General features: G+C 72.7%; 56 protein-coding genes (2 of these 56 cut by a window edge). 21 read left to right on the forward strand and 35 right to left on the reverse strand.

From position 1 onward, the window contains the following. The 3 genes in view from ABD437_RS10000 to ABD437_RS10010 are tightly spaced (at most 11 nt apart) and all read left to right on the forward strand, a layout consistent with a single transcriptional unit that may run on beyond the window. A protein-coding gene (locus ABD437_RS10000; RefSeq protein WP_344648486.1) for an ABC transporter permease crosses the window boundary here: on the forward strand, positions 1-282 show its 3' portion. Its footprint begins 747 nt before the window's first position; the window shows 282 of its 1,029 coding nt (coding positions 748-1,029); its start codon lies beyond the left edge, outside the window; the stop codon is at positions 280-282. Beyond that, a complete protein-coding gene (locus ABD437_RS10005) occupies positions 279-1,172 on the forward strand; it encodes an aldo/keto reductase (RefSeq protein WP_344648487.1) in 894 nt (297 codons plus the stop codon). The genes ABD437_RS10000 and ABD437_RS10005 overlap by 4 nt, the downstream gene beginning before the upstream one ends. A gap of 11 nt (positions 1,173-1,183) precedes the next feature. Continuing rightward, complete coding sequence (locus ABD437_RS10010) at positions 1,184-2,167, forward strand: DUF3500 domain-containing protein (protein WP_344648488.1); 984 nt, start codon at positions 1,184-1,186, stop codon at positions 2,165-2,167. 8 nt (positions 2,168-2,175) lie between these two features. Here the strand turns inward: ABD437_RS10010 and ABD437_RS10015 are convergent, their stop codons facing one another. Together ABD437_RS10015 and ABD437_RS10020 are read right to left on the reverse strand one after the other, a co-directional pair. Then, the gene (locus ABD437_RS10015) at positions 2,176-2,511 is read right to left on the reverse strand and encodes a hypothetical protein (protein WP_344648489.1); all 336 of its coding nucleotides are present in this window, start codon (positions 2,509-2,511) and stop codon (positions 2,176-2,178) included. A gap of 68 nt (positions 2,512-2,579) precedes the next feature. After that, complete coding sequence (locus ABD437_RS10020; RefSeq protein ID WP_344648561.1) at positions 2,580-3,437, reverse strand: LLM class F420-dependent oxidoreductase; 858 nt, start codon at positions 3,435-3,437, stop codon at positions 2,580-2,582. A gap of 77 nt (positions 3,438-3,514) precedes the next feature. Between ABD437_RS10020 and ABD437_RS10025 the strand changes: the two genes are divergently transcribed. Further along, complete coding sequence (locus tag ABD437_RS10025; protein WP_344648490.1) at positions 3,515-4,186, forward strand: EthD domain-containing protein; 672 nt, start codon at positions 3,515-3,517, stop codon at positions 4,184-4,186. A 1,417-nt stretch (positions 4,187-5,603) separates the two neighbouring features. On the opposite strand, the gene ABD437_RS10030 is transcribed toward ABD437_RS10025, so the two are convergent. The 3 genes from ABD437_RS10030 to ABD437_RS10040 all read right to left on the reverse strand — a co-directional run bounded on the left by ABD437_RS10030 (position 5,604) and on the right by ABD437_RS10040 (position 8,781). Beyond that, on the reverse strand, positions 5,604-5,864 hold the full coding sequence (locus ABD437_RS10030) for a hypothetical protein (protein ID WP_344648491.1): 261 nt from the start codon (positions 5,862-5,864) through the stop codon (positions 5,604-5,606). A gap of 90 nt (positions 5,865-5,954) precedes the next feature. Further along, positions 5,955-7,427: an FAD-binding protein gene (locus ABD437_RS10035; protein WP_425558128.1), complete on the reverse strand. Its 1,473-nt coding sequence runs from the start codon at positions 7,425-7,427 to the stop codon at positions 5,955-5,957. A gap of 25 nt (positions 7,428-7,452) precedes the next feature. Next, entirely contained in the window at positions 7,453-8,781 is a 1,329-nt protein-coding gene (locus tag ABD437_RS10040; protein WP_344648493.1) for a cytochrome P450, read from the reverse strand. A gap of 74 nt (positions 8,782-8,855) precedes the next feature. On the opposite strand from ABD437_RS10040, the gene ABD437_RS10045 reads away from it, so the two are divergent. After that, positions 8,856-9,455: a TetR/AcrR family transcriptional regulator gene (locus tag ABD437_RS10045; protein ID WP_344648494.1), complete on the forward strand. Its 600-nt coding sequence runs from the start codon at positions 8,856-8,858 to the stop codon at positions 9,453-9,455. A 55-nt stretch (positions 9,456-9,510) separates the two neighbouring features. Here the strand turns inward: ABD437_RS10045 and ABD437_RS10050 are convergent, their stop codons facing one another. Further along, complete coding sequence (locus ABD437_RS10050; RefSeq protein WP_344648495.1) at positions 9,511-10,881, reverse strand: L-serine ammonia-lyase; 1,371 nt, start codon at positions 10,879-10,881, stop codon at positions 9,511-9,513. Between the two features lie 27 nt (positions 10,882-10,908). On the opposite strand from ABD437_RS10050, the gene ABD437_RS10055 reads away from it, so the two are divergent. After that, positions 10,909-11,577 carry a GntR family transcriptional regulator gene (locus tag ABD437_RS10055; RefSeq protein ID WP_344648496.1) on the forward strand — a complete coding sequence of 223 codons (669 nt, stop codon included), beginning with the start codon at positions 10,909-10,911 and terminating at the stop codon, positions 11,575-11,577. On the opposite strand, the gene ABD437_RS10060 is transcribed toward ABD437_RS10055, so the two are convergent. Genes ABD437_RS10060 through glyA form a run of 5 tightly spaced genes read right to left on the reverse strand, consistent with a single transcriptional unit; the run spans position 11,570 to position 17,380 of the window. Continuing rightward, on the reverse strand, positions 11,570-11,998 hold the full coding sequence (locus ABD437_RS10060) for a sarcosine oxidase subunit gamma (protein WP_344648497.1): 429 nt from the start codon (positions 11,996-11,998) through the stop codon (positions 11,570-11,572). The two genes, ABD437_RS10055 and ABD437_RS10060, sit on opposite strands and share 8 nt — an antisense overlap. Next, a complete protein-coding gene (locus tag ABD437_RS10065; RefSeq protein ID WP_344648562.1) occupies positions 11,991-14,672 on the reverse strand; it encodes an FAD-dependent oxidoreductase in 2,682 nt (893 codons plus the stop codon). The genes ABD437_RS10060 and ABD437_RS10065 overlap by 8 nt, the downstream gene beginning before the upstream one ends. Continuing rightward, on the reverse strand, positions 14,657-14,902 hold the full coding sequence (locus tag ABD437_RS10070; protein ID WP_344648498.1) for a sarcosine oxidase subunit delta: 246 nt from the start codon (positions 14,900-14,902) through the stop codon (positions 14,657-14,659). The genes ABD437_RS10065 and ABD437_RS10070 overlap by 16 nt, the downstream gene beginning before the upstream one ends. Positions 14,903-14,918: 16 nt before the next feature. Further along, positions 14,919-16,118: a sarcosine oxidase subunit beta family protein gene (locus ABD437_RS10075; protein WP_344648499.1), complete on the reverse strand. Its 1,200-nt coding sequence runs from the start codon at positions 16,116-16,118 to the stop codon at positions 14,919-14,921. Then, positions 16,118-17,380, reverse strand: coding sequence for a serine hydroxymethyltransferase (glyA, locus tag ABD437_RS10080; RefSeq protein WP_344648500.1), 1,263 nt, complete (start codon positions 17,378-17,380; stop codon positions 16,118-16,120). The genes ABD437_RS10075 and glyA overlap by 1 nt, the downstream gene beginning before the upstream one ends. Positions 17,381-17,475: 95 nt before the next feature. Between glyA and ABD437_RS10085 the strand changes: the two genes are divergently transcribed. After that, positions 17,476-19,743 (forward strand): Hsp70 family protein, encoded by a 2,268-nt coding sequence (locus ABD437_RS10085; protein WP_344648501.1) that lies wholly within the window; start codon positions 17,476-17,478, stop codon positions 19,741-19,743. Between the two features lie 15 nt (positions 19,744-19,758). Here ABD437_RS10085 and ABD437_RS10090 read toward each other — a convergent pair whose 3' ends face one another. The 12 genes from ABD437_RS10090 to ABD437_RS10145 form a co-directional block, all read right to left on the reverse strand. Beyond that, a complete protein-coding gene (locus ABD437_RS10090) occupies positions 19,759-20,886 on the reverse strand; it encodes a sodium:calcium antiporter (RefSeq protein ID WP_344648502.1) in 1,128 nt (375 codons plus the stop codon). 14 nt (positions 20,887-20,900) lie between these two features. Then, on the reverse strand, positions 20,901-21,959 hold the full coding sequence (pqqE, locus tag ABD437_RS10095; protein WP_344648503.1) for a pyrroloquinoline quinone biosynthesis protein PqqE: 1,059 nt from the start codon (positions 21,957-21,959) through the stop codon (positions 20,901-20,903). Next, positions 21,952-22,212 carry a pyrroloquinoline quinone biosynthesis peptide chaperone PqqD gene (gene pqqD / locus ABD437_RS10100; RefSeq protein ID WP_344648504.1) on the reverse strand — a complete coding sequence of 87 codons (261 nt, stop codon included), beginning with the start codon at positions 22,210-22,212 and terminating at the stop codon, positions 21,952-21,954. Before pqqD ends, pqqE begins: the two co-directional genes overlap by 8 nt. Continuing rightward, entirely contained in the window at positions 22,209-22,895 is a 687-nt protein-coding gene (pqqC, locus tag ABD437_RS10105; protein ID WP_344648505.1) for a pyrroloquinoline-quinone synthase PqqC, read from the reverse strand. Before pqqC ends, pqqD begins: the two co-directional genes overlap by 4 nt. Further along, positions 22,892-23,701 (reverse strand): pyrroloquinoline quinone biosynthesis protein PqqB, encoded by an 810-nt coding sequence (gene pqqB / locus ABD437_RS10110; RefSeq protein ID WP_344648506.1) that lies wholly within the window; start codon positions 23,699-23,701, stop codon positions 22,892-22,894. The genes pqqC and pqqB overlap by 4 nt, the downstream gene beginning before the upstream one ends. A gap of 1 nt (position 23,702) precedes the next feature. After that, entirely contained in the window at positions 23,703-23,786 is an 84-nt protein-coding gene (gene pqqA, locus ABD437_RS10115) for a pyrroloquinoline quinone precursor peptide PqqA (protein WP_063725736.1), read from the reverse strand. Between the two features lie 17 nt (positions 23,787-23,803). Continuing rightward, positions 23,804-25,501: a PQQ-dependent dehydrogenase, methanol/ethanol family gene (locus tag ABD437_RS10120; RefSeq protein ID WP_344648507.1), complete on the reverse strand. Its 1,698-nt coding sequence runs from the start codon at positions 25,499-25,501 to the stop codon at positions 23,804-23,806. A gap of 13 nt (positions 25,502-25,514) precedes the next feature. Then, positions 25,515-25,976 carry an MSMEG_3727 family PQQ-associated protein gene (locus ABD437_RS10125; protein ID WP_344648508.1) on the reverse strand — a complete coding sequence of 154 codons (462 nt, stop codon included), beginning with the start codon at positions 25,974-25,976 and terminating at the stop codon, positions 25,515-25,517. Positions 25,977-26,088: 112 nt separating this feature from the next. Then, positions 26,089-28,068: a catalase/peroxidase HPI gene (gene katG, locus ABD437_RS10130; protein WP_344648563.1), complete on the reverse strand. Its 1,980-nt coding sequence runs from the start codon at positions 28,066-28,068 to the stop codon at positions 26,089-26,091. 76 nt (positions 28,069-28,144) lie between these two features. Next, entirely contained in the window at positions 28,145-29,494 is a 1,350-nt protein-coding gene (locus tag ABD437_RS10135) for a DNA-binding protein (protein ID WP_344648509.1), read from the reverse strand. Positions 29,495-29,614: 120 nt separating this feature from the next. After that, positions 29,615-30,598 (reverse strand): phosphotransferase family protein, encoded by a 984-nt coding sequence (locus ABD437_RS10140; RefSeq protein ID WP_344648510.1) that lies wholly within the window; start codon positions 30,596-30,598, stop codon positions 29,615-29,617. Next, the gene (locus tag ABD437_RS10145) at positions 30,595-31,518 is read right to left on the reverse strand and encodes an NAD(P)H-dependent flavin oxidoreductase (protein WP_344648511.1); all 924 of its coding nucleotides are present in this window, start codon (positions 31,516-31,518) and stop codon (positions 30,595-30,597) included. Before ABD437_RS10145 ends, ABD437_RS10140 begins: the two co-directional genes overlap by 4 nt. 85 nt (positions 31,519-31,603) lie before the next feature. Here ABD437_RS10145 and ABD437_RS10150 point away from each other — a divergent pair, with 85 nt between their 5' ends. Beyond that, on the forward strand, positions 31,604-33,544 hold the full coding sequence (locus ABD437_RS10150) for a glycoside hydrolase family 3 protein (protein ID WP_344648512.1): 1,941 nt from the start codon (positions 31,604-31,606) through the stop codon (positions 33,542-33,544). Here the strand turns inward: ABD437_RS10150 and ABD437_RS10155 are convergent. Beyond that, a complete protein-coding gene (locus tag ABD437_RS10155) occupies positions 33,533-34,678 on the reverse strand; it encodes an ROK family protein (protein WP_344648513.1) in 1,146 nt (381 codons plus the stop codon). The genes ABD437_RS10150 and ABD437_RS10155 overlap by 12 nt on opposite strands. A 48-nt stretch (positions 34,679-34,726) precedes the next feature. On the opposite strand from ABD437_RS10155, the gene ABD437_RS10160 reads away from it, so the two are divergent. Together ABD437_RS10160 and ABD437_RS10165 are read left to right on the forward strand one after the other, a co-directional pair. Then, positions 34,727-35,386, forward strand: coding sequence for an HAD-IA family hydrolase (locus ABD437_RS10160; protein ID WP_344648564.1), 660 nt, complete (start codon positions 34,727-34,729; stop codon positions 35,384-35,386). Then, positions 35,368-36,402 carry a flavin-containing monooxygenase gene (locus ABD437_RS10165; protein WP_344648514.1) on the forward strand — a complete coding sequence of 345 codons (1,035 nt, stop codon included), beginning with the start codon at positions 35,368-35,370 and terminating at the stop codon, positions 36,400-36,402. Before ABD437_RS10160 ends, ABD437_RS10165 begins: the two co-directional genes overlap by 19 nt. On the opposite strand, the gene ABD437_RS10170 is transcribed toward ABD437_RS10165, so the two are convergent. Continuing rightward, positions 36,386-38,032 carry an acyl-CoA synthetase gene (locus ABD437_RS10170; RefSeq protein ID WP_344648515.1) on the reverse strand — a complete coding sequence of 549 codons (1,647 nt, stop codon included), beginning with the start codon at positions 38,030-38,032 and terminating at the stop codon, positions 36,386-36,388. The genes ABD437_RS10165 and ABD437_RS10170 overlap by 17 nt on opposite strands. An 81-nt stretch (positions 38,033-38,113) precedes the next feature. Here ABD437_RS10170 and ABD437_RS10175 point away from each other — a divergent pair, with 81 nt between their 5' ends. From ABD437_RS10175 to ABD437_RS10185, 3 genes are read left to right on the forward strand one after another with little or no spacing between them, the layout of a single operon-like run. Next, complete coding sequence (locus ABD437_RS10175) at positions 38,114-39,448, forward strand: carotenoid oxygenase family protein (RefSeq protein ID WP_344648516.1); 1,335 nt, start codon at positions 38,114-38,116, stop codon at positions 39,446-39,448. A 15-nt stretch (positions 39,449-39,463) separates the two neighbouring features. After that, the gene (locus ABD437_RS10180) at positions 39,464-40,078 is read left to right on the forward strand and encodes a lysoplasmalogenase (RefSeq protein ID WP_344648517.1); all 615 of its coding nucleotides are present in this window, start codon (positions 39,464-39,466) and stop codon (positions 40,076-40,078) included. Further along, positions 40,075-40,674, forward strand: coding sequence for a biliverdin-producing heme oxygenase (locus ABD437_RS10185; RefSeq protein WP_344648518.1), 600 nt, complete (start codon positions 40,075-40,077; stop codon positions 40,672-40,674). Before ABD437_RS10180 ends, ABD437_RS10185 begins: the two co-directional genes overlap by 4 nt. On the opposite strand, the gene ABD437_RS10190 is transcribed toward ABD437_RS10185, so the two are convergent. Further along, complete coding sequence (locus tag ABD437_RS10190) at positions 40,671-41,729, reverse strand: LLM class flavin-dependent oxidoreductase (RefSeq protein WP_344648519.1); 1,059 nt, start codon at positions 41,727-41,729, stop codon at positions 40,671-40,673. The two genes, ABD437_RS10185 and ABD437_RS10190, sit on opposite strands and share 4 nt — an antisense overlap. 108 nt (positions 41,730-41,837) lie before the next feature. On the opposite strand from ABD437_RS10190, the gene ABD437_RS10195 reads away from it, so the two are divergent. From ABD437_RS10195 to ABD437_RS10205, 3 genes are all read left to right on the forward strand, one after another. Beyond that, positions 41,838-42,707: a hypothetical protein gene (locus tag ABD437_RS10195; RefSeq protein WP_344648520.1), complete on the forward strand. Its 870-nt coding sequence runs from the start codon at positions 41,838-41,840 to the stop codon at positions 42,705-42,707. A gap of 65 nt (positions 42,708-42,772) precedes the next feature. After that, entirely contained in the window at positions 42,773-42,952 is a 180-nt protein-coding gene (locus tag ABD437_RS10200) for a hypothetical protein (protein WP_035852945.1), read from the forward strand. Positions 42,953-42,971: 19 nt separating this feature from the next. Further along, the gene (locus tag ABD437_RS10205) at positions 42,972-43,130 is read left to right on the forward strand and encodes a hypothetical protein (protein ID WP_344648565.1); all 159 of its coding nucleotides are present in this window, start codon (positions 42,972-42,974) and stop codon (positions 43,128-43,130) included. Here the strand turns inward: ABD437_RS10205 and ABD437_RS10210 are convergent. Both ABD437_RS10210 and ABD437_RS10215 read right to left on the reverse strand, forming a co-directional pair. Beyond that, entirely contained in the window at positions 43,116-45,053 is a 1,938-nt protein-coding gene (locus tag ABD437_RS10210; RefSeq protein WP_344648521.1) for a WD40 repeat domain-containing protein, read from the reverse strand. The two genes, ABD437_RS10205 and ABD437_RS10210, sit on opposite strands and share 15 nt — an antisense overlap. Positions 45,054-45,086: 33 nt before the next feature. Beyond that, positions 45,087-46,514: an MDR family MFS transporter gene (locus ABD437_RS10215; protein WP_344648522.1), complete on the reverse strand. Its 1,428-nt coding sequence runs from the start codon at positions 46,512-46,514 to the stop codon at positions 45,087-45,089. Positions 46,515-46,568: 54 nt separating this feature from the next. On the opposite strand from ABD437_RS10215, the gene ABD437_RS10220 reads away from it, so the two are divergent. Then, entirely contained in the window at positions 46,569-47,138 is a 570-nt protein-coding gene (locus ABD437_RS10220) for a TetR/AcrR family transcriptional regulator (protein WP_344648523.1), read from the forward strand. Here ABD437_RS10220 and ABD437_RS10225 read toward each other — a convergent pair. Together ABD437_RS10225 and ABD437_RS10230 are read right to left on the reverse strand one after the other, a co-directional pair. Continuing rightward, entirely contained in the window at positions 47,135-47,281 is a 147-nt protein-coding gene (locus ABD437_RS10225; protein WP_344648524.1) for a DUF1059 domain-containing protein, read from the reverse strand. The genes ABD437_RS10220 and ABD437_RS10225 overlap by 4 nt on opposite strands. A gap of 9 nt (positions 47,282-47,290) precedes the next feature. After that, complete coding sequence (locus ABD437_RS10230; protein ID WP_344648525.1) at positions 47,291-47,956, reverse strand: DNA alkylation repair protein; 666 nt, start codon at positions 47,954-47,956, stop codon at positions 47,291-47,293. 116 nt (positions 47,957-48,072) lie between these two features. Between ABD437_RS10230 and ABD437_RS10235 the strand changes: the two genes are divergently transcribed. After that, positions 48,073-49,005, forward strand: coding sequence for a DUF808 domain-containing protein (locus ABD437_RS10235; protein ID WP_344648526.1), 933 nt, complete (start codon positions 48,073-48,075; stop codon positions 49,003-49,005). On the opposite strand, the gene ABD437_RS10240 is transcribed toward ABD437_RS10235, so the two are convergent. Both ABD437_RS10240 and ABD437_RS10245 read right to left on the reverse strand, forming a co-directional pair. Further along, positions 48,999-49,562 carry a TetR/AcrR family transcriptional regulator gene (locus ABD437_RS10240; RefSeq protein ID WP_344648527.1) on the reverse strand — a complete coding sequence of 188 codons (564 nt, stop codon included), beginning with the start codon at positions 49,560-49,562 and terminating at the stop codon, positions 48,999-49,001. The genes ABD437_RS10235 and ABD437_RS10240 overlap by 7 nt on opposite strands. After that, complete coding sequence (locus ABD437_RS10245; protein WP_344648528.1) at positions 49,556-50,488, reverse strand: carbohydrate kinase family protein; 933 nt, start codon at positions 50,486-50,488, stop codon at positions 49,556-49,558. Before ABD437_RS10245 ends, ABD437_RS10240 begins: the two co-directional genes overlap by 7 nt. Positions 50,489-50,563: 75 nt before the next feature. Here ABD437_RS10245 and ABD437_RS10250 point away from each other — a divergent pair, with 75 nt between their 5' ends. Continuing rightward, entirely contained in the window at positions 50,564-51,451 is an 888-nt protein-coding gene (locus ABD437_RS10250) for a BtrH N-terminal domain-containing protein (RefSeq protein ID WP_344648529.1), read from the forward strand. 6 nt (positions 51,452-51,457) lie between these two features. Here ABD437_RS10250 and ABD437_RS10255 read toward each other — a convergent pair whose 3' ends face one another. After that, positions 51,458-52,432, reverse strand: coding sequence for a GlxA family transcriptional regulator (locus tag ABD437_RS10255; RefSeq protein ID WP_344648530.1), 975 nt, complete (start codon positions 52,430-52,432; stop codon positions 51,458-51,460). Positions 52,433-52,483: 51 nt separating this feature from the next. On the opposite strand from ABD437_RS10255, the gene ABD437_RS10260 reads away from it, so the two are divergent. Continuing rightward, the gene (locus tag ABD437_RS10260; RefSeq protein WP_344648531.1) at positions 52,484-52,825 is read left to right on the forward strand and encodes a cupin domain-containing protein; all 342 of its coding nucleotides are present in this window, start codon (positions 52,484-52,486) and stop codon (positions 52,823-52,825) included. On the opposite strand, the gene ABD437_RS10265 is transcribed toward ABD437_RS10260, so the two are convergent. Beyond that, a complete protein-coding gene (locus ABD437_RS10265; RefSeq protein ID WP_344648532.1) occupies positions 52,822-53,352 on the reverse strand; it encodes a hypothetical protein in 531 nt (176 codons plus the stop codon). The genes ABD437_RS10260 and ABD437_RS10265 overlap by 4 nt on opposite strands. 150 nt (positions 53,353-53,502) lie before the next feature. Between ABD437_RS10265 and ABD437_RS10270 the strand changes: the two genes are divergently transcribed. Next, the gene (locus tag ABD437_RS10270) at positions 53,503-54,456 is read left to right on the forward strand and encodes a permease (protein ID WP_344648533.1); all 954 of its coding nucleotides are present in this window, start codon (positions 53,503-53,505) and stop codon (positions 54,454-54,456) included. On the opposite strand, the gene ABD437_RS10275 is transcribed toward ABD437_RS10270, so the two are convergent. Next, positions 54,457-54,930, reverse strand: partial view of a sugar porter family MFS transporter gene (locus tag ABD437_RS10275; protein WP_344648534.1) — the 3' end only. The gene runs 924 nt beyond the window's last position; 474 of the gene's 1,398 nt are visible here — the last part of the coding sequence; its start codon lies beyond the right edge, outside the window; the stop codon is at positions 54,457-54,459.

Genomic DNA, 54,930 nt, shown 5'->3' on the forward strand with positions numbered 1-54,930 from the left:
GGCGGGCTCATGCTGTCCGGCCGGCTGGCCTCGGTGGCCGCGGCGCAGGGCAACGGCGCGATCTTCACGGTCTTCGCCGCCGCGGTGATCGGCGGCGTCAGCCTCAACGGCGGCAAGGGCACGGTGTTCGGCGCGTTCACCGGCATCCTGCTGCTCTACGTCATCCAGAACGTGCTGACGCTCGCGGGCGTGCCGGCCCAGTGGATCGCCGCGCTCAACGGCGCGATCATCCTCTGCGCGCTGATCATCTCGCGCATCACCAGCGGCCGGGCCCAGGAATGAGCGCGCTCGCGCTGGGCGCGGCCGCGCTGGGAGGTGAGTACGGACCGATCGACCCCGGGGTCGCGCGCGCCACCGTCCGCGCCGCCCTCGACGAGGGCATCACGCTCATCGACACCTCGCCGTACTACGGCCGCACCACCTCCGAGTCGGTGCTCGGCGAGGCGCTGCGCGGGGTTCCCCGGGACTCCTACCGGCTGGCCACCAAGGTCGGGCGCTACGACGTCGACGAGTTCGACTTCAGCGCCGCGCGGGTCGTGCGCAGCGTCGAGGAGAGCCTGCGGCGGTTGCGCACCGACCACGTCGAGGTGATCCAGTGCCACGACATCGAGTTCGGCAACCTCGAGCAGATCGTCGAGGAGACCGTGCCCGCGTTGCGCGGCCTGCAGGAGAAAGGACTGGTGGGCGCGGTCGGCATCACCGGGTACCCGCTGGCCGCGCTGGTCTCGGTCGCCGGGCGCGTGCCCGTCGACACGGTGCTCTCCTACTGCCACTACACCCTGCAGAATTCGACGCTCGGCGAGCGCCTGCCGTTCTTCGCCGAGCGTGGCGTCGAGGTGCTGAACGCGTCGCCGTTGAGCATGGGGCTGCTCACCGACGCCGGGCCGCCGGACTGGCACCCGGCCCCGGCGGCGGTGCGTGCCGCCTGCGCCGAGGCCGCCGCGCACTGCCGGGCCCGGGGCTCGACGATCGTCGAACTGGCGCTGCGTTTCGCGGTGCGGTTGCCCGGCGTGACCTCGACGATCGTCGGCGCCGCCGACCCGGAGTCGGTGCGCCGGAACGTCCGGTCGGCCGCCGGGCCGCTCGACGAGCAGTTGCTCAGCGAGGTGCGTGCCGTGCTGGCCGGGGTACACGATGTGGATTGGCCGGTGGGTCTCGCGCAGAATAGGTGACCGTGCAACGCATGGTGATCGCCGCGAAGGACTGGCTCGGTTCGCTCGACGACGCGCAACGGGCCGAGGCGGTGCTGCCGTGGCCCTCCGAGGAGGACCGCCACCGGTGGTACTACACGCCGGTGGACCACGGTGGGCTGCCGCTCGGCCGGATGAGCGCGGCGCAGCAGAGCCTGGCGATGCGGTTGCTCGCCACCGGTCTGTCCGAGGCCGGGTACGTGACCGCGTCGACGATCATCAGCCTGGAGAACCTGCTCGACCGCGTCGAGGGGTGGCAGGTCGCGCGGGGCTCGTCGCGCCGGCGCGACCCGCAGCGGTACTGGGTGCGCGTGTTCGGCGAGCCGGGTGGGTCGGGGCCGTGGTCGTGGCGCTTCGGCGGCCACCACGTGTCGATCCACCACCTGATCGTCGACGGCGCGGTGCGGGCCAGCTCGCCGTGTTTCCTCGGGGCCGACCCGGCCGACGCGCCGCTGCTCGGGGGGCACCGGTTACGCCCGCTCGGCGCGGCCGAGGACCTCGCCCGCGACCTCGTGCGCTCGCTCGACGAGGAGCAGTTCGCGCACGCGCTGCTCACCACCGTGGCGCCGGACGACATCGTCAGCCGCAACCAGCCGCGGGTGCGCTTCGCCGGCGCCGATCCGCTCAGCCTCACCCCGTTCGCCAAGGGTGTGCCCGCGGTGGTGTTGTCGGAGTCGCAGCGGGAGGCGCTGCGCGCCGTGCTGGGCGTGTTCCTCGACCGCATCCCGGCCGAGCTGGCCGAGCGGGAAGCGGCCAAGTTCGCCGGTGACCGGCTGAACACGGTGCACTTCGCGTGGGCCGGCGGCACCGAACCCGGCCAGCCGCACTACTACCGCCTGCAGGGCCCCCGCCTGCTCGCCGAGTACGACAACACCCAGCGCGACGTCAACCACATCCACACGGTCTGGCGCGACCCGGAACGCGACTTCGGCGACGACGTCCTCCGGCGGCATCTCGCCGCCCACCACCGCGCCTGACGGTCCGCTCAGCGCACGACCGCGACACCGATCACCGGACTGGCCGCCAGCACCGCGGCGACCACTGCGAACGGCAGCGCGAGCGCCCCCGACACCACCGCGGCCAGTGCCGCACCCGACCCCGGCCGCCGGTGGCGTTCGCAGTCCCGGAGCGCGACCGCTCCGAGCCCGACGCCGCCGAGCGCCGCCACACCGACGACGAGCGCCGCCACACCCGCGGGCAGCGGCGCCACGCCCAGGTACCAGCTCCCGAGGTAGACGGCGCCGAGCACCAGGCCGCCGGCGCCCAGCAGGAGAGCCGTCCGCGACCGGGTGGTGCCGCGGCCCGGCGCCCGCTGAGTCATGTCCCGTCCCTCCGGTGGCCGTCGTCCGCTCCCATCGGCAGCGGAACGGGACATCGGAGGGGCCCGGGTCAGGCGAGTTTCGGGACCGCGGTGGCGAGGAGGTCGATGATCGACGCGCGGTCGGTGATGTCGTGGGCGTAGACGTACTCGGCGGTGAAGCCGAGGTCGCGCATCGCGCTGGCGTGGCGCACGACGTCGTCGGCGGTGGTACTCGGGTCGACGCCGAGGATCGTGGTCTTCTCGATCGTGTCGTAGTCGCGACCCACGTCGTCGCAGTGCCGGCGCAGCACGTCGAGCTTGTGCGTGACGGTCTCGGCGTCACCGGCGATGTTGCATTGGTCGGCGTACTGGGCGACCAGCCGCAACGTCCGCTTCTCGCCCCCACCGCCGATCATGATCGGCGGGCGCGACTGCAGGTTCTGCGGCGAGTTGAGCGTGCGTCCGAGCTGGTAGTAGGTGCCGTCGAACGGCTCCTCGGAGTCCGACCACATCTGCAGGCAGATCCGCAGCGCCTCCTCGAGCCGCTCGAACCGCTCCTTCACCGACGGGAACGCGAACCCGAGGCCGCGCGACTCGTCCTCGTTCCAGGCGGCGCCGATCCCCAGCCCGGCGCGCCCGCCGGTGAGCACGTCGAGCGTCGAGATCTGCTTGGCCAGCAACGCGGGCTCGCGGTAGATGACGCCGGTGACCAGCGTCGAGAGCCGCGCCTTCTCGGTGTGCGCGGCGAGGAACCCGAGCGTGGTGTACGCCTCGAGCATCTCGTGCTCGGCCGGCCCGACACCCTGGATCTGCCAGAAGTGGTCCATGACCGTGATCCGCGTGACGCCGGCGGCCTCGGCCTCCCGCACGTGCTCGGCGAGCGCGCGACGGAGCTGCGCCGGGCCGGAGTCCCAGGTGAAGTCAGCGATGTGCAGTCCGAGTTCGATCATGGACCCGACGCTACGACTTAGAGCGCGCTCGAAGTCAACGCTCCGGGCGCTAGAACAGGTTCTATTCTGGCGGGATGCGGAAGATCATCGTCGCGGTACACCGTCCGAATCCCGGGAAGTCCCTGGTGGCACCCTCCCTGCGCGGGGCGCTCGGAGCGGTCGGGGTCACCGCGCTGCAGGTCAACGTCGACGACGGGCCGGTCGCGGCGGCGTTGCGGTTCGGGCCCGGCGCGCCGGTCACCGCGCTCGTCACCGCGTGGACCGGCGGGGATCCGGGGGCCGTCGTCGCCACCGTGGCGGCCGCCGCCGGTGAGGCGGAGCCGCACGCGTATCGGGTGAGCGAGCGGGTGCGGCTCGATCCCGCGCCGGTGCCGGACGGGGAGCGCGCCGACGTGTTCGCGCAGGTGGCGTTGCTGCGCCGGCCGGCGTCGATGACGCGGGAGCAGTATCTGGAGTACTGGCTGGTGCACCACACGCCGATCGCGATCCGGACGCAGGGCACGGTGGCCTACGTCCAGAACGTGGTCGAGGAGGCGCTGACGCCCACCTCACCGCCGGTCGCGGCGATCGTCGAGGAACACTTCCCGATGGCCGCGCTGACCGACCCGCACGCGTTCTACGGCAGCCGCGGCGACGACACGGAGCTGCGCCGGCGCACCGCGGAGCTGCTGGCCAGTTGCGCGCGTTTCGGCGCCGACCAGGGCCTGGACCTGGTACCCACCAGCCGTTATCGCTGGACGCTCTAGCGGGGCGAGCGCGGCGGCCGGCACGGTTCAGCGGCGGAGCGGACGGCGTCGGTTCCGGGGCGGACGGCGTCGGTTCCGGGGCGGACGGCGTCGGTTCCGGGGCGGACCGCGTCGGTTCCGGGGCGGACCGCGCCGGTTCCGGGGCGGACCGCGCCAGTTCCGGGGCGGACCGCGCCAGTTCCGGGGCGGACCGCGCCAGTTCCGGGGCGGACCGTACCGTGCCAGCTCAGGGGCGGACCGCGCCGGCTCAGGAGCGCAGCGAGCAGTGCTGGTCGGGAGCGCATTGCGTCGACCCGGAGACGGAGCGGACCGCGTCGGCTCAGGAGCGCGGCGAGCAGTGCTGGTGGGGAGCGGGCGGGCCGCGCCGTTCGGAGCGGGGCGTGAACTCGGCGGGTGATGCGCAGCGCGAGGAGGGGCTCGCCAGTGGGGATGCCCGGAGGCCCCGACGCGGGGCCGGATCGGCCTCCACCGTGCCGCCGGAGACCGCGGCCTGTTCACGGGTCCCGTGCCCCGGCGATGCCGCCGCACCTCCGGCTGCCTCGTCGTGGATCTCGACCGACGTCTCGCCGGGCCGGCAGCGGAGCATGATTTGGGGGCGCTCACCCTGGTCGCCGGCGCAGCGCGCGTGGTCGGCCCGGTCGGGCCGCCGCGGCGATTGCGGGACCGTCCTCGCCGGGGTGGCCTGACCCGCCCGGCGTTCAGCGGTGTCCTGCTCGGCCGGGAGCGGCGGCGGTCGCGCTCTTCAGCCTCACCATCGAGCACAGGACCGGCAGGGTGCTCGCCACCGTCGCTCGGCGCGGCCGGCTGATCGCAGCGAAAGCCGCCGCGGCCGGACTCACGTCCTCGGGTTCGACCCAGGCGTCGGTGCGGCCACCCTGGGTCTGCTCGGCCACTCTGGGTCTACTCGGCCACCCTGGGTCTACTCGGCCACCCTGGGCCTTCTCGGCCGCCCTGGATCTGCTCGGCCGCCCTGGATCTGCTCGGCCGCCCTGCGCCTGCTCGGCCGCATCGCGCCGCTGCACTGCGCCGCGTGTCTCCACCCGGCGGTCGGCAATGCGCTGTGCCTCGGCGGCGTCGGGGCGCTGGCGTTTGAGCGCCGGAGTGCTGCTGCGCACCACTGCGGGCACGCTGACGACACTGGTCGGCGGCGCGGTCACACCCGTTCGCGTTCAGCGGCATGAGCCGGCTCGCGGAGCCCCTGGCCACTTGGTCCCCCGGCCGCTACCCCTGAGCGCTCCAACCGAGGCGAGCGCGGCGGGCAGCACCGGATCGAAGGCGGGGCGGGCAGCACCGGATCGAAGCGGGGCGGGCAACGCCGGCTCGGGAACAGGACGGGCCGCCAACTGCTGTCGCGCGGTGACCGGGTGCGCCGTCCCACGCCCGGCGGCGGCCCTCCTGGCGCCGGCGGCCATGGTGTTCAGCCTGCGGCGGCGGTGTTCAGCCAGCGACCGGCCACGAAGTTCAGCCTGTGACCGGCCACGAAGTTCAGCCTGTGACCGGCCACGAAGTTCAGCCTGTGACCGGCCGCGAAGTTCACGGCCACGGTGTTCAGCCTGCGGCGGCGGCGTTCAGCCAGCGCCCTCGTCGTTCGGCCTCTGTGATCCGTGATCAACTGCTCGACCAGCGTGTTCAGCTCGGCACCGGCGGGCCGGCCTACGTAGTGGCTGAGGAAGACCACGATCTCGCGCAGCTGTTCCTCGGCGAGCTCACCGCTCCGGTACGAAGCCGGGAGCCGAAGTCCAGCACCGCCCCGAAATAGAACGTGTTCTCACGCGCAGCCAAGGGCGGCGTGACGTCCGGCGCGCCGGCCGAAGTACGACGCCTCCCCCAGCTGCGTGCCCGAGGCGTACCCGCGGCCGTCGACCGCGATGTTCGACGCGCACGCGCCGGCCGCGTAGGCGCCGGCCACCACCGAGCCGTCGGCCCGCAGCAGCTCGCCGTCCGGCGTCACCCGCAGGCCGCCGCAGCTGAACCCGGAGTAGAAGCAGGCGCCGGGCGTGAGGTCGTAGGCACCCCAGGGGCCCTGGTCGAGCGGGACGACGTACTCCGGCGCCTTGTGGAACTCAGGATCGTGCGGAGCGGCCGCGTTGTAGGCGCCCAGGGTCTCCACCAGCGAACCCGGGGGGACGCCCAGCCCCACCTCCATCTCCGGGATCGTCTCCCAACCGTCGATCAGCGGCTGGAAGCCATAGGCCGGCCGTTCCATCGTCGCCGAGTCGAGGATCAGGTAGGCGGCCTGACCGGGCTGGTCGAACACGTAGGCGGCGACCCGCGAATGGTAGGCGGCCTCGTTCACGAACCGCCGGCCCTCGCGGTTGACGACGATGCCACGTGCGTTCCCCTCGGGCGGGTAGAACGGCGCGGTGAAGAACGCGCCCTCCATGTGGTCGGCCACGCCGCCCACCGACTCGCCGAGCCGGATGCCCAGCCCGTCGTCGTGGGTGTTGCCCAGCGCCATGCCGCGGGCGAACAGCGCGCCGAGCCGGGGCGCGTAGGCCTCGACCATCTCAGGGTTGAGCACGAACCCACCGGCCGCGAGCACGACGCTGCGCGCCCGGACCGCGCCTACCTCGTCGAACCGCCGCCAGGTGGCGCCGACGACCGCGCCCCCGTCGGCCACGTCACCGTCGACCACCAGCCCGGTCGCCCCGGTGTCGTACCGGACCTCCACGCCCAGCGCGTCGAGCCGCTTCAGGGCCAGTTCGACGACGAAGCCGCCGCCGCCCATGTCGCCGGGGAACGGCGGTTTGTGGCCCCGGGGCGCCGGCCGCGCGATCTCGTCGAACGGCCAGCACTTCTCGTTGCCGGTGAACATCAGCCCCTGCGTACCGGGCTGCACCACGGCCTTGTGCGGGTAGTACGAGCGCTCGAACTCGAACCCGAGCGACTCCAGCCAGCCGAAGTGCTCGACGCTGTCGTCGGCGTAGCGGCGGATCTTCTCCTCGTCGCAGGTCGGCGACATCGCGCGCAGGTAGGCGGCCATGTCCTCCGGGGTGTCCTCCCAGCCGGTGGCCTGCTGCACCGGGGTGCCGCCGCCGAGGTAGAAGTGCCCGCCGGCCATCGCGCTGGTGCAGGTCAGGCGTCCGCCGCGGTCGATGACGAGTACCCGGGCTCCGGCGGTGGCCGCGTCGATCGCGGCGCTGACGCCGGCCATGCCCGCCCCGACGACGAGCACGTCGACCTGGTCCGACCACGCGTCCACCGCGTGCGCATCCACCGCCGGCACCGCGTCCACGGGCACCTCCGAGAACTAGAACGAGTTCTCGCTAGGCTAGCGCGATCGGCAGCCCGTCTTTGGGGAACGGGAGGGAGTGGTTGTCCAGCGGCGGCTCGTACGCCGGGTCCACCGTCCACTGGTGCTCACGCAGCAGCCGGTGCACGATCGCCTTCACCTCCAGCCCGGCGAAGTACAGCCCGATGCACTTGTGGACGCCACCGCCGAACGGCTCCCACGCGAACCGGTGCGACCGGTCCTCGCGGCGCTCGGGCGAGAACCGCTCGGGGTCGAACGCCGTCGGGTTGCTCCAGTAGTCCTCCATCAGGTGGGTGAACTGGAGTCCCAGCGCCGCGCTCGTCCCCCGCGGGATGCGCACCCCCTGCACGACGGTGTCCTTGACCGTGTAGCGGACCAGCACCGGCACCGGTGCCCGCAGGCGCAGCGCCTCCTTCATCACCAGGTCGAGCGAGACCAGGCCTTCCAGCTCGGCCATCGTCGGCGCCGGGCCGAGCGCGAGCGACTCCTCCCGGCAGCGCGCCTGCCAGTCCGGGTACTGCCCGAGGTACTGCAGGATCGTCGAGGTCGTGACCGTCGACGTGTCGTGCGCGGCCATCATCAGGAAGATCATGTGGTTGACGACGTCGTCGTCGGAGAAGCGGTCGCCGTCCTCGGTCTCGATGTGGCACAGCACCGAGAAGATGTCGTCGGTCTGCTGGGCGCGCTTGACCGGCAGGTAGTGACGCAGGAACTTCTCCAGCACCTTCCGGCCCCGGTACGCCTTGCCCCAGCGGGTGAACGGCACGTCGGCGCGGACGATGCCGGCGGCGGCCTGGACGCACGCGATGAACGCCTCGTTCACCCGGTCCATCTCGGCCCGGCTGGTGTCCTGCGCGCCGCCCATGAACAGGTCGGCGGCGATGTCGAGGGTGAGCTGCTTGAGCCGCCAGTACGAGGGGAACGCCCGGTCGGTGCCCCAGTCGGCCAGGCCGGTCGCGATGGCCGGGTGCAGCCGGCGCGTGTAGCTCTCCAGCCGGGGCCGGGTGAAGGCCTCCTGCATGATCCGGCGGTGCCCCCGGTGCTCGTCGAAGTCGAGCAGCATCAGGCCGCGGTGGAAGAACGGGCCGACCAGCTGCGACCAGGCCGGGCCGTTGGCGAACGCCTTGTCGCGGTTCTGGAGCGCCTCGCCGCACGCGTCCGGGCCGAGCAGCATCACCGACGTGCGGCCGAGCGCGTACCAGGGCGCGACCGGGCCGTACCGCTCGTAGTGGTGGCGGAACAGACCGACCGGGTCCTTGGCGTAGTCGAGCACCCGCCCGACGAACGGCAGACCGCGGTCGTCTCGTCGCAACGGCGGGATCGGCAGGGCTTCAGCCGTCATTGGCTCACCTCCCCAGGCCGTCCCAGCGTGATTCAGGAAGGGCTCCCTGTCAATTAGCTCGCTAGGATCCGGTCATGGCGGTGCGTGCAGGGGTCTACCGCGGGGTCAGTGCCGCCGACCGGGTCGCCGAGCGCCGCGCCCGGCTGCTCGCGGCCGGGCTGACGGTCTGGGCCGACCCCGGTTCGCGGACGACGATGACCGCGGTCTGCGCCGAGGCGGGCCTGAGCGAGCGGTACTTCTACGAGAGCTTCACCGGGCTCGACGCGCTGCTCGAGGCCGTGATGGACGACATCGCGGCGGAGATCGAGACGACGAGCCGGCGCGCCGCGGAGGCCGCCGAGGGTGGCCCGGCCGAGCGGGTGCACGCCGCCGTGCGCGCGTTCGTGCAGCTCCTGTTCGACGACCCGCGCAAGGGCCGCGTCGCGATCGTCGAGTCGGTGGCCGTGCCGAAGCTCCGGCAGCGCCGCACCGAGCTGCTGCGTGACCTCGCGCACCAGTCCGCGGTCGAGGCCCAGCGGCTGCTCGGCACCCGGGTGGACGAGGTGGCCGGACTGCTGTTCATCGGCGGCATGGCCGAGCTCGTCACCGCCTGGCTGGACGGCACTGTCGACGCGACCGCGGACGAGATCGTCGACGCCGCGTCCCGCGCCCTGCTGGGCCTCTACCGCTCCTGACACGCTCTCGCAGCGCCCGGGGCTGCCGCTGCGGACGACGTCGGTGCCGGTGGGCTCAGCACTCGACGACGTTCAGGGCGAGTCCCCCGCGGGCCGTCTCCTTGTACTTGTCCTTCATGTCGGCGCCGGTCTCGCGCATGGTCTTGATCGCCTTGTCGAGCGTCACGTGGTGCTGCCCGTCGCCGCGCACCGCCATCCGAGCGGCGGTGATCGCCTTCACCGACCCGATCGCGTTGCGCTCGATGCACGGGATCTGCACCAGGCCGCCGACCGGGTCGCAGGTGAGCCCGAGGTTGTGTTCGATGCCGATCTCGGCGGCGTTCTCCACCTGCGCGGGCGTGCCGCCGAGCACCTCGGCGAGCGCGCCGGCCGCCATCGAGCAGGCCGACCCGACCTCGCCCTGGCAGCCGACCTCGGCGCCGGAGATCGACGCGTTCTCCTTGAACAGCAGCCCGATCGCGGCCGCGGTGAGCAGGAAGCGCACCACGCCGTCCTCGTCGTAGGACCCGACGAAGTCACGGTAGTAGTGCAGGACCGCCGGGACGATTCCCGCCGCGCCGTTCGTCGGGGCGGTGACCACCCGGCCCCCGGCGGCGTTCTCCTCGTTGACGGCCAGCGCGTAGAGCGTCACCCACTCCATCGCGCGCAGCGGGTCGGCGTGGTCGCGCTGCTGGTCGAGCTGGATGTACAGCGCGGCGGCCCGGCGCCTGACCTTCAGTCCGCCGGGGAGCACCCCGGGCGTGTGGGTGCCGCGTTCGACGCACTCCTGCATCACCGCCCAGAGGTGCAGCAGGCCGCGGCGGACCTCGTCCTCGGTGCGCCAGGACAGTTCGTTGGCGAGCATGACGTCGCTGATGCGCAGGCCGGTGGCCTCGGTGTGGTCGAGCAGCTCCCGGCCGGTCGTGAACGGGTAGCGCACGGCGGTGGCGTCCTCGACGATCACCGGGCGTCCGGCCTCGTCCTCATCGAGCACGAACCCGCCGCCGACCGAGTAGTACTCGCGCCGGTCGAGCTCGGCGCCGGCCGCGTCGAACGCCAGGAACAGCATGCCGTTGGTGTGGAAGTCCAGCCGCCGACGACGGTGCAGCACCACGTCGTCGAACGAGAACTCGATCGGGTGCTCGCCGGCCAGCGTCAGTTTCCCGGTCTCCCGCACGGCCTCGACGCGGGCGTCGGCGGCCGCCGGGTCGACGAGTTCCGGCCGCTCGCCCTCGAGCCCCAGCAGGACGGCCTTGACACTGCCGTGGCCGTGCCCGGTGGCGCCCAGGGAACCGAACAGCTCGCCTCGCACCCGCGCGACGCGGCCCAGCGTGCCGTTCCCGCGCAGCCGCGACGCGAACGAACACGCCGCTCGCATCGGGCCCACGGTGTGCGAACTGGACGGACCGATCCCCACTGTGAACAGGTCGAAGACACTGATCGTCATGACTTCTGCCTTTGATATATTAGTTTAATGCGTGCTGCGTCGATCTCATTGCCCCCGGCGTCGGCGTCGTTGGCCGACCAGGCCTACTTCGCCCTGCGCGACCGGCTGATCCTACTGGCCATCCGGCCCGGCGAGCCGATCGACGACGGCGAGCTCGCGGTGGAACTCGGCATGGGTCGTACCCCGGTCCGGGAGGCGCTCAAGCGTCTCGAGCAGGACCGGCTGGTCGTCTCGTTCCCCCGCCGGGGCACGTTCGCCACCGCGCTGGACGTCGCCGACCTCGCGCACGTCTCGGAGATCCGGGTGCAGCTCGAGCCGCTGGCGGCGCGCCGGGCGGCCGAGCGGGCGTCGCGGGTGGCGCGCGAGGAGATCCTCGAACTCGCCGGCCTCACCGAAGCACTGGACGTCGAGGGCACCGACCGCACCGAGGTCATGCGCTGGGATCTCTCCGTGCACCGCACGATCTACCGGGCGGCGAACAACCCGCACCTCGAGGACGTGCTGATCCGCTACGACAACCTGGTGACGCGTATCCACTGCGTCTTCCTCGACCGGTTGAAGACCACGGATCTGAACGTCGTCGCCGAGCACGTGGCGCTGCTGTCCGCCATCGCCGAGAGCGACGCCGACCGCGCCGCCGACCTGGCGCGCGAGCACGTGCTCGGCTTCGAACGGGCGATCCGCGCGGTCATCTGAACTCGATCGTCGCGTCGAGGAGCCAGTCGGCCAGGTAGCCCGCGAACGAGGACCGCACGATGATCCGGTACCCGTCGTCGAGGGCGGTCAGGATCACGACCGCCTGAGCCAGCAGCGTCTGCACGCTCGACCCCACCGGGAAGGCCACCGGGTGCAGATCGATCGCGCACCCCTTGGCCAGCACGTCCCGGGCGTGGTCGCCGGTGAGGTACAGCGTGATCCGCTGCGCCGAGACGTCGGTGGCCGACGGGCCGGCGTCGCCGAGCACGAGCCACTCGTCCGGGCCCAGCCGGATGCCCGCGTCCGGTGCCTGGGCGCCACGCACGTTCGCCATCGGCAGGTAGGGATCCACCGTGACCCCGGCGGCGGCGAGCGCGTCCACGCGCGACTCCAGGGCGTGCGTGCGCAGCAGCTCAGCCATCGCGGCGGGCTCCTTCCGGGTCGACCAGCACCGGGCCGGTGACTTCGACGGGGACGAGGGCGCCGTTCACCGGCACCTGCAGGACCTCACCGACCCGCTCCCGCCCGCCCTTGAGCAGCGCGAGCGCGAACGGCCGGCCCAGTTCGGCACTGCGGTAGCTCGACGTGACGTGGCCGAGCATCGCCACCGGTGGCGCCGTGAGTTCCGCGATGATCTGCGAGCCCTCCGGCAGCACGGTCTCGCGGTCCAGCGGCAGCAGGCCGACCAGGTGCTTGCGCCGCGGGTCGAGGTTCGCGGGCCGCGCGAACGAGCGCTTGCCGACGAAGTCCACCTTCTTCTTCGACACGACCCACGACATCCCGAGGTCCTGGGGCGTCACCGTGCCGTCGGTGTCCTGGCCGATGATCGGGTAGCCCTTCTCGGCCCGGAGCACGTGCATCGTCTCGGTGCCGTACGGCGTGATGCCGTACTGCTGCCCGGCGGCCAGCAGCCGCTGCCAGATCGCCACCGCGTACCAGGAGTTGACGTACACCTCGTAGGCCAGCTCGCCGGAGAAGCTGATCCGGGCCAGCCGGACCGGCACCCCGTCCAGCGTGGTCTCCCGGATCGCCATGAACGGAAACGCGTCCCGGCTGACGTCGACGTCCGGGAACACCGCGCCGACGACGTCGCGGGACCGTGGGCCGACGACGGGGAACGTGGCCCAGTGCTCGGTGACCGACGTGCAGTGCACCCGCAGCTCGGGCCACTCGGTCTGGTGCCACTCCTCCATCCAGTCGAGGATCCTGGCCGCGCCGCCGGTCGTCGTCATCACCAGGAAGTGGTCGTCGGCCAGGCGCATCACGGTGCCGTCGTCGATCACCATGCCGTCCACACCGCACAGGACGCCGTAGCGCACCAGGCCGGGCTTCAGGGTGCTCATCAGGTTGGTGTAGAGCCGGTCGAGCAGCACGGCCGCGTCCGGGCCGCGCACGTCGATCTTGCCCAGCGTCGAACCGTCGAGGAGGCCGACGCCGGTGCGTGCCGCGGCGCACTCACGCAGCACCGCGGTCTCCATGTCCTCGCCCGGCCGCGGGTAGTAGCGCGGGCGCTTCCACTGCCCGACGTCCTCGAACACCGCACCGGCGCCGACGTGCCAGTCGTGCAGCGCGGTGTAGCGCTCGGGGTCGAACAGGTGGCCGCGGTCGCGCCCGGCCAGCGCCGCGAACGCCACCGGCGTGTACGGCGGGCGGAACGTGGTGGTGCCGGTGTCGCGCACCGGGACGCCGAGGAGCTCGGCGACGATGCCCGAGGTGAGCACGCCGGACGTCTTGCCCTGGTCGTGCGCGGTGCCGATCGTCGTGAAGCGCTTGACGTGCTCGATCGAGCGCAGCCCGGCGCCGACCGCGTGTTCGATGTCCGCGACGGTGGCGTCGCGCTGCAGGTCGACGAACTGGCGCTCGGCCGGGCCCGGGACGCGCCACAGCGTCATAGCGGGCACGACCTCGCCGGCGGCCGAGCCGATCACCGTGACGCCGTCGAGCGGTTCGCCGGGCACGAACGCGCCGAGCGTCTCGTCGAAGCGGAGCGTGCCGCGGCTCTGGCTGAACAGGTGCACGGCCGGATTCCAGCCGCCGCTGACCAGCAGCAGGTCGCACTGGATCGGGTCGGTGCCGACCATCGCGTGGGTGATCCGGTCCACGCCGCGGGTTCCGGTGACGACGGAGTCGGTCAGCAGCCAGATTCCGGCCTTCTCGCAGGCCTCGGCGGTGCGGGCCGGGACGGCCGTCCGCGCGTCCACGATCGCGCGGACCTTCGCTCCGGCGCGGTGCAGGTCGAACGCGGCGTCGTACGCGCTGTCGTTGGTGGTGAAGACCACCACCTCGCGGCCGGCGAGGACGCCGTAGCGGTGCAGGAACGTGCGTGCCGCGCCGGCCAGCATGATGCCCGGCCGGTCGTTGTCGGCGAACACGATCGGACGCTCGTGCGCTCCGGTCGCGACGACGATGGCCCTCGCGCGCAGCCGCCAGACCCGCTGGCGCGACAGGTGCTTCGGCGCCGCCGCCCCGAGGTGGTCGGTGCGCCGTTCCAGCGCGAGCACGAACCCGTCGTCGTAGCGGCCGAACGCGGTGGTGCGCTGCAGGTGCAGCACGTCGGGGAACGTCGCGAGCTCGGCGACGGCCGCGCCGACCCACGCCGGCCGGGACGGCTCGCCGAGCAGCGATCCCCCGGCCTCGGACTGCTCGTCGACGAGCGCGACGCGCTTCCCCTCGCGGGCCGCGTCCAGCGCCGCGGTCAGCCCGGCCGGGCCGGCGCCGACCACCAGGACGTCGACGTGGTGGTGCCTGGCGTCGTACCGCGCGGAGTCGGGGACGTCGGCCAGCCGGCCCCGGCCCGCGAGCCCCCGGGCCGACAGGCCGTCGTAGAGCTCGACGGTGGTGGCCGGCAGCATCGGCTCCGGGAACGGCTCCTCGATCTGCACCAGGCCGCCGGAGTCCTCGGCCCAGGCGGCGGTGACACCGCGGGGCCGGCCGAGCGTGATGCTGGTGGCGATCGAGTGCCGGCCGGCGGCCAGCAGCGCCGAGGCGAGCGTGTCACCGGGGTGGCCGGTGTAGGTCTCGCCGTCGAACGTGAACGTGAGCGTGCGGCTCCGGTCGATCCGGCCGCCGGTGGTGGTCCTCATCGGCCCTCGAATCGGTAGGTCACGGTGTCGCGCACGGCGTTGAACCAGCGTCGGCAGCCGACCGCGTGGTACCACCGCTCGGCGAACCGGCCCTTCGGGTTGTCGCGGAAGAAGACGTAGTGGGCCCACTGCTCGTCGTCGAGAGCCGCGGGATCCGCGGGGTAGGCCACCCCGGCCTGGCCGCCGTAGGAGAACTCGACCTCTTCGCGGGGGCCGCAGTGGGGGCAGTCGATGAGTTGCATGCTCGGCTCCAGCGGATCAGTGGGCCACGGCGGCGGCGCCGTGCTCGTCGACGAGCGCACCGGTGACGAAACGGTCCAGCGCGAACGGCGCCACGTACGGGTGCGGCTCGCCGTTCGCGACGGTGTCGGCCAGGCACCAGCCGATGCCCGGCGTGGCCTTGAAGCCACCGGTGCCCCAGCCGCAGTTGAGGTACAGGTTCTCGTACGGGGTGCGGCCGACGATCGGCGACGCGTCCGGGCTGACGTCGACGATGCCGGCCCAGCTCCGCAGCAGGTGCGCGCGGGCGAAGACCGGGAACAGCTCCACCGCGGCGGCCATCTGGCGCTCGATGATGTGGAACGCGCCGCGCTGGCCGTAGCCGTTGTACGAGTCGACGCCGGCCCCCATGACCAGCTCACCCTTGTGCGCCTGGGACACGTACACGTGCACCGCGTTGGACATGACGATCGTCGGGTGCACGGGTTCGAGCAGTTCGGAGACCAGGGCCTGGAGCGGGTGGCTCTGCACCGGGATGCGGAACCCGAGCAGGTCGGTGAGCGTGGAGGTGTGCCCGGCGGCGCAGAGGAGGACCCGGCCGGCGGCGATGTCGCCTCTCGACGTCCTGACCGTGGTCACCCGGCCGCTGTCGGTGGCGAAGCCCCGCACCTCGCAGTCCTGGATGAGGTCCACGCCCGCCTCGTCGGCGCGCCGGGCGAACCCCCAGGCCACGTAGTCGTGCTTGGCGATGCCCGCGCGCGGCTGGTAGGTGGCGCCGAGCACCGGGTAGCGGATGTCGGCCGACGTGTTCACGATCGGGCAGATCTTGCGCACCTCGTCGGGGTCGAGCCACTCGGCGTCGATCCCGTTGAGCTTGTTGGCCTCCACCCGGCGGACGCTGTCGCGCACGTCCTGCAGCGTGTGGGCCAGGTTCAGTACCCCGCGCTGGCTGAGCAGGATCGGGTAGCCGAGGTCCTCCTCGAGCCCTTCCCAGAGCTTGAGCGCGTGCTCGTAGATCGCCGAGCTCTCGTCCCACAGGTAGTTCGACCGGATGATCGTGGTGTTGCGGGCCATGTTGCCGCCGGCCAGCCAGCCCTTCTCCAGCACCGCCACGTTCGTGATGCCGTGGTTGCGCGCCAGGTAGTGCGCGGTGGCCAGGCCGTGCCCGCCGCCGCCGACGATCACCACGTCGTAGGAGCGCTTCGGCTCGGGATTACGCCAGAGAAAGCGCGGGTGCATCAGACCCCTTCCGGGTAGAGCGGGTGGCGCTCGGCCAGTGCGGTGACCCGGGCCCGGAGCTTCTCGACGTCGGGCGAGGGCTGCAGCGCGGCCGCGATCACGTCGGCCACCTCGGTGAAGTCGTCGGCGTCGAACCCGCGGGTCGCGAGCGCCGGGGTACCGATCCGGACGCCGGAGCTGACCATTGGCGGACGCGGGTCGAACGGCACCGCGTTGCGGTTCACCGTGATGCCGATGTCGTGCAGGCGGTCCTCGGCCTGTTTGCCGTCGAGCGGCGAGTTCCGCAGGTCGACCAGGACCAGGTGCACGTCGGTGCCGCCGCTGACCACGCCGATGCCGGCCTCGCGGCAGTCGTCGGCGAGCAGCCGGTCGGCGAGCAGACGCGCCCCGGCGAGCGTCCGCGCCTGCCGTTCGGCGAACGCGGGCTCGCCCGCGAGTGTGAACGACACCGCCTTCGCGGCGATCACGTGCTCCAGCGGGCCGCCCTGCTGCCCGGGGAACACCGCCGAGTTGACCTTCTTGGCCAGGTCGGCGGTGGCCAGGATGAAGCCGCCCCGGGGGCCGCCGAGCGTCTTGTGCGTGGTGGACGTGACGACGTGCGCGTGCGGCACCGGCGACGGGTGCAGCCCGGCCGCGACCAGGCCCGCGAAGTGCGCCATGTCGACCATCAGGTACGCGCCGACCTCGTCGGCGATCCGCCGGAACTCGGCGAAGTCCAGGTGGCGCGGGTAGGCCGACCACCCGGCGACGATCAGCCGCGGACGCCGCTCGTGCGCCAGGCGCTCCACTTCGGCCATGTCGACGCGGTGGGTCTCCCGGTCGACGTGGTAGGCGGCGACGTCGTAGAGCTTGCCGGAGAAGTTCAGCTTCATGCCGTGGGTGAGGTGCCCGCCGTGGGCGAGGTCCAGGCCCAGGATCGTGTCGCCGGGCTGCAGCAGGGCCGCCATCGCCGCCGCGTTGGCCTGGGCGCCGGAGTGCGGCTGCACGTTGGCGAACTCCGCGCCGAACAGGGCGGTGATCCGGTCGATCGCGAGCTGCTCGATGACGTCGACGTTCTCGCAGCCGCCGTAGTAGCGACGACCCGGGTAGCCCTCGGCGTACTTGTTGGTGAGGACCGAACCCTGCGCCCGCATCACCGCCACCGGCGCGAAGTTCTCGCTGGCGATCATCTCCAGCGTCGTCTGCTGGCGGCGGAGTTCCGCGTCGATCGCGGCGGCGACGTCGGGGTCGATCTCGGCGAGCGGTCGATGCAGATCAGTCATCGATATCTCCCGTTGAACTGATATATCAATTGCTTACAAGTTATGCTGTCGGCCGGACCGCGTCAAGGAGTCGGCCGTGACGGTAGGTTTCCGCCGTGACCGCGCTCGCCGTCGACTATGGAACGTCGAACACCGTCGCGATGCTCGCGTGGCCGGACGGCCGGATCCGTCCGCTGCTGTTCGACGGATCGCCGCTGCTGCCGTCCGGGGTCTGCCTGGAGCACGACGGGCACCTGCTCGCCGGGCGGGCCGCGCAGCGCGCCGGGCGGGTGTCGCCGCAGTCGTACGAACCCAACCCGAAACGCCGCATCGACGACGTCGAGCTGCTGCTCGGCGACCGGGACGTGCCGGTCGTGACCGCGATCGCGGCCACCCTCGACCGGGTGTGGCAGGAGGTGCGCCGCACGCTCCCGGCGCCCCCGGAACAGATCGTGGTGACGTGCCCGGTGGCGTGGGGTCCGGCCCGCCGCGCCGTGTTGCAGGACGCCGCCGGCCGGGCCGGGTTACCGGACGTCCACCTGCTGGCCGAGCCGGTCGCGGCGGCCACGTACTACGCGACCGAGTTCGACGGGCGGCTGCCCGCGGACGGCTGCCTGGTGGTGTACGACCTGGGCGCGGGCACGTTCGACGTGACGGTGGTGCGGCCGACGTCCGAGCCGCTGGCCTACCGGGGCCTGGACACGTTCGGCAGCCTGGACCTCGACGCGCTCGTCGTGTCGATCGCGTCCGACGTGATCGGAGCCGCCTTCGCGCCGCTGCGGGCGCCGCGGACGCTGGCCGAGCAGCGGGCGTTCCGGGCGCTGTGGAGCGACGCGTCGGAGGCGAAGGAGGCGCTGTCGTCGCGCTCGTCGGCCACGCTCGTGGTGCCGATCGTGGACCGGGACGTGGTGATCAGCCGGGAACAGTTCGAGGAGCTGGCGCGCCCGCGGCTGGCCGACACGATCGACGTGACGCTGCAGTGCGTGCGTGAGGCGCGGGTGCCGCGGGAACAGGTGAGCGGGCTGTTCCTGGTGGGCGGCGGTTCGCGGACCCCGCTGATCGGGACGTTGCTCCACCGTGCGACGGGGGTGGCGCCGACGGTGCTGGACCAGCCCGAGCTGGTGGTGGCCGAGGGTGCTCTGCGTTGGGTGCTCAGGCGGCCGGAGCCCCGCCCGCTTCCGGTGGCTCCCCCGCCGCTCGATTTCGGCCCGGCCCCGGAGCCGATCCGGTATCCCGCCGAACCGGGCCCAGCGCCCGCTCCGCCGCCTGCGCCCTCCGTGCCGAGTGATCCCGGCGGCCCGGTGCCGGCGTCCGGCCCGGCAGGCGATCCCGGCCCGCGGATCCCGTCGGCGGGCCCGGCGGGCGGAGCCGGTCCGTCGGTGCCGCCGGCCGACTCGGTCAGCGGTCCCCACGTACGGATTCCGTCGTCCCGGCCGGTGGGCGAACCCGGCGCACCGACGCCGGTGCCCGGCGATCCCGGCGCACCGACGCCGGTGCCCGGCGAGGTGGGTGATCCCGGCGCACCGATGCCGGTGCCCGGCGAGGTGGGTGATCCCGGCGCGGGGATGCCGTCGGGCCCCGGAGCGCCGGGGGCGGTGGGGGTTCCGTATCCGGAGGGACCGGGGTCCGGGCACGCCGGGCCGTTCCTGCCCTCGGCCCTGCCGCCGGAGATCTTCGGGGCGGGCGCGGCCGGGCTGGTGATCCCGGCGTTGATCCTCGCGCCGCTGGGGTTCGTGCTGTTCGTGGTGTCGGTGCCGGTGATACTCCAGACCCTGTCCTACGGCGCGCGGTACACGCCGCTGACCTGGCTCGCCCTGCTCGCCGGCAGCGTGCCGAGCCTCCTGCTGATCACCGCCGCCGCCTACCGCCTCGGCCGCCTCCGCCGCGCCGCCCGCCTGCGCGTCGACGACCTCGGCATCACCGTGCTCGCCGGCAACGTCGGAGCCGAACGCCGGCTGCGCGGCCTGGGCTGGATCGTCCCGTCGCCGCTGCTGCTGCTCGCCGCGCTCGTCTTCCGGTACGCCTGGCCCGGACGCGCCGACTCGGTCAGTGCCCTGGCCACCGCGCTCGGCGTCCTGGGCCTGGTGACCGGCGCGATCATCGGTGCCCGCAGCATCCTCCCGCCCGGCCACCAGGAGGTACTGGCCTGGCGCGGGATCCGCACCGCCACCCTCACCCGCCGAGGCCCGCTCCGGCGCCGCACCCTGACCGTCCTCCCGACCGGCCCGGTCACCCTGCCCGCTCCGGCGGACCGGCCCGGCCCGGCCGTCCCGCCCGCGCGACCCCGCCATCTGGACGCCCGCGGCCTCCCGGCGAAACGCCTCGCCGCCGCTCTGGAACGCCACGGCGGCCACCGCCGTTCGGAACCCGCCACCACCGCTTGACGGGCTTGGCCGGGGTCAGTCGGTGTCGATCGGGACCTCGCCGAGCAGGGACCAGCTGACGGCCCAGTACAGGACGTAGAGCGCCAGCAGCACGACGCCGTGCCGGCGGCGTAGGTGGCCGGTGGAGATGAAGTACGCCGACAGGGCCGTCATCACGACCAGGGCCGGGAGGTGCCAGGCGAGCACGTCCGACCCGACGAGGATGGCGCCGCCGGTGAGCAGGATGACGCCGAGTTTCGCGGTCACTCCGAACACGACGCTGCCGATGACGTTGCCGATGCCGATCTCCGCCGCACCCCGCCGGTTGGGTTCGACGGTCAGGAAGATGTCCTCGAGCGACAGCACCAGGGTCGCGATCGTCGCGCCGAACAGGGTGCCGCCGATCGCGTGGTCGTCGAGGATGCCGTCGATTCCCGCGCTGGTGATGGTCGCGGCGACGATCAGGCCGATCAGCGCCAGCACGGCCAGCGCGATCCCGCCCCACTTCGGCAGCGGCCGGTTCTTCGTGAACGGCATCGTCACCGGGAACGGCGGCCGATCCCCCGCCCGCCCCGCGGACACCCCACCGGCGCCCACCCCGCCGGGGCCCGCCCCGGACACACCCGTCCCGGAGGTCGGACCCGCCCCGGAGACACCCGCCGAGGACGCACCCCCGGAGACACCGCCGATCCGTTCCAGGATCTCGGCGTTGCGGAAGATCGGGGTGGAGCTCTGCAGTTCCCTCGTCGCGATGTACGCGATGAACGCCACGAACAACAGCACCAGGACGACGCCGTCCGCCGCGGTCAGCGGCGCCGACAGCACGAACGGCACCATCATCAGCGGCGACGCCGCGAACAGCGCCAGATAGCTGCGCGGAATGTTCACCCGCGTCGGACACACGATCGCGGCCAGCGCGAGCACGATCCCGGTCATCGAGATCGCGGTGCCGAACACGGTGCCCAGCGCCACGCCGCCGAGGTCCTCGGCGTTGAGGGCCACGCCCAGCGCCAGGTCGTCGAACTCGATGCCGGTGAAGATGATCGCGAGCAGGAACACCGAGATGCGCAGGCCGTGGGCGGCCCCCACGAGGTACACGACCAGCTTCTCGGCGCAGTAGACCAGCAACGCCGCTCCGACGACGAAGATCAGGATCGACGACATACCGCACCCCCGGGTCAGCGATGTGGGCGAGGAATCAGCGTGAGGTCCACCGCGGAGTTGGCCGCCGCCACGGCGTCGGTCACCACCGCGTGGTCCGGGGAGAGATGGCAGACCGGGTCGGTGCGGGCGGCGTCGCCGGTGAGCTGGAACGCCTGGCACCGGCACCCGCCGAAGTCCACCTCGCGCCGGTCGCAGCCGCGGCACGGATCGGGCATCCAGTCGGTACCGCGGTACGCGGTGAACACCGGTGACGCGGCCCAGATGTGGGCCAGCGAGTCGGTGCGCACGCTGGCCGTCGGCAACGGCAGCGACTGCGCCGCCGGGCACGGCAGCACGTCCCCGTTGGGCGTCACGGTCAGCTGCCGGGCGGCCCACCCGCCCATGCAGGGTTTGGGGTACTCGCTGTAGTAGTCCGGTACGACGTAGATCACCGCGAGCCGGTCGCGCGCCGACCGCACGACCTCCTCGGCCGCCGCCAGCTGGGCCCGGCTCGGCAGCAGCGCGTCCCGGTTGCGCCAGGCCCAGCCGTAGTACTGGGTGTTCGCGAGCTCGACCCGGTCGGCGCCGACGTCCGCGGCCAGGTCGAGTATCTCGGCGATCCGGTCGATGTTCTGCCGGTGCAGCACGACGTTGACGGTGAGCGGCCAGCCGAGCTCCTTCACCACGCGCATCGCGTCGACTTTGCGTCGGAAGGACGGGAGGCCGGCGATCGTGTCGGAGAGCGACGGCGCGTCGGCCTGGATGCTGATCTGCACGTGGTCCAGGCCGGCGTCGCGCAGCTGCCGGGCCTTGTCCCGGGTGAGACCTACCGCGCTGGTCACCAGGTTCGTGTAGAGGCCCAGGTCCCGGGCCGACGCGACCAGGGCGACCAGGTCACGCCGGAGCAGCGGTTCCCCGCCGGACAGGTGGCACTGGAGCACGCCGAGGTCGCGGGCCTCGGTGAACACGCGCTGCCACTCCGCGGTCGTGAGCTCGTCGGTGTACTCGGCCATGTTCAGCGGGTTGGAGCAGTAGGCGCAGGACAGCGGGCAGCGGTAGGTGAGCTCGGCGAGCAGCCCGAACGGGTCAGCCATCGATCATCACCACGTAGCGGCGGTCGAGCATGCCGTCGAGGAAGCGCTGCACCTCGGCGCCCGGGACCTCCCGGTAGGCCTCCCCCAGGTCGGCGACGATCTCGTCCACGGTGTGCCGCCCGTCGCAGCGTTCCAGGATCGCCGCGCCGGTGGTGTTGAGCACGACGACGGTCTCGGGCAGCAGGAGGATCGGCCGCTGGCGGGTGCGGTCGAAGCTCAATCGGCAGTGGCGGGCCAGCTGCGGGCGGCTCATTCCGGGTACGCCGTGTCGATGCAGTCGAGCTGGCTCCACAGCACGTCGCACTTGAACGACAGCGCGTCGATCGCGGCGGCCCGGGTCTCGGCCGACAGGCAGTGGGTGGTGACGATCTCGAGCGCGTGCTCGCAGTCGCGCGGCGCCTGGTGCAGCCGGTTGCGGAAGTACGCGAGGCCGCCGGCGTCGATCCACGGGTAGTGCCGTTCGAACGCGGCGAGCCGCTCGGCCATCAGGTCGGGGGCGAACAGCTCGGTGAGCGACGAGGCCACCGCCTCCACCCACGGGCGGGTGCGGGTGAAGTTGACGTACGCGTCGACCGCGAACCGCACCCCGGGCACCAGGTGCCGGTGGTCGAGGATCTCCGCGCGCGGCAGCCCGGCGGCCTCGCCGAGGCGCAGCCACGCCTCGATGCCGCCCTCGGTGCCGGCCGTGCCGTCGTGGTCGGTGATGCGCCGGATCCAGCGCCGGCGCACCTCGACGTCGGGGCAGTTGGAGAGGATCGCGGCGTCCTTGCGCGGGATGTTCTCCTGGTAGTAGAAGCGGTTCGCGATCCACCCGCGCAGCTGGCGGGGGCTCAGCTCACCCGCGTTCATCCGGACGTGGAACGGGTGCTGGTGGTGGTAGCGCGCGGAGTGGGCCCGCAGGGTGGCGACAAAATCGTTCTCGACGAGCGCGGTCATAGCTCCACCTCGAGGCCGTCCATGGCTACCTCCATGCCGTTCGCCTCGACGACACGCCGCTCGGGTGAGTCGTCGAGCAGGATCGGGTTGGTGTTGTTGACGTGCACGAAGATCGTGCGCGGCGCCGTGATCAGAGGAAGGCTGTCGACGATCGGGAGGTGCCCCATGTCCCGGGCGGTCCTGGTCGCGGACAGTTCGTCGTCGCGGAAGAACGAGCCGTCGAGCAGCAGGCAGTCGCAGGGGCCGATGTCGGGGAGGGCCTGCGCCCCGGGCAGGTAGACGAGCGTGCCGCCGGTGCGGCGATCGGTGATCCGGTAGCCCACCACCCGGCCGACGTCCACGCCGACGCCGAACCGGTCCTTCTTGGTCGTGGGGACGTCGAACGCCTCGCAGCTCAGCCCGTCGGTGAGCGTGAACGGCACGCCCGGCTCCACCGGCCGCCACTCGACCGTGCAGTACCGCTCCAGCAGCGGCAGCAGCCCGGAGCCGTCGCGCAGGGTCGTGACGATCGCGGGGGTGGCGTGCAGCACCAGGTTCCGCGCCTCACGCAGGATCAGCAGGCCGAGCGTGTGGTCCAGCTCGGCGTCGGTGAGCAGTACCGCGTCCACCGGCAGTCCGTCGATCTGACGGTGGACGTCGGGAGACGCGTTGAACAGGAACCACCGCTCGCGGTCCAGGGTCACCGCGAGCGACGACTGGGTGCGCGGGGGCCCGGCACCGGCACGCACGGCGGTGCAGACCGCGCAGTGGCAGTTCCACTGCGGTGATCCGCCGCCGGCCGCCGAGCCGAGCACCCGCGCGATCACGTCAGGGCTCCAGCGTGCCCATGTACATCGTCACCTCGGGGGCGACGGCGACCTCGACGAACTCCGGGGTCTCCCATTCAGCCATGATTGATTCCTCCTTTCCTACTCCTCGGGCAGGGCGAACACGATCAGGGCGGAGCCGTGGCCGGCGCCGAGCATGCCGGGCAGGAAGCCCTCGGCCCAGCCGCCCCAGCCGACCGGCACGGCCACGTACTGCCGCCCGTCGACCGCGTAGGTCACCGGGCTGCTGTGGTGGCCGCTGCCGCACTGGAACTGCCACAGCTGCTCACCGGTGCGGGCGTCGAGCGCGTTGAACTCCCCCGACGGTTCGCCCGCGAACACCACGTCACCGCCGGTGACCAGCGTCGACGCGCACATCGGCAGTTCGTTGCGCCAGCGCCACTTCTCCTCGCCGTCGGCGTCGAACGCGCTGACGTAGCCGACCGCCTCCTCGATGTCGACCTGAACGCCGGCGCCCCAGTACGGGATGCTCTCCTTGAACTCCCGGCGCCGGCGCGTGGCCGTGGCGCCGACGTCCTGCACCGGGACGTAGAACCAGCCGGTGCGCGGGCTGTAGGACGCGTGCGTCCACTCCTTGGCGCCGGCCGGGCCCGGGTAGAAGTGCACCGGGACGCCCTCTTCGTCGGGGTAGACCTTGGCCGCGACCTGGCCGTCGCGGGTGATCGCGCCCCAGGTGATGCGGTCGACGAACGGCGTGATCGAGACGCGTTCGCCGTTGGTGCGGTCGAGGACGAAGAAGTAGCCGTTCTTGTCGAAGTGGCCGAGCAGTTTGCGCCCGTCCCGCTCGAACAGGATGCACTCGGAGATGCTGTCGTAGTCCCACACGTCGTGCGGGGTGCACTGGTAGTGCCAGCGGATCTGCCCGGAGTCGACGTCGATCGCGACGATGCTGTCGGTGTAGAGGTTGTCGCCCTCGCGGACACCGCCGTCGAAGTCGGGGGCCGGGTTGCCGGTGCCCCAGTACATCAGGTTCGTGTCCGGGTCGAACGTGCCGACCAGCCACGGGTTCCCACCGCCACGAGCCCAGGCCTCACCGTCCGCGGGCCAGGTCTCGGCGCCGGGCTCACCGGGCTTGGGCACCATGTAGGAGCGCCAGCGGTGCTCGCCGGTCTCCAGGTCGAACGCGTCGAGGTGGCCACGCACCCCGAACTCACCGCCGGCGGAGCCGGTGATGACCATGTCCTTGATGACGATCGGCGCGCTGGTGGCGCTCTCGCCGGCCCGCACGTCGCCCTTGACCTTGTCCCAGACCTTCTTTCCGGTGGCGGCGTCGAGCGCGATCAGGTGCGCGTTCGCGGTGACGAAGAAGACCTTGCCCTTGGCCACCGCGACCCCGCGGTTGACGTTGCCGCAGCAGAGCGAGACGTCGAACGGGACCGCGTGCTTGTACCGCCAGATCTCGGTGCCGGTCTTGGCGTCCAGGGCCCAGACCCAGCCGTCCCAGCCGGAGAGGAACATGATCCCGTCGACGACCAGCGGGGTGGCCTCGAACGAGTACGTCGACGCGCCGGCGATGATGCCGCTCGTGCCGGCCTGGAACACCCAGGCGGGCGCGAGGCGCTTGACGTTCTCGGTGGTGATCTGGTCCAGCGGGCTGTAACGCTGCCCGTCGTGGGCGCCGTAGTAGGTGAGCCAGTTCTCCGGCTCCGAACGCGCGTCGAGGATGCGCTCGTAGGTCAGGTTCTCGGTCACCGGCGGGGCGACCTCGCCGCCGGCGACCTTGCCGCTGAGGCGTCCCTGGTCGACGGCCTCGCCCGCGTCCACGTATTCGATGGTCATGTCGTTGACCTCCTCAGGGCCGCGGCTGGTCGGGACGGTCGAGGCGGGCCTCCGGCGGCACGTCACCGAGGACGACGATCGTGCCGGTCAGGCCGCGGCCCTCGTCGTTGCCGGTCGGTGAGCTGAACCAGTAGTAGCCGGGGCCGTCGAGGTTGAGCCGGGCCAGGCCTTTGGAGTGGTTGACGAGCCAGATGAACTTGCGGTCGCCGTTGCTCGGCAGCAGCGCGCAGTGCGTGTTCAGGTCGTCGTTGATGAGCGTGAGCTCGAGGTCGCCCCCGTGGGGCAGGACCAGGATCGACGGATCCCAGCAGATCTCGTCGGGCTTGATCCGGATCGTCGCTTCCATCGTCCCGTCGGCCCGCTCGGTGGCCTGACCGATGTTGCCCGTGTTGAGCACCTTGCCGAGAGCGGCGCTGTTCTGTGCGTTGAGCCCGAGTTTGTCCAGTAGTAGGTCCCGGTCTTGCGCAGTCGTCATCGACCTCACCCGTTCTGGCGTCGAGTTCCGGTGGACGGGAAAACTACGCCGGCTGGAACGGGTCAAGAAGAGGGCGCCGTTCGTCCGCGTGGGGCCACCGTTCAGACCGGAATCAGTACCGACCGAGGTTCATCACCTTGTCCCACGCAACGACGAAGTCGCGGACGAACGCCTCGCCGGCGTCGTCGGACGCGTACGCCTCGGCGAACGCGCGCAGCTCGCCGTGCGAGCCGAAAACCAGGTCGACGCGGGTCGCCGTGTCGGGCGGCGCGTCGAGCAGATCGACGAAGAACGCGGTGCTGAGCACGCCGTACTCGAGCGTGCGCAGGCCGCCGACCAGCACGGTCATCTCGGTGGCGGTGAGGGTCAGCTGCCGGGCCCGGTCTACCAGCAGGTGTTCGGCCGGGCGGCGGGCGCGCGGGCCCAGGTAGTTCCGGAACCCGTCGGCGAGCGGCTCGAGCGCGGCGAACGAGGCCACGTCGGTCCACTCCGGGGTGGCGTCGGTGCGCCCGGGGGTGAACGGCACCGGGATGCCGGCGGCCTGTTCCACCGCGGCACAGCCGGCGAGCACGATGAGGTCGGCCATCGAGATCCCGTGCCGCAGCCCCTCGAGGGTACGCAGCACCCGGTCGAGCTGGTCCGGCTTGTTCACCGCCCAGCTCCGCTGCGGTTCGAGGCGCAGCCGGCCGCCGTTGGAGCCGCCGCGTTTGTCGCTGTCGCGGAACGTGGAGGCCGAGGCCCACGCGGTCTCCACGAGTTCGGCGATCGTGAGGCCGGAGCCGAGGACGCGTCGTTTCAGCGCGGCGACGTCGGGGGCGTCCAGGGTGGGGGCCGGCACCGGGTCCTGCCAGATCAGCGGCTCCGCCGGGACCAGCGGGCCCAGGTACCGTTCGCGCGGCCCCAGGTCGAGGTGGGTCAGCTTGAACCAGGCCCGGGCGAACGCGTCGGCCAGCTGGTCGGGGTTCTCCAGGAAGCGCTTCGCGATCGGGCCGTAGGCGCGGTCGTAGCGCAGCGCCAGGTCGGTGGTGAGGAACGTCGGCGGGTGCGACGTCGCCGGGTCGTGCGCGTCGGGCACCGTGCCCGCACCGGCACCGTCCTTCGGCACCCACTGCCACAGCCCGGCCGGGCTCAGCGCCACGTCCCACTCGTAGCCGAAGAGGTTCTCCAGGTAGCTGTTGTCCCACCGCGTCGGCGTCGGTGTCCAGGTTCCGTCCAGGCCGCTGGTGATCGTGTCGCCGGCCTTCCCGGTGCCGTAGCTGTTCTCCCAGCCCAGCCCCTGCTGCGCGAGGTCCGCCTCGGCCGGTTCCGGGCCGAGGTAGTACTCCGGGTTGGCCACGCCGTGGGTCTTGCCGAACGTGTGGCCGCCGGCGATGAGCGCGACGGTCTCCTCGTCGTCGAAGCCCATCCGGCGGAACGTCACCCGGATGTCGCGGGCCGACGCGACCGCGTCGGGCACGGTGTTCGGGCCCTCCGGGTTGACGTAGATCAGGCCCAGCTGGTCGGCGGCCAGGGGTTCGTCCAGCGTGCGGACGCCGGTGTGGCGCTCGTCGCCGAGCCAGGCGGCCTCCGGTCCCCAGTCGACGTCGTCGGGTTGGAACACGTCGGCCCGCCCACCGGCGTACCCGAACGTGCGGAAGCCCATCGTCTCGAGCGCGCGGTTGCCGGCGAACACCATCAGGTCGGGCCAGCTGATCCGGCGGCCGTACTTCTTCTTCACCGGCCAGAGCAGCCGCCGGGCCTTGTCGAGGTTGCGGTTGTCGGGCCAGCTGTCGACCGGCGCGAAGCGTTGCAGGCTCGCGGCGGCCCCGCCCCGCCCGTCGCCGACGCGGTAGGTACCGGCGCAGTGCCACACCATCCGCACGACGAGCGGCCCGTAGTGACCGAAGTCGGCCGGCCACCAGTCCTGCGACGTGGTGAGCACGGCGTCGACGTCACGGGCGAGCGCGTCGAGGTCGAGGTCGGCGAACGCGGCGGCGTAGTCGAAGTCCTCACCCAGCGGGTCGGGGCGTTTCTGCAGGGTCCGCAGGTCGAGGCGCTTCTCGCCCGCCGCCGCGGGCCGCGCGGCGAGCGAAGCGGAGTAGGGACGTTCCACCGAGGCGTAGTAACTCGGGGTCGGGGCCGGGAGGCCGAGGCCTCCGCCGTGGGACTCGGGCACGCGGGTACTCCGTTCAGATGTCCAGTGCTCGACGCACCGCCGGGGCGTTCCGGCGGGAGACCGGGACCATGCCGTCGACGGCGTCGTCGTCCATGACGAGGAAGAGCTCACCTCCCCGCCGCCGCTCGACCTCGCGGATCCGGCTCAGGTTGACCACGTACCGGCGGTGCACCCGCAGGAACCCGGCCGCGGACAGCTCGTCGCCGAGGCTGTCCAGGCTGGACGACGCCGACCGCAGCCGGCCCTGGTCGGTGGAGAGCCACACGTCGTTGCCCTCCGACTCGGCGAACGACACCTCGGGCAGCCGCAGCAGCACGGTGCGGTTCTCCCGGGTCGCGACGACGCGGCGGGGCAGGGTGCGCGCCGAGGTCTCGGACGGTGTCGGCGGCTCGTCGGACGCGCCGAACGACACCAGCATGCCGATCAGCTGACCGGAGAGGAAGACGGGGCGCAGCACGATCGGCGTCGGCTCGTCGGTGAGGTAGGTGAACACCTGGGTGGAGCCGATGTAGTCGGGGTTGCGTGCCGCCTGCCGGGCCGCGTACCGGGCGGCGCCGATCAGCTCGGGCAGGCCGGGTGTCCAGCGCACCGTGGGGTCGAGGGCGGGCACCCGGGCCGGCACGCCCATCAGCGCGCTCGCGGTCTCGTCGGCGATCACCACCTTGCCCGCGGTGTCGACCGCGGCCAGCGCCTCGGTGGAACCGGCCCGGGCCTGCGTGTAGGCCGCGAGCAGCTCGGCGGCGCTGTCGCGGGCCCGGTCGCGCAACAGGCACTGCGTCTTCGTCGCCGCGTTGGCCAGCCAGCTGCCCGCCATCGCCGGGAGCTGGTTGCGGTAGCAGGAGATGTTCAGCACCGCGATCGGCTCGCGGCTGACCACGTCGCGCACGGCGACGCCGGCGCAGACCCAGTCGTGGAACGCCTCGCACCAGTGCTCGGCGCCGCGCACCAGCACCGGGCCGTGGGCCTCCAGCGCCATCCCCATGCCGTTCGTGCCGGCCGCCGCCTCCGACCAGCAGAACCAGGGCGCGAGGTTGGCCTGCTCGGCGCGCTCGACCGTCGCCGGGTCGCCCCACTCGGCGAGGATCCGGCCGGTCGAGTCGCAGATCGTCACGACCCCACCGGCCACGCTGACGTCGTGCGCCAGCGACGCGGCGCGGAAGCCCAGTTCGGCGAAGACGACGTCGTGTTCGGGCGTGTGGTCGATCTCGGCCACCGCGATCGGCGCCTCGGTGAGATGCGGGTCGACACGGTACTGCTCCCGGCACCGGTGCCAGGAGATCGCCACTTCGGGTCGGACGCCCAGCACGTGATCGTCACCCCGGACGAAACGTTCCCAGGCCGCGTACACGGATCCGTATTTCATGGTGGAAGACCGCCTTTGGTCCGTCACCTTCAGTTTCGGCACTGTGACAGAACTGTCGCCTCACTCTAGGTACGGATGTCGGGCTTTGGCTACCGTTCGGTCGACCGTATACAGACCCGTTCAGTCGAGAGTGGTCAGTGCGGCGGCCGCCGCTTCGGCCAGCCGGTTGACCCGTGTTCCTTGGGCCTCGACGTCCACTCCGTCCGCACCCATCACTCCGGCCTTGTACCGGGCATGGACGCCCTCGGCGATACAGGCGAGCTTCCAGAGTGCGAAAGCCTGATACCAGCCGATGTCGGACACGTCAGAGCCGGTGCGGTGGTGGTACTCGGCGATCAGCTCGTCGCGCCGGACGAAGCCGGGGTTCGCGGCCGGCGACTCGATCAGCTCCTCCTCGCCCGGTTCGCACCAGGTGGCGGTCAGCCAGCCGAGGTCGGCCATCGTGTCACCGAGCGTAGCCAGCTCCCAGTCCAGCACCGCGGTGACGTGGCCGTCGGCGGCGAGCAGCACGTTGCCGGGACGGTAGTCACCGTGGACGAGCCCGGTGCGGCGCTGCGGCGGGATCGCGGCGGCGAGCCGGTCGTGAACCTCGTCCACGAGCGGCAGTTCGCGGGCGGCGGCGTGGAACTGGCGCCGCCAGCGGCGCAGTTGACGGGCGCCGTACTCGGCCCGGCGGCCCAGCTCACCCAGGCCGACCGCGTCGACGTCGACGTCGTGGACGGCCGCCAGGACGCCGACCAGGTCGCGGCAGGCCGGCCCGCGGGCGTCGGCGGGGTAGGCGGCGCCGTCGTCGCGACCGGCCACCACGGTGCCCGGCACCAGGTCCATGACGTAGAACGGCGCGCCGAGCACGGCGGTGTCCTCGCACAGCCCGAACGAGTGCGGCACCGGCACCGGGGTGGGCTCCAGCGCGCGGATGACCCGGTGCTCGCGGCCGACGTCGTGGGCGCTCGGCAGCACGTGCCCCCGTGGCGGGCGGCGCAGCACGTACCGGTCGTTCACGCGGTAGGTGAGGTTGGAGTGCCCGCCCGCGATCAGCGTGAGCTCCGGTTCGGCGTCCAGCGGAATGCCGTGCTCGGCGAACCAGCCGGCCAGTGTCGTCATCGGGGCAGGCCCCCTACCACCTCGTCGAATTCCTTCAGCGTGCGGCGGAAGATCTCGGCGACCGGGAGGATCTCGTCCACCCGCCCGGCGACCTGGCCCAGCTGCGCCGGCGAGGCCGCCAGGTCGCCGTCGCGGTAGAGCGTCGTGACGTGGGCCAGCCGGCCGAAGGCGTCGGGGTCCTCCGCCGTGAGCAGCGCGTCGACGAGCTCGGTGCGCAGCACCCGCATCGGCCGGCCCAGCGCGCCGTCGAGCAGCACGGTGTCGGTCTCGGCCGCGGCCAGCACGGCCTGCTTCAGGTTGTCGTGGACGGCCGACTCCGCGGCGGCGAGCATCCGGGTGCCCATCTGCGCCCCCTCGGCGCCCAGGCAGAACGCCGCGGCCAGCGAGCGGCCGTCGGCGACACCACCGGCCGCGATCACCGGCAGGCCGCAGCGCTCGGCGACCAGCGGCACCAGCACCATCGTGGACACCTCGCGGGGGTTCTTGAACCCGGCGCCCTCGTTGCCCTCGACGATCAGCCCGTCGACGCCGGCGGCGACCGCCTTGAGCGCGGCACGCAGCGACGGCACCACGTGGTAGACGGTGAGCCCGGCGTCCTTGAGCAGCGGCGTGTGCTTCTCCGGTGAGCCGGCCGACGTCGTGACGAACCCGACCCGCTCGTCGACGACCATCTCGACGACCCGGGGATCGCGGGCGACCAGGATCGGGACGTTGACGCCGAACGGTTTGTCGGTGAGGTCGCGGACGCGGCGGATGTCGTCGCGGACCTCCTCGATCGGGAGCGAACCGGGCACCAGGCCCATGCCGCCCGCGTTCGACACCGCCGCGACCAGGTCGGGCCGGGCCACCCAGCCCATCGGGGCCGACAGGATCGGCACCTCGACGCCGAGCGCACGCGTCACGCGGTTCGCGAAGGCCATTTAGCCACGGTAGGGACTTCCCCTCGCCGCGAACGGCGGTTCACAAAAAAGCCGATCTGGGGATAACGCCCGGAAGGGCTCCGAAATGGACCAGAATCGACGGCACCTCACCGTCGAGGAGGTCACCGTGCGGTTACCCGTGGTCATCGCTCTGCTCGCCACCGCGCTGGCGGGAACGTCGTTCGCGCACCCCGCGTCGGCCGGGGAGAAGGTGTATCTCGACCCGCGGGCACCGGTCGAGAAGCGCGTCGAGGATCTGCTGAAGCGCATGACGCTCGACGACAAGATCGGCCAGATGACCCAGGCCGAGCGGGCACCGGCCATCGCCGACCCGTCGATGGTCACGACGCTGCGCCTCGGGTCGGTGCTCTCCGGCGGCGGCTCCACCCCCACCCCGAACACGCCGGCGGCCTGGGTGGAGACGGTCAACACGCTGCAGAAGGCCGCGCTGGCCACGCCGCTGAAGATCCCGCTGCTCTACGGCGTCGACGCCGTGCACGGCCACGGCAACCTGCTCGGCGCCACCGTGTTCCCGCACAACCTCGGGCTGGGCGCCACCCGCGACCCGGGCCTGGTGCGCGAGGTCTACGCGGCCACCGCCGAGGAGACCGCGGCCAGCGGCGTGCCGTGGAACTTCTCGCCCTGCGTCTGCGTCACCCGCGACGAGCGCTGGGGGCGCACGTACGAGAGCTTCGGCGAGGACCCGTCGCTGGTGATCGAGATGGAGGGCGCGATCGACGCGTTGCAGGAGAACGGCGTGCTGGCCACCGCGAAGCACTACGCGGGCGACGGCGACACCGAGTTCGGCACCGGCAACGGCGACTTCACGATCGACCAGGGCGTGACCGTCACCAGCCGGAAGGACTTCGCACGCATCGACCTGGCGCCGTTCGTCACGGCCGTGCGCGAGCACCGGGTGGGCGCGGTCATGCCGTCGTTCTCCAGCGTCGACTGGACCGAGGACGGTGTCGGCAACCCGGTGAAGATGCACGCGTCACGCGAGCTGATCACCGGTTACCTCAAGAACCGTCTCGGCTTCGACGGCCTCGTCGTCACCGACTGGGAAGGCATCCACCAGCTCCCCGACCCGTCGGTGCCGGCCGGCGCGCCCCGCCCCACCGCGCTGCAGGTGCGCACCGGGGTCAACGCCGGCATCGACCTGTTCATGGAGCCCAACAGCGCACCCCGGTTCGTCACGCTGCTGAAGGCCGAGGTCACGGCCGGCCGGGTCCCCACGGCCCGGATCGACGACGCGGTCCGGCGCATCCTGCGCACGAAGTTCCGGCTGGGCCTGTTCGAGCACCCCTACGCCGAGGCCGGCCAGGTCGGCACCGCCGAGCACCGGGCGCTGGCCCGGGAAGCGGTCGCGAAGTCGCAGGTGCTGCTGAAGAACACCGGCCACGCCCTGCCGCTGCGCACCGGCTCGCGGCTCTACGTCGCCGGGCGCAACGCCGACGACATCGGCAACCAGGCCGGCGGCTGGACCCTCGACTGGCAGGGCCGCTCCGGGCGGGACACGATCCCCGGCACGACGATCCTCGAGGGCATCCGCGCGGTGGCGCCGAACGTCACCTACAGCGCCGACGCGTCGGCCCCGATCGGCAAGGACGACGTCGGTGTGGTCGTCGTCGGCGAGACCCCGTACGCGGAGGGCTTCGGCGACGTCGGCGCGCCGCCCTGGTCGACCGGCACGGCGGCGCAGAAGGAGAAGAAGCTCCTCACGCTGCAGCCGGGCGACCGGGCCGTCGTCGAGAAGGTCTGCCGAGCCGCGGGCACGTGCGTGGTGCTGCTCGTCTCCGGTCGTCCGCAGGTCGTCACCGATCAACTGCCGCTGATGGACGCCCTGGTCGCGTCGTGGCTGCCCGGCAGCGAGGGCGCCGGGGTCGCCGACGTGCTCTTCGGGAAGCGCCCGTTCACCGGCCGGCTCCCGGTGAGCTGGCCCCGCACCGTGGCCCAGGTGCCGGTCAACGTCGGCGACCGCGCCTACGACCCGCTCTACCGCTACGGCTGGGGGCTACGCACCTGACCACGCGGCGAGCGCCGATTCGGTGGTGAGGTGGTCGACGCCGACCTCCGCGGCGCCCTGGAGAGCACCCAGGTCGCCGTGGACGGCGTCCCGGACGGGCGGGGGCCGGTCCCGGCGGAAGGTCATCAGGCCCGCGGCGTAGGCGGTGCCGAACCGGTCCGGCGCCGCGGCACGCAGGTCCGCGGCGAGGCCGCCGAGCGTGACGACGTCGGGGTCGTGCAGGTTGACCAGGCCCGCCGTCCCGCGGGCCAGCGCGGTGACCACCCGGCCGACCGCGGCCCCGGCGTCGGGATCGGACCGGGCGAGCACCGCACGGGCGTACCGGTGGGGGTCGGCCGGTTCGTCCCGGCCGAGGTGGCGGGCCAGTGCCCGGCCGTCCACCTCCAGGTCCCAGCAGCCGGTCGCGCCGCACGGGCAGCGCCGGGAGGCCTCACCGAACGGAACGTGCCCGACCTCGCCGCCGGCTCCGGTGGCCCCGGTCACCGGCCGGCCGTCCACCACGAGACCACCGCCGATGCCGACGTCGACGAGCAGGTGCAGCGCCGTGCGGGCGCCCGCGGCCGCCCCGGTGCGGGCCTCGGCGACACCGGCCAGCGTGGCGTCGTTGCCGACCAGCAGCGGCAGCCCGGGGTCGGGGACCAGGCCGGACACCTCGACCGGTCCCCAGCCGAGCGTGGACGCCTGCACCAGCCGCCCGTCGCGGACCGTCGCGGCGGCCGCCAGTGACACCGCACGCAGCCGGTCGGAGAAGACGCCGCGCACGGTCGACGCGAGCGCGGCGAGCACGTCGTCCGGGCTCCGCCGGCCGTGCCGGTGACGCCGCACCTCACCCAGCCGTCCGTCGAGCCCGACCAGCGCCGAGCGGACCTCGTCCGGACGCAGTTCGAGCGCGAGCACCAGCGGCCCGGCGGGGTGCGGGCGCAGCAGCGTCGTCGGGCGGCCCCGCCCGGCCGCGGGCACCGCGTCCTCGCTGATCAGGCGGGCCCGGCGCAGCCGCGCGGTGACCTCGGTCGCCGAGCTGCTGGACAGTCCGAGCGCACCGGCGAGACCGGACCGGGTGGGCCTGCTCTCGCGCCGCAGGTAGCCCAGGATCTCGACCGCGGTGCGCCAGCGCGCCGTCCGACCGGTTGACATGCCACCGCCTCCGATTATTCTCGTGGTACGAGAATAATCGAGGTGACGATGGATCCGCAGCACATCGCCGCCGTCCTGCTGGACATGGACGGCACGCTCGTCGATTCCGACGCCGCGGTCGAACGCGCGTGGACGACGTGGGCCCACGAGCACGGCGTGGACCCGGCCGACGTGATGGCGATCGCCCACGGCGCGCCGGCCGACACGACCGTCCGCCGGCTGTTCCCCGACCTCGACGACGACCGGGTCGCCACCGCGGCGGCGCGCCAGCTCGACCTGCAGTACGACGACCTGTCGGACGTGGTCGCGCTGCCCGGTGCCACCGAGCTGCTCGCCACCCTGGACCGCACCGGCCTGCCCTGGGCGGTGGTCACCAGCGCCGACGCGAGGCTGGCCGCGGCCCGGCTCGGCGCCGCCGGCCTCACCGCACCGCTGCTGGTCACCGTCGACGACGTCACCGACGGCAAGCCCCACCCGGAGCCGTACCTCACCGCGGCGGCCCGCCTCGGCGTGGCGCCGGAGCACTGCCTGGTCGTGGAGGACTCGCTCACCGGGCTGACCGCGGGCCGGGCCGCGGGCATGCGCACGGCGGCGCTCCGCGGCCTCGACGGCGACCTGCGCCTGACCGACCTCACCGACCTGGCCGCCGTCCTGCGGAATAGCCGCGGCCCGGCGGCGTTCTCCCCACCGTGGAGCGCACGGCGGTAGTGGTCATCGGCGGTGGTCAGGCCGGGCTGTCGGCCGGCTACCACCTGCGCAGGCGGGGGCTCGACTTCGTCGTGCTGGACGCGGGCGCGGCGCCGGGCGGCGCGTGGCAGCACCGCTGGGAGTCGCTGCGGATGGCGACCGTGAACGGCATCTTCGACCTGCCCGGCTTCCCGAAGCCGCCGATCGAGCCGGACGAACCGAGCCGCACCGCAGTCCCCCGCTACTTCGCGGCGTTCGAGCGGGAGTTCGCGCTGCCGATCCGGCGGCCGGTGACGGTGACGGCGGTCCGCGACGCCGGTGGCCCGCTCCGGGTGGAGACCGACCGCGGCACCTGGGAGACCGACGCGATCGTCAACGCCACCGGAACCTGGACCAACCCCGTCCGCCCCCGCTACCCCGGGCACTTCGACGGGATACAGCGGCACACCGCCGACTACGTCCGCGCCGAGGACTTCGCCGGGATGCGTGTCGCGGTGGTCGGCGGCGGCATCTCCGCGCTCCAGCAGCTCGAGGAGATCAGCCGGTTCGCGACGACGTTCTGGTACACCCGCCGGGAGCCGGTCTTCCGCGCGGGCGAGTTCGACCCGGAGGCCGGGCGCGCGACGATCGCGAAGGTCACCGCCGACGTCGAGGCGGGCGAACCGACCGGCAGCGTCGTCTCCTACACCGGTCTGGCCTGGACGCCGTACGCGCTGGCCGCGCGGGAGCGGGGCGTGCTCGAACGCCGGCCGATGTTCACCGCGCTCGAGCCGGGCGGCGTCCGGGAGGCCGACGGCGGGTTCACCCCGGTGGACGCCATCCTGTGGGCCACCGGGTTCAAGGCCGCGCTCGCCCACCTCGATCCGCTGCACCTGCGCAACGACCGCGGTGGCATCACGATGACCGGCACCCAGGTCGCCGGGGAGCCCCGCGTCCACCTCATCGGGTTCGGGCCGTCGCAGTCCACCGTCGGGGCGAACCGCGCCGGCCGCGACGCCGCCCGCGCCCTCGCGCGGTTCCTCACGGTCGCAGCGTGACCTGCTCCTTCGCCCAGCGGTAGTCGGCCTTGCCGGACGGCGAGCGGACGATCTCCGGCACCCGGATCACGGCCTTCGGCAGTTTGTAGCGGGCGATGTGCCGCGCGCTCTCGGCGATCAGCTCGTCGTCGCTGACCGGTTCGTTCAGCTCGACGATCGCGACGACCTCGCTCCCCCACCGCGCGGAGGGCCGGCCGGCGACGATCACGTCACGCACCGCCGAGTGGGCCAGCAGGGCCCGCTCGACCTCCTCGGCGAACACCTTCTCCCCACCGGTGTTGATCGTGGCGCTGTCGCGCCCGAGCAGGCGGACCCGCCCGTCGGCCAGCAGCTCGGCCCGGTCGCCCGGCAGCGACCAGCGCACGCCGCCGACGACCGGGAACGTGCGCTCGGTCTTCTCCGCGTCCCCGAGGTAGCCGAGCGGGATCCGGCCCCGGCGCGCCAGCCACCCCTCACCCTCGCCCGGCTCCAGCGTCCGGGTGAGCGTGTCGTCGATGACCGCGGTCTGCTCGTGCGCGTCGAACACCCCGGCCTCGGTCATCGCCCCGGTCGCCGACAACGCGCTCATCTGGATCCCGGTCTCCGAGGCCCCGCCCGCGTCGAGCAGCATCAGGTGCGGGAGCACGGTCATCAGGCGCTCCCGCATGCCGGGCGAGAGCGGCGCACCACCGTTGGAGATCACCGCGAGGCCCGAGAGGTCGTACGGTTCCCCGGCCGCGATCGCCCGTTCGATCTCCTCGACGACGGGCAGCACGACGGCGTCGCCGAGCACCGGCACCGAGACGACGCCCTCGGAGACCATCAGCCGCACCGCCTCGGGACCCGACAGGTGCCGGGGGTCGTCGAGCAGGATCACCGTGCCGCCGTTGGTGAACGTGTAGAACGCGCTCCACTGCGCGGCGCCGTGGATGAACGGCGGGATCATCAGCACCCGCTGGCCGCCCGGGTTCGCCGTCGCCGCGGCCGCGATCGCCGCGTACGAGGAGAAGGGCTCCGGCGAGCCGAACGGCGTGCCGCCCATCGCGGCGACGTAGATGTCGTCCTGGCGCCACAGCACGCCCTTCGGCATCCCGGTGGTGCCGCCGGTGTAGAGGATGAGCAGGTCGTCGCCGTCGGTCCCGGGCAGGTCGCCGGGCGTGTCGAGGACCGACTCGTAGGCCACCGCGCCGTCGAGCAGCGCGGTGCCGCTGTCGTCGGCGACCTGGATCAGCACCTCCAGGTCGGGGAGCCGGTCGCGGATCTCGCGGACCCGGGGCGCGAACTCCGCGTGGTAGACGAGCGCCCGGGCCCGTGCGTCGGTGAGCAGGTAGCGCAGTTCCTCGGCGACGTACCGGTAGTTGACGTTGAACGGCGCGAGCCGCGCGCGGTGCCCGGCGACCATCGCCTCCACGTACTCCGGGCCGTTGCGCAGGTACAGACCGACGTGGTCCTGCCCGGACTCGTACCCGCGCAGGGCGGCGCGTTCCCGCCGGGCGCCGAGCCCGCGTCCGGCCAGGTACCGTGCGAGCCCGTCGGCGCGCTCGTTGAGCCGGCCGTAGGTGAGGCGGCGATTTCGCCACACCACGGCCTCGGTGTCGGGAATGGAGTCGGCGACCGTCTGGAAGACCTGAGCCAGATTGAAATTGACCACGGGCGTCTCCCGAAATAGTGGGGAAACCTCGGCGCAATTCTGTGATCGTAAGTGAACTGTCGTTCGCACGGTGGAGAACCGATGCCAAATCCGTATCTGGCCGGCGCGCACGCCCCGGTCTCCGGCGAGATCACGCTCACCGACCTGACGGTCACCGGCGAGCTGCCGCCGGCCCTCACCGGGCGCTACCTCCGGAACGGGCCCAACCCGATCGGCGAGATCGACCCGGAGACCTACCACTGGTTCACCGGCGACGGCATGGTGCACGGCGTCCGGCTGCGGGACGGGCGCGCCGAGTGGTACCGCAACCGCTGGGTGCGCGGCCCGCTCGCCGCGTCGAAACTCGGGGAGGCGGAACGGCCGGAGTCCGGCCAGGCCGGCCTGGACCTCGCCGGCGCCAACACGAACGTGCTGGCCTACGCGGGGCGGACGCTCGCGCTCACCGAGGGCGGCATCACCAACCTCGAGCTCGACTACGAACTCGGCACCGTCGGGCCGTGCGACTTCGACGGGACGCTGACCGGTGGCTACACCGCCCACCCCAAACGCGACCCCGCCACCGGCGAACTGCACGCGGTGTCGTACTCGTTCGTCCGCGGCGACCAGGTGCAGTACTCGGTGATCGGCGTCGACGGCCGGGCCCGGCGCACGGTCGACGTGACGGTCGGCGGGCCGGTGATGATGCACGACTTCTCCCTCACCGAGAACTACGTCGTGCTCTACGACCTGCCGGTCACGTTCGACCTGGAGCGGGCGATGTCCGGGGAGCCCGGCATCCCCTACAGCTGGAAACCCGGCTACCGGGCGCGCCTCGGCGTGCTCCCGCGCGAGGGCGGCGACGCCGACGTGCGCTGGTTCGACGTCGAGGCCTGCTTCGTCTTCCACACCCTCAACGCCTACGAGTCCGGCGACCGGCTGATCATCGACCTCGCCCGCCACCCCCGACAGTTCGACGGCGACGACGAGACCGACGGCACGATCAGCACCCTCGAACGCTGGACCGTATCCCTGCGCACCGGCACGGTCACGCGCCACGCCCTCGACGACCGGCACCAGGAGTTCCCCCGGATCGACGAGCGGTTCGTGGGGCGGCGGCACCGCTACGGGTACACGATGGCGCTGACGCCCGGCACGGCCGCGCTCAACGACACGCTGATCAAACAGGACCTGATCACCGGCACCACCCGGAGCCGCGGTTTCGGCCCCGGCACCGCGATCGGCGAATTCGTCTTCGAGCCCGCGTCCGCCGACGCCCCGGAGGGGCACGGGTACCTGCTGGGTTTCGTGTCCCGGCTGGCCGAGGACACGACCGAACTGGCGGTGCTGGACGCCGAGAGCCTGGAGCCGGTAGCGGCCGTCCACCTGCCGGTGCGGATACCGACCGGATTCCACGGCAACTGGCTCCCCGACCGCTGACGGTAGGGTCCGGCGATGCTCATGGTGTTCGCGGTGGCCGCCGGGCTCGAACTGGTCGGCGTCGCTCTCGACAACGCGGTGCTGCAGTGGGTCGCCAAGCCGCTGCTGGCGCCGTTGCTCGCGATCTGGCTGGTGCGGCGGCACGGGTTCGACGCGGTGGTCGTCGCGCTGGGGTTCGCCACCGCCGGCGACGTCGCGCTGCTGATCGACGACGAGCGGGCGTTCCTCGTCGGCATGGTGTTCTTTCTCGGCACCCAGGCGTGTCTGATCAGTGCGTTCGCTCGGCGGGGACGGCGTCGGCGCTGGGCGCTCGCCGGGTACGCGGTGCTCTGGGCGACCGCGAACGCCGTGCTCGGGGAGCGGCTCGGTGACCTGCGGGTGCCGGTGCTGGTCTACAGCCTCGCGCTGAGTGTCATGGCGGCCCTCGCGGCCGGGGTGTCCCGGCGGGTCGCGGCCGGTGGTGCGCTGTTCCTGGTGTCGGACTTCCTCATCGGTCTCGGGGCCGCCGAGATCACGGTGCCCGGCCAGGACCTGCTGGTGATGGTGACCTACATCAGCGCGCTCGCGCTGATCGTCACCGGATGGGCCCGTCTTGACCGCGCTGCGAATTTAGGTAAGCCTAAGTCATGAGCATCATCGAGGCGTTGCGGACGGGTACCCGGGACCACCACCAGCGCCTCGAGGAGCACCTCGACCTGCCGGACCGCATCCGCACCCCGCGCGACGCCGCCACCGTGCTGGCCGCGTTCCTCGCCGCCTGGGCACCGCTCGAGGCGTCGCTCGCCGACGGGGAGAGGGTCTCCTGGGGTTCGCTGGGCCTGCCCGCCGACCTCGGGGCCTCCTCCGCGCTGCTGCGCGCGGACCTCGACGCCGTGGGCGGCGCGGACGTCCCCGCGGTGCCGAGCCCGTCGTTCGGGTCGCTCGCGGCCGCGGTCGGGGGCCGGTACGTGCTGCTCGGCAGCGCGCTGGGCGGGAAGGTGCTCGCACCGGAGATCCGGCGGGCGCTCGGCCCCGACGCGCCCGACGCGACCCGCTTCTTCCGGCGCGAAGGCCGCAACCCCGGTCGCGACTGGCGTGACTTCCGGCTGGCCCTGGGTGCTCATCCCTGGACCGGCGAGCAGGTCGACCAGGCGGTCGCGGCCGCCCGCGCCACCTTCGACCACATCGCCACCACCGCGATCCGCTGCGGCATCACCCCCCGCCGCACCCGGGACGCGGTGGCCTAGGCGTCTTCCGCGTCGAGTTTGCGGAGGACGGGCAGCACCGTCTCGCCGAAGAGCAGCATGTCCCGGTCGTACTCCGGGAAGATCAGCATCAGCCCGTCCAGCTCGGCCTCGGTGACGATCTTCCGGATGTGGTCGACGACGGTGTCGGCGGAACCGCTGACGTACGGCGTCTGGAACACGGCCGAGCCGGTCGCGCCCTCGGCCCAGGCACGCGCCCGGTCCTCGGGGAAGCCCCAGGACTCACGCATCGCCGCGAGCGCCTCGCGGTCGAGGCCCTCGCCCCAGCGGCGTACCTTCTCGGCCGCGCCGGCATCGGTCTCGTCCTGCACGACCATCAGCATCGAGTACGTCTTCACGTCCCGACCGGCGTCGGCGGCCTTCCGGTGGACGTCACGCGAGAAGTCGCGCATGTCCTCCAGCGAGTTCGCCGAGAGGAACGCCCCGTCGGCGTACGCGGCCTGGAACGCCCGCCCGGCCGGGGACTGACCGGCGCTGATGATCGTCGGACGCACCTCGGGATGGGGGCGGGACTCGGCGTCGCGCAGCGTGTAGAACTCCCCCTCGAGCGTGACGCTGTGCTCGGACCAGAGCCGCAGCACGGCCTCGGTCCACTCGGCGGTCATCCGGTAACGATCCTCTTTGGAGAGGTCGCTCCACAGGTCGTACTGGAGGAACTCGGCCGCGTACGCGCCGTTGACGATGTTCATGCCGGCCCGGCCACCGGAGATCTGCTGCAGCGTGGTGAACATCTTCGCGGCGATGCCCGGGTGGTGGACGTTCGCGTGCACGGTCGCCCAGATCTTGACGCGCTCGGTGGCTTCGGCGAGCGCGGCCATCATCGTCATCGACTCGAGGCTCTCGCCCCAGTGGTCGGTGGTGCCGCCGAACCCGCGCCACTTGGCCATCGACATGACGAAGTCGAGCCCGATGGCTTCCGCGTGCATCGCGGCCCGCTTGTTGTAGGCGTACGTGGCCTCCGGGTGCGGAGCGGTGGTGGAGAGCATCCAGCCTCCGCTGCCGATCGGCAGGAAGATCCCGTACTCCTTGGCGGCCACGTCAGTCCTTTCGCCGAACCGGACAGCGGGCACACTACCCCGGCCCGGTCGCGTGGACCGGGGTGGCTAGGCTGCCCGGGAGTCCACACCGGAGTAAGGGGCGCGCGCTTGTCCGGGAAGCCCGAGGACGCGGTCACGGAGGCGCTGACCCCGAACGCCGGCACGTATCCGCGGCCGCCGGCGGAGTGGTCGGCCGGGAGCGGCCCGCAGCCGCCGCCGGTGTTCGAGACCCCGGAGGAGCCGGAATCCGCGCTCGCTCCACGGCCCCGGCGTACCGGGCTGCTGCTGGTGGCGGCGGTGCTGCTGGTCGCGGCCACCGCCACGGTCACGATGTGGCTGACGTCGGGCCGGCCGGATTCGTCCGCGGCGGCGGGCACCACCACCGCGTCGGCGCCGGCCGCGCCGCCGGGGGCGGCGTCGTCGTCGGTGACAGTGTCCGTCACGCCTACCCCGGGCGGCCGGGCGGTCGCGCCGGCCGCGTCGTCGGCGGCCCCGTCCCGGTCGGCACCGGCGGTTCCGTCCGCCGCGGCCACCACGCCGGCGGGGCGAGAAGCCCCGGCCGTACCGGCCCGGATCTGCGCGCGTGGGCACGTCCAGGACGCGGGCTGGCAGCCGTGGGTGTGCGCCCCGCGCGGACAGCGGATCACGGTCGGGCAGGCCGGCCGGTCGAAGCGGCTCGAGGCGGTCGAGGTGTACACGGTCGGCGCGGGCGGGCTCTGCGTCGACGCCCACGAGCAGGACGCCGGGTGGCAGGGGCTCCGCTGCCGCGCCGACGGCGAGACCGTCACGACCGGAACCACCGGGAAGTCCCGCCGGATGGAGGCCTTCCAGATCCGGACCGGCAGCGGCATCTGCGCCCGCGGGCACGTCCAGGACGTCGGCTGGCAGGCGCAGGTGTGCGCCGGGCGCGACGCCGCCGTGCAGGTCGGCACCACCGGCCAGTCGAAGCGACTGGAAGCGGTCGAGCTCGGCGTCTGACCCCGCCGGCCCGGCGGTGCGGCTCCGACCGCCACGGGCTGGCGGCGCGGCGCTACGGTCTGGGCATGGCTAAGCGTCGACGTCTGAAGACGGTTCTGTTCCTGACGGCACTGGGGGTGTCGGCGACCGCGGTCGCCGTGGTGGTCGCGCGCCGCCGGGAGGAGGCCGAGCTGCGCGAGAGCGGCGTCCTGCCGCTGGAGTACGGCGCCGAGCCGGTTCTCGACGCGGTCACCACCGAGCGGTAGGACCACCCGCGCCGGGGACGTGCTGTCCCCGGCGCCGAACCGGCCGTGCTACGTGCTGTTGCCCGACCGGGTGGCGATCCACCTCAGCACGCCGCGCGCCGTCGAGGACGGCATGGCCGCGTTCGCCGCCCAGCTCGGGGTCGCGGTGCGGGAGCTCGCCGAGCTACTCGAGAGCTAGCGCCAGCACCTCGGTGTCGGTGGCGACGACGAGGAGGGCGCCGGCGGCGTGCAGGGCGCGCGGGGGCGCGTCGAGGTCGAGGAGCGTCACGCCGCCGGTCGACGGGGTCCAGAGGCGCAGGGTCGCGTCGGGTGCGCTCGCGGTGGCGACGACGAGCGTGCCGTCGCGGGTGGTGGGGGCGGCGACGGCGACGACACCGGTGTGGTCGGGGTCGGGCGGCAGCGGGTCGCCCAGGCGGACGCCGAACGTCGTCCAGAGCGAGACGAGGCCGTTCGTGTCGGCGAGCAGGATCCCGCCGGGCGCGCCGGCGACGTCGGCGAGCGACTCGTGACCGATCGCGGCGAGCCGGGTGGCCGGTGGCGCCATCGAGGAACGCTTGCCGGTGACGGCGGCGGAGCTCCAGACGTCGACGGTGAGCTCCCCGGAGAGCGTGACGACCTGGTCGCCGAACGACCGGTCGGGCACCGAGGTCATCGCGTGGATCTCGTCGGTGCGGTACAGCTCGCCGAGCGGCTCGGCGGTGAACGGGTCCCACAGCCGCACCGCGCCGTCGGCGTCGCCGGTGACCAGCACGGTGCGCCCGGTCCGCAGCCCGGCCAGCCACGCCGGGTCCTCCGGGTGGCGTCCGTGCGTCGGGGCCGGGATCACCGCCGGGGCCAGCACCCGGATCGCGGCCGGCCGCGGGGTCAGGTCGTCGCCGGTCAGCGCGTCCCAGCGGTGCAACCGCTCACCCCCGGCGACGACCAGCGTCCGTCCGTCGGGCGACGTCACCACCGCCGATCCGCTCACGGCGGCACCGGCCGCGACCGGCAGCGGCGCGCCGGTGTCCAGGTCCCAGCGGTGGAGACCCGACGGGCCGGCGCCGGCCACGATCGACGCCCCGGTCGGCAGCGTCGCCACCGCGAGCGTGTCCACCGGACCGGTCGAGGCGCGCCACCGGGTGACGACCGCCGGTGCGGGGGCGACCGGCCACCCGCCCGGCGCCGGCCGGAAACCGCCGGCGTCGGCGAACGTCGCCGGGTCGAGCCCGTCGGCCGCGACCGGCTCGGCGAACTCGTCCTCGGCGACCAGGTCCCCGATCGAGTACACGTCCTCGCAGCTGACGCACTGGTAGTGCCCGGCCAGCCGGCTGATCGTCCGCGCCCAGGCGACGTTCCCGCGCAGCGCCACCATCGCCGCGACCAGGCACCAGACCGCGGCCGGCGGCGTCGTCTCCGGGACACCGGCGCGGGCGACCACCGCCGCGACCCGCGCGAACCCGTCCCAGCCGGGGCCGAAGAGCTCGGGCGCGGCCTCGATCTCGGCGGCCAGCGACGTCCAGCCGGGCACGTTCCTGGCGTCCGCGGTGAGGTCGGGGACCACCGGGGGCGCGCAGGGCGGCCCGAGCGGATCGCCGAACCCGTCCACCTCGTCCTGTTCCTGGCAGGACGGGCAGGTCAGCGTCACGTACCCCTCACCGGGCGAGAGGAACGACCACATCGCGCCGCCGCTCGGGTGCCCGGCGAGCGTCACGCAGGCCAGCGCGAAGTAGCTGTCGCCGAGGCCGGCGCGCTCGCGGAACACGTCCAGGGCACCGGCCTCGGCCACCGCGAGCGCCGCGGTCAGGCTCTCCTGGAGCCCGTCCGCGACCGGGCCCTCGTAGTAGTCGGCCCCGGCGGTGACCCAGAAGCCGATCTCGGTCCAGAGCTCGGCCCGTTCCTCCACCGAGAGCGCGGGCGCGAGGTCGACCAGGTGCGGGATCGCGGCCGACGTGATGTCGTACACCGTTCCCTGGTGCAGCAGCTCGGAGCGCAGCTCGTCCCAGGACTCGCCGAGCTGCCGCCGGGTCAGCACCTCGCGGAGTGCGTCGAGCGCCTGTTCGGTCGAGAACGAGGCGTCGAACTCGAGCCAGAGCGGACTGTCGAGCGGCAACTTCGCGAGCATGCCGCACCCTACCGAACGCAGTACATAGTGGATCTAGCGCGTGCGCCGGACCCACAGGGCGGCCACGACGGCCGCCAGCGAGATGCCTCCGCCCCAGACGAACGCGGCCCGCACGCCGTCGGCGGTCGCCGTCACGGTGTCGGCACCGTCGGCGAGCCCGGCGGCGGTGGTGCGGGAGAGCACGGTGACGAACAGCGCGGTGCCGGCCGCCCCGGCGACCTGCTGCAGCGTGCTGATCACCGCGCTGCCGTGGCCGTAGAGGTCGGCGGACAGGCTGCCCAGCGCCGACGTCATCAGCGGCGTGAGCATCAGGGCCAGCGCGGACATCACCATGACGTGGAACAGCACCACCAGCCCGGTCGACGTCTCCGGGCCGACGGTGGCGAGCAGCCAGAGCGCGGCGCTGAGCACGACCGTGCCCGGGAGCACCAGCGGCTGCGGACCGAACCGGTCGTAGAGCCGCCCGACCAGCGGGGAGAGCGCGCCCATCGCGAGGCCGCCGGGCAGGACGAGCAGGCCGGCCGCGAGCGTGCTCAGCCCGTGCACGTTCTGCAGGTAGATCGGGAGCAGGATGAGCGCGCCGAACAGCGACATGAAGCCGGCGACCATCACCAGCACCGAGACCGTGAACGAGCGCTGGGCGAAGACACGCAGGTCCATCAGCGGGCCGCGGCCACGCTGGAGGGCCCGCTGGCGCCGGACGAACAACGCGAGCGCGCCGATCCCGACGACGACCGGGATCCACGGCGCGACCGGGGCGTGGCCGCCGCCCTCGCCGAGGCTGGAGAGGCCGTAGATGAGGCCGCCGAAGCCGGTCGCGGAGAGCAGCAGCGACAGCACGTCGAGGTGGGCGCGCCGGGGCGTGGTGACGTTCCGGACCTTCCAGGCGCCCAGCGCCAGGCTGAGCACGGCGATCGGCAGCACGACGAGGAACAGCCAGCGCCAGCTCAGCCGGGAGAGGACCAGGCCGGACACGGTGGGGCCGATCGCCGGCGCCACCGAGATGACGATCGAGATGACCCCCATGATCCGGCCGCGCGCACTGGGCGCGACCAGGCTCATCGCGGTGGTCATGAGCAGCGGGATCATCACGCCGGTGCCGGCGGCCTGCACGACCCGGCCGAGGAGCAGCACGCCGAACCCGGGTGCCACCGCGGCGATCAGCGTGCCGGTGGTGAACAGGCCCATCGCGGCGACGAACACCTGGCGGACGGTGAACCGCTCCATGACGAAGCCGGTCGCCGGGATCACCACCGCCATCGTGAGCAGGAAGCCGGTGGTCAGCCACTGGCCGGTGGCCGCGGAGACGTTCAGGTCGCTCATCAGCCGGGGTAAGGCCAGCGACATCACGGTCTCGTTGAAGATGACGACGAACGTGGAGATGACCAGCAGGCCGATGAGCGTGCGGTCGGCGGTGCTCAGCCGCTGATCGGTGGGAGCGGGGTCAGCGGTGATCGTCACCGGCCCAGCCTAATGGCAGTCACTGCCAGATCGGCACGCGCTAGCATGTGGGCCGTGACTGACATCACCAGTCTTCGGGAGCGTCGCCGGCTGGCCACCGCGGCCGAGATCGAGGCCACGGCGCTCGAGCTCTTCGCCCGCAGCGGGTCGGAGCACACCACCGTCGACGACATCGCCGCGGCGGCCGGCGTCTCCCCGCGGACGTTCTTCCGGTACTTCCCCACCAAGGAGGACGCGGCGCTCGGCGTCAAACGCGACTTCTACGCGGCGGTCAGCGAACGCATCCCGGCCGGCGCGGTGGGCCTCGACGAGCTCAGCCGCGCCACCGCCGAGGCGCTGGCGTCGTTCAGCGCCGCGTTCCAGCACCGGATGGTGCGGGTGCGCTGCCTCGCCGAGCACGACGCCAACCTCCGGCACCGGGCGCTGCTGCTCGACGCCGAGCAGTGCCGTCAGCGCCAGCAGCACCTCGGCGGCGACGTGCACGCCCGCCTGCTGGTCGAGACGCTCGCGGTGGCCCTGAACGCCGCACTCGACGACTGGGCCACCCGCCGCCACCACGGCGAGGACGCCGACCTCGCCGAAGTGTTCCGCGCGGTCTGCGCCCGCCAGCGCGCGTTGTTCTAGAACGCGATGAACAGGATCTCGTCGCGGGAGTAGTCGAGGTCGGGGTGGGCGGCCGCGAGGTGGGCCTGGGTCCTGGCGACGAGGTCGTCCTCGTCGACGCCCTCGATCCACTCGCCGCACGGGCAGCTCAGTTTCGTCTTCACGCCCCTTGTCTACACCCGCGCGTCGCGCCGGCCGACCATCTCGGCGATCCAGATCGGCGCGAACGGGGACGTGCAGCCGGGCGGCGTCGGGTAGTCCTTGAGCACCTCCAGGCGCTCGCCGATGCCGATCGCCCGGGCGCGGTGCTCGGCGTGCTCGATCCCGATCTGCGCCAGGCAGTGGTTCATCGCCCACTGCAGCCGGTCGGGGGCGTCCGTCATCCCGGCCTCGATCCGGTCGAGCAGCGCGGCGAGGTCGAGGCCCTCGGGCTTCGCCGCGACCCGGTCGGTGGTCAGCGCCCAGCCCGCACTGGCCACGACCGGATCGGGGTCGGCGAACCACGCCACGCGCAGGGCGTCGCGGTGGGGGCTTTTCTTCACCACGTAGTTGACGAGCCAGTCGTGCACCTTCGGGGTGCGTGACTCGCGGAGCATCGTGTCGAGCTCGTCGCGGTCGAACGCCTTCGGCCGGCCGATCAGCAGGGCCAGCAGGCGCGCCGCGCTGTCGCCGGTCGCCCAGAGCGCGCGGGCCAGCTCGTGCTGGGTCTTCAGCCGCTTCGCGACCGCGCGGAGCCGGCCGAGGTTCACCGCGTGGTCGTCGCCGTGCTTCGCGTTCACCGCCCGGACCTTCGGATCCTCCAGCGCGCGCAGTTCGGCCATCACCTCGGTCACCGTCATAAGATATAAGCCTACGCTTATGTCAAGACGATGCTCGCCGCAACCAACCGGCAGACCGGCGGCGCTTGCGACAATGACCGGCGCGGACACTGCTCGAACCCGATGGAGGACACCCCGTGGCCGGTGGACTTGTTGCCCTGTTGGACGACGTGGCGGTGCTGGCCCGCACGGCGGCCGCCTCCATCGACGACATCGGTGCGGCGGCGGCGAAGGCGAGCACCAAGGCCGCCGGCGTGGTCGTCGACGACGCGGCGGTGACCCCGCAGTACGTCCGTGGCCTCGCGGCCAAGCGTGAGCTGCCGATCATCAAACGCATCGCGCTCGGGTCGCTGCGCAACAAGTTCCTGATCATCCTGCCGGTGGTGCTGCTGCTCAGCCAGTTCCTGCCGGTGCTGCTGACGCCGATCCTCATGGTCGGCGGCGCGTACCTCTGTTACGAGGGCGCGGAGAAGGTCTGGCACAAGATCGCGCACCGCGGCAGCGCCCACACCGAGGAGAACGAGGGCGCCAAGGACGAGAAGGCGCTGGTCTCCGGCGCGGTGCGCACGGACCTGATCCTGTCGGCGGAGATCATGGTGATCACGCTGAACGAGGTCATCGACCAGCCGTTCTGGTCGCGCCTGGCGATCCTGTGCGTCGTCGCGCTGATCATGACCGTCGTCGTGTACGGTGCGGTGGGGCTGATCGTGAAGATGGACGACGCCGGGCTGCGCCTCGCGCAGGGGCCGGGGGCCATCGCGGCGCTCGGCCGGGGCATGGTCAAAGCGATGCCGATCGTGCTGACCGCGCTGACGATCATCGGCACCGCGGCGATGCTCTGGGTCGGCGGGCACATCCTGCTGGTCGGCACCGACGAACTCGGCCTGCACGCCCTGTACGGCGCGGTGCACCACCTGGAGGAGGCCGCGCACGACGCCACCGGCGCTCTCGGCGGGGTGGTCGGCTGGCTCGTCAACACCGTGTTCAGCGCGATCCTCGGGCTGATCGTCGGCGCGCTGATCGTCGTCGTCGTGACGCTGATCGCGAAGAAGCGGAACAAGGCTCACTGAGACGGCAGGTACGCGCGGGCGAAGAGCCGCACCGCGTCCCGGAGCACCTCGCGGTCGTCGGGGCGCGGGTGGGCGATCCGCTGGAGCGCGAACCCGTCGAGCAGCGCGATGAGATGGCGCGCGGCCCGTGCCGGTTCGAGCACGCCGAGCGAGCGCAGCACGGTCGTCGCGGCGCTCTCGTAGGCCTCCACGATGCGCGTGACCGGCTCGACGAGCTCGGGCCGGCGGGAACGGCCCAGGTAGGCCTCGAACTGCACCAGCACGGTCGGCGCGGTGACCACCTCCACCAGCAGGTCGATCGTGTGCTCCACCGGCGCGCCCTCGGCCAGCACGTCGGCCGACTCCAGGATGGCGTCCGCGACGCGGGTCACGGCGGCGCCGACCAGCTCGTCCAGCGAGGAGAAGAAGTACGAGGTCGTGGCCAGCGGAACGCCGGCCGCGGCCGCGACCGCGCGGTGCGTGACCCCCTCCAGCCCGTGCTCGGCGATCACCGCCACCGCGGCGTCGAGGAGCCGCGCCCGGCGCAGCTCCCCGCGGCTGTACCGCTTGGTCACCATGTCGGGGTCGACGCCGCGAACGCCTCGACCGACGCCAGGTCGTAGGAGCCCGCGTCGGTGCCGACGCCCTGGGCGACCTGGGCCGCCGCCGCGCACCCGAGCCGGGCGGCGTCCGCGAGCGAGCGGCCCTGGGCCCGGCCGAGCACGAAGCCGGCCGAGAACGCGTCGCCGCACCCGGTGGTGTCGACGACGTCGATCCGGAACGCGGGCACCTCGACGACCTCCTCGCGCGTCACGACCAGGGCGCCCTTCCGCCCCCGGGTCGTCGCGACGCAGCCGGCGCCGCCCTCGAGCAGCGCCCGCGACCCGGCGACCAGGTCGTCGGCCCCGGTGAAGCCGAGCACCTGCTCGTCGTTGGGCAGGAAGTAGTCGGTGTGCGGCAGCGCCGCGGCGATCCACTCGAGCATGCCCGGGTCACCGGGGGCGAGCAGGTCGATCGACGTGCTCAAGCCGAGCCCTTTCGCGTGGGCCAGCAGCTCGCCCGCGGCGTCGCCGCCGAGGAACTCCGGGCCGCCCAGGTGCAGGTGGGCGGCGCCCTCCAGCGCGGCCCGGTCGACGTGGTCGAGCGTGAACGCGCCGTTGGCGCCGATGCAGTGCCAGGCCGGGCGGTCGCCGTTGGGGCGCACCGGGATCACCGACGACGAGGTCTGCGCGGCCCCGGTACGCACGATGCCGCTGACGTCGACGCCCTCCCGGCTCAGCGCGCCGAGCAGGGCGTCGCCGAGCGGGTCGGTGCCGACCGCGCCCTGACTGCGTACCCGCACGCCGAGGCGGCTGAGCACCACGGCGGTGCCGCCCGCCGTTCCGGCCGGTGAGGTGCGGATCGACTCGACCAGCTGCCCCTCGGAGCCGTCCGGGATCGACTCGATGCCGATGACGTGGGTGTCGAGGACGTGGACGCCGATCGTGGCGACGGTGACGGTCATGGGGCACCCTAGCGCCAACCTTGGACATCTGTCCGAGGTTGAGCCTGACACGGTGTCAGGGTGCAGTCTGCGGCCATGATCCATTGCGAGACCACCGCGCTCGGCGTCCTGCTCCGCCACGAGGGCGTCGAGCTGTCGGAACCGATGACGTTCGGCCTCGGCGAAGGCCTGGGATTCGTCTACTGGGACGCCAGGAACCTGGACGTCCCGTTCCTCGGCGGCCGCACGAAACCCCTGGAGATCACCCGGACGCTGACCGCGCGGCTCGGCCTGGACCTGCACGTCCAGCAGACCAGGTCACCCCGGGCGGCCTGGCGGACCGTGGTGGCCGGGCTGGGCTCCGGGCGGCCGGTCGGCCTGCAGCTCGACTCGTACCACCTGGAGTATTTCCCCATCAAGGTGCACTTTCCCGGCCACGTTGCCGCGATCCACGGCTACGACGACACGCACGCCTACCTGATCGACACCGCGGGCGAGGTGACCACGTCGCTCGACAGCCTCGCCGCGGCCCGCCCGGCGCGGAACCTGTCGTTCACGATCGCCGGCACCGCGCGACCCGACCTCGGCGCCGCGATCCGGGGCGCGGTCCGGCGCAACGCGCAGACGTTCCTCACTCCCCCGATCGCGAACGTCGGCTACCGCGGCATCGCCACCGCGGCCCGGCGGATTCCCCGGGCGGGCGGCGACCTGTCCACGGTGGCGATGCTGATGGAACACGGCGGCACCGGCGGTGCGCTGTTCCGCAACCTCTACCGCGACTTCCTCGCCGAGAGCGTCACGATCGTCGACGACCACCGCCTGCGTCGCGGGCACGAGCTGTTCGCCGCGATCGCGCCGCGGTGGACGGCGGTGGCCGCCCGGCTCGCGGACGGCGCCGTGGCCGAGGCCGCGGACCTGCTCGCCGCGCTGGCCGAACAGGAGCGGGAAGCGATGGAGACGCTGGCCGGCGTCGACGCCGGGTGACGGCCCCTACCGCGCCGCGGCGAAACGCCTGGCGTACTCGCTGGGGCTCACGCCCAGGGAACGGCGGAACACCGTGCGCAGGTGGGCGCCGGTGCCCAGGCCGGCGTGGTGGGCCACCGACTCGACGCCGCTCGCGCCCTGCTCGATGAGCCGGCAGGCCAGCGCGACCCGCTGCGCGGTGAGCCACTCGACCGGCGTGCTGCCGACCTCGCGGCGGAAGCGACGGTGGAAGGTGCCCGGGGTGAGCCCCGCCCGCCGCGCCAGGTCGTCCACCGTGAGCCGCTCCCGGAGATGCTCCGACGCCCACTCCAGCACCGGCGCGAGCGAGTCCACCGTCGGCGGCGGGAGCGGCTGCTCGACGAACTGGCGCTGCCCACCGTTCCGCACGGCCGCGAACACGAGCCGGCGCGCGACGTGGTTGGCGACCTCGGCCCCGAAGTCCCGGCGCACGACGTGCAAACCGAGGTCGAGCGCCGCCGCGCTGCCCGCCGAGGTCAGCACGTCCCCGTCGTCGACGAAGAGCACGTCGGGCTCCAGGCGGACGGCGGGGAACCGGCGCCGGAACTCCGCGGCCAGCTGCCAGTGCACGGTCGCCCGCCGCCCGTCGAGCAGCCCGGCCTCGGCCAGCGTGAACGCACCGGTGCACAGCCCGGCGACACGAGCGCCCCGCTCGTGGGCACGCCGGACGGCACGCAGCACGGCCGGCCGGGACGGCACCTGGACCGCGGGCCGGTTCGGCACGATCACCAGGTCGGCGGACTCCACGTCGCTCAGCCGGCCCGGCGCGCTGACCTGGAACAACCCGTCACGCATGCGGATGCCGGGCCGGGGCGTGACGACCGTGAGCGTGTACGGCTCGAAGCCGATCGCGTCCCGGCGGCTGATGCCGAAGATCTCGGTGGCGCACCCCACCTCGAACGGATTGGAGTGCTCGTCGACGATCAACGCCACCGTGCGCGTGGCGCAGGATCCTTTCGACATGCATCATTTCTAGCACTGTCGTCGTGGCGCGGACGCGGTCAGGATCGTCCCGTGCTCGAGAAAATCTCCCTACTGCCCGAGGCCGATCAGCTGACCGAGTTCTGGTCCCAGCGGGTGCTCGCGCAGGGCAACGGCAACCTGTTCAAAGTCGCCAAAGGCATCGGGTCGACGACCTGGCACCGCCACGACGACCAGGACGAGACGTTCCTGCTCCTGGCGGGGCACCTCACCGTGCAACTGCGCGACGGCGACGTCGAGCTCGCACCCGGCGACCTGCTGGTGATCCCCCGGGGCGTCGAGCACTGCCCCCGCGCCGACGAGGAGGCCACGTTCCTCCTCGTCGGCCCGGAGATCACCTCGACCCCCGAAGGCGGCAAACCCGCCTGGAGCTAGATGCCGTTGGTGTGCGTCGCCCAGATCGCCTTGGTGCCCGCGATGCCGCAGTAGATGACGAGGTTGTTGTCGCTCTGCGTCGCCAGGATCGGGAACTCGGAGTACCGGTCGCACTTGTTCGCCGTGTTGCTCGCCCAGACGGCCCGCCCGTACCCGGACGTGTAGAGCACGAGGTTGCCGTCCTGCTGCCAGAGCATCTGGGTGGCCCCGGACCCCGCGGTGTTCGTGTGCCACTTGCGGACGCCGGCCTTGTTGTAGACGCCCAGGTCACCGTTGACCATGCGCAGCGTCGCGGTGCCCTTGTAGAACGTCCAGCTCTTGCCGTTGTCGAGCCACTGGCAGGCGTACATGTTGTGCGTCCAGACCGTGCGGTCCAGCGGGCTGGTGTAGTCCTTGTAGTCGCCGGGCCGGCCCTCGGGCCCGGCGGTGCGGTCGCACGCCGTCGCCGGGAACGCCTGAGCCGGGCCGGCGGCGAACAGCACCGAGGCGGCCGCCACTAAGACCGTGATGATGACACGTCGGAACATCCGCGTCCCTCTCCCACCGCCGGACGCCCCCGTGACGCACCGGTCGAGCACACCCTAGGGTTCGACCGGCTCCATTGTGAACGAACCCGGGCCGGAACCACCGCAGCTGTCCGGAAGCATCCGCTCGCCGGCGTCCTCCTCGTCCTGACGTTGTTCGCCGCCGGTCTGCTGTGGGCGAAGTGGCTGCCCCACACGGCCAAGACCGCCTCGCTGGCGGACACCGGCACCTGGGACGGCGGCCCCATCTTCACCACCGCCGGCTCCACCCCGTCGCTCTCCGGCGCGGTCGACTTCACGGTGGCCTACTTCCGGGCGGTCTGGAAGGCGGCGCTGGTCGGGCTGGTGGTCGCGGCCGCGCTCGAGGCGTTCGTGCCGAAGGACCGGCTCGCGCGCCTGCTGACCCGGCGGACCCGGTGGGGGCAGGGCGTCGCCGGTGGGCTGCTCTCGATGCCGAGCATGATGTGCACCTGCTGCACGTCGCCGGTCGCGGTCGGGTTGCGCCGCCGAGGCGCGCCGGTCGGGGCGACGGTCGCGTACTGGCTGGGCAACCCGCTGCTCAACCCGGCCGTGCTGATCTTCCTCGCGCTGACGCTGCCCTGGCCGTACGCGGCGGTGCGTGCCGCGGTGGGGGCGGCGGTCGTGCTCGCCGCCGCGGTGGTCGCCGCCCGGGTCGCCGGGCCCGCCCCGGACGTGGAAGCGGCGGCCGGGCCCGCGCCCCGGTTCTCCCGGATCCTCCTGCTGTACGCGCTGATGCTCGTGCCCGAGTACCTGGTGCTGGTGTTCGCGACCGGATGGCTCAGCGGGTGGCTGGCGAACTGGGCCGGGCTCGGCGACGCCGGCGGCCCGCTCGCCCTGCTGCTGATCGGCCTGGTCGGGGCCGCGCTGGTCATCCCCACCGGCGGCGAGATCCCGGTGGTCGTCGGTCTCGTCGCGGCCGGTGCGAGCCTCGGCACGGCCGGCGTGCTGCTGATCACGCTGCCCGCGCTGAGCGTCCCGTCGATCGTGATGGTCGCGCGCGCGTTCTCCTGGCGGGTGACGGCCGCGGTCACCGGGCTCGTCGTCGCCGGCGGGGTGGTCGCCGGAGCGCTGCTCGCCGCGGCCTGACTACCGGAAGTCCGCCGGCTTGAACTTGCGGTCGGCCAGGTGCTCCTCGATCTGCTCGAGGCTGCGCCCGGTCAGCTCGGGCATCTTGAGGTACAGGAACACGAACGCGGCGATGTTGAACGCGGCGTACATCCAGAACGTCTGGCCGGTGCCGATCGCCTTCATCGTGCTCAGCAGCGTCAGCGTGATCAGGACGTTGGTTCCCCACAGGGAGGCCGACTGGGCCGCGGCGCCGGCCGCCCTGGTCGCGAGCGGGTAGATCTCCGAGCCGGTCAGCCACCCCATGAGCTGGATGCCCCCGGCGGTGAACGCCATGAACGCGATGAGCGTGCCGACGATCCACGGCACCATCGACTTGTCGTCGTTGCCGGAGACGAAGAACCAGCCCAGCACGATCAGCGAGAGCGCGGCGAACGGCAGCGTGACGAGCGTCAGCCGGCGGCGGCCCACCCGGTCGATGATCGCCAGCCCGAT

Origin of the sequence: Cryptosporangium japonicum (assembly GCF_039524755.1) — a bacterium.
GTDB lineage: Bacteria > Actinomycetota > Actinomycetes > Mycobacteriales > Cryptosporangiaceae > Cryptosporangium > Cryptosporangium japonicum.

Excerpts from the sequence above, each read along its gene's own strand:
- ABD437_RS10005 (WP_344648487.1), top strand. The coding sequence starts at position 279 with ATGAGCGCGCTCGCGCTGGGCGCGGCCGCGCTGGGAGGTGAGTACGGA.
- ABD437_RS10010 (WP_344648488.1), top strand. The coding sequence starts at position 1,184 with ATGGTGATCGCCGCGAAGGACTGGCTCGGTTCGCTCGACGACGCGCAA.
- ABD437_RS10015 (WP_344648489.1), bottom strand. The coding sequence starts at position 2,511 with ATGACTCAGCGGGCGCCGGGCCGCGGCACCACCCGGTCGCGGACGGCT.
- ABD437_RS10025 (WP_344648490.1), top strand. The coding sequence starts at position 3,515 with ATGCGGAAGATCATCGTCGCGGTACACCGTCCGAATCCCGGGAAGTCC.
- ABD437_RS10040 (WP_344648493.1), bottom strand. The coding sequence starts at position 8,781 with ATGACGGCTGAAGCCCTGCCGATCCCGCCGTTGCGACGAGACGACCGC.
- ABD437_RS10045 (WP_344648494.1), top strand. The coding sequence starts at position 8,856 with ATGGCGGTGCGTGCAGGGGTCTACCGCGGGGTCAGTGCCGCCGACCGG.
- ABD437_RS10050 (WP_344648495.1), bottom strand. The coding sequence starts at position 10,881 with ATGACGATCAGTGTCTTCGACCTGTTCACAGTGGGGATCGGTCCGTCC.
- ABD437_RS10055 (WP_344648496.1), top strand. The coding sequence starts at position 10,909 with ATGCGTGCTGCGTCGATCTCATTGCCCCCGGCGTCGGCGTCGTTGGCC.
- ABD437_RS10060 (WP_344648497.1), bottom strand. The coding sequence starts at position 11,998 with ATGGCTGAGCTGCTGCGCACGCACGCCCTGGAGTCGCGCGTGGACGCG.
- ABD437_RS10070 (WP_344648498.1), bottom strand. The coding sequence starts at position 14,902 with ATGCAACTCATCGACTGCCCCCACTGCGGCCCCCGCGAAGAGGTCGAG.
- ABD437_RS10075 (WP_344648499.1), bottom strand. The coding sequence starts at position 16,118 with ATGCACCCGCGCTTTCTCTGGCGTAATCCCGAGCCGAAGCGCTCCTAC.
- glyA (WP_344648500.1), bottom strand. The coding sequence starts at position 17,380 with ATGACTGATCTGCATCGACCGCTCGCCGAGATCGACCCCGACGTCGCC.
- ABD437_RS10090 (WP_344648502.1), bottom strand. The coding sequence starts at position 20,886 with ATGTCGTCGATCCTGATCTTCGTCGTCGGAGCGGCGTTGCTGGTCTAC.
- pqqE (WP_344648503.1), bottom strand. The coding sequence starts at position 21,959 with ATGGCTGACCCGTTCGGGCTGCTCGCCGAGCTCACCTACCGCTGCCCG.
- pqqD (WP_344648504.1), bottom strand. The coding sequence starts at position 22,212 with ATGAGCCGCCCGCAGCTGGCCCGCCACTGCCGATTGAGCTTCGACCGC.
- pqqC (WP_344648505.1), bottom strand. The coding sequence starts at position 22,895 with ATGACCGCGCTCGTCGAGAACGATTTTGTCGCCACCCTGCGGGCCCAC.
- pqqA (WP_063725736.1), bottom strand. The coding sequence starts at position 23,786 with ATGGCTGAATGGGAGACCCCGGAGTTCGTCGAGGTCGCCGTCGCCCCC.
- ABD437_RS10120 (WP_344648507.1), bottom strand. The coding sequence starts at position 25,501 with ATGACCATCGAATACGTGGACGCGGGCGAGGCCGTCGACCAGGGACGC.
- ABD437_RS10125 (WP_344648508.1), bottom strand. The coding sequence starts at position 25,976 with ATGACGACTGCGCAAGACCGGGACCTACTACTGGACAAACTCGGGCTC.
- ABD437_RS10135 (WP_344648509.1), bottom strand. The coding sequence starts at position 29,494 with ATGAAATACGGATCCGTGTACGCGGCCTGGGAACGTTTCGTCCGGGGT.
- ABD437_RS10140 (WP_344648510.1), bottom strand. The coding sequence starts at position 30,598 with ATGACGACACTGGCCGGCTGGTTCGCCGAGCACGGCATTCCGCTGGAC.
- ABD437_RS10145 (WP_344648511.1), bottom strand. The coding sequence starts at position 31,518 with ATGGCCTTCGCGAACCGCGTGACGCGTGCGCTCGGCGTCGAGGTGCCG.
- ABD437_RS10150 (WP_344648512.1), top strand. The coding sequence starts at position 31,604 with ATGGACCAGAATCGACGGCACCTCACCGTCGAGGAGGTCACCGTGCGG.
- ABD437_RS10155 (WP_344648513.1), bottom strand. The coding sequence starts at position 34,678 with ATGTCAACCGGTCGGACGGCGCGCTGGCGCACCGCGGTCGAGATCCTG.
- ABD437_RS10160 (WP_344648564.1), top strand. The coding sequence starts at position 34,727 with ATGGATCCGCAGCACATCGCCGCCGTCCTGCTGGACATGGACGGCACG.
- ABD437_RS10175 (WP_344648516.1), top strand. The coding sequence starts at position 38,114 with ATGCCAAATCCGTATCTGGCCGGCGCGCACGCCCCGGTCTCCGGCGAG.
- ABD437_RS10180 (WP_344648517.1), top strand. The coding sequence starts at position 39,464 with ATGCTCATGGTGTTCGCGGTGGCCGCCGGGCTCGAACTGGTCGGCGTC.
- ABD437_RS10185 (WP_344648518.1), top strand. The coding sequence starts at position 40,075 with ATGAGCATCATCGAGGCGTTGCGGACGGGTACCCGGGACCACCACCAG.
- ABD437_RS10200 (WP_035852945.1), top strand. The coding sequence starts at position 42,773 with ATGGCTAAGCGTCGACGTCTGAAGACGGTTCTGTTCCTGACGGCACTG.
- ABD437_RS10210 (WP_344648521.1), bottom strand. The coding sequence starts at position 45,053 with ATGCTCGCGAAGTTGCCGCTCGACAGTCCGCTCTGGCTCGAGTTCGAC.
- ABD437_RS10230 (WP_344648525.1), bottom strand. The coding sequence starts at position 47,956 with ATGACGGTGACCGAGGTGATGGCCGAACTGCGCGCGCTGGAGGATCCG.
- ABD437_RS10240 (WP_344648527.1), bottom strand. The coding sequence starts at position 49,562 with ATGGTGACCAAGCGGTACAGCCGCGGGGAGCTGCGCCGGGCGCGGCTC.
- ABD437_RS10245 (WP_344648528.1), bottom strand. The coding sequence starts at position 50,488 with ATGACCGTCACCGTCGCCACGATCGGCGTCCACGTCCTCGACACCCAC.
- ABD437_RS10250 (WP_344648529.1), top strand. The coding sequence starts at position 50,564 with ATGATCCATTGCGAGACCACCGCGCTCGGCGTCCTGCTCCGCCACGAG.
- ABD437_RS10255 (WP_344648530.1), bottom strand. The coding sequence starts at position 52,432 with ATGTCGAAAGGATCCTGCGCCACGCGCACGGTGGCGTTGATCGTCGAC.
- ABD437_RS10265 (WP_344648532.1), bottom strand. The coding sequence starts at position 53,352 with ATGTTCCGACGTGTCATCATCACGGTCTTAGTGGCGGCCGCCTCGGTG.